Raw genomic sequence first — 57671 nt, 5'->3', positions numbered from 1 at the left:
ACCTGCGCGCGCTTGCCAAGACTGCATATCGCTTGGAATAATAGCGTCAAGCTCAGGAATAGCTGTGATTAATTTATCACGGCTAACCTCATGCTCATCTGCTCTTACACTAGTATCAATATCATTACGCACAAAACTTGCACCCAATAAAAACTGCGACTCTCCTTCTGCTACAGGATTTAACTTAGCATCGCCAGCTTTTGGCGTAAATAGACCACAATACCCGCCATATTTAAGCGGTAGTTTCGGTAGACTGCCAAGCTGTTTAGCAGTCGGCGTAAACCAAGACAGCTGCCCACGTATCTTACGACAATCAAAAATACGCTCGTCTAACTGATGACTCTCAAAAGCCGCGCAAATTACTACATTTACTGCTTGTAGTGTGATTGTACTAGCGCTTTGTTCTGTATGATTGTAACCGCTAACGCTGATATGGTCTTTTTGCTCGTCTATCTGAGTCACTTCTAAGCGTTTAAAGCGAATCAGGGGATGAGCCAGAATAACGTCCTTTAATGCTTGCGGATTGATTAGACCTGACTGCGGTAGATATAAGTTCTCAGTCAAATCCTGCGCCGTTAATCCTGACAATTCACTTGCTTTGCTAGTTGGCAAGGTTGTCGCTAAATCATCAGGGTAAGCACTAATCTGACTACTGTCGATATTGGCCTTTAGTAGTAAATCAAGCGCCGCTGCCGGCTCGATAATAGGCGCGCTATGCTGCTTTTTTGCTTGCTCATTGAGCTGTTTATAGAAGCGGCTGCTATAGAGATAACCGATGGTATGTAGGTGCTCATTAGCGTGATGAAGTGGTGTCATCTTCGGTGCGAGTAGGGCGCGCGGATTGCCCGATGCCCCTGCTAATGGCGCTGTTTTATCAAGTAGAGTCACTTTGATGCCGCGATTAGCCAACGACCAAGCCAGCATTAGCCCTGCAACGCCAGCACCAATAACGATATAGTGATAGTTATCTAAGGTAGAGCTTCGCTTAGAGTTATCTTGAGTAGGAGTTGTCGGCAAACTCTCACTGACTCTGGCAGTCAGCATCTCACGCTTACGGCCAAAGCCTTTGACTTTGTTTATCGTAAAGCCATGCTCTTGTAAGCCGCGTTTGACCACTCCAGCACAGCTATAAGTGGCTGCGGTAGTGCCAACAAAGGAGAGACGCTGCAATTGCGCAAAAATCGTCTCTGCCCACAATGACTCATTGCAAGAAGGGGCAAAACCGTCTAAAAACCAAGCATCCACTTGTGGTTTGCTTCCAGTTTCAGTATCTACAGTGCTAGTAGTTCCAGTATTTGTCGCTAATTTCGCTAGACTACTCTGAGCCTCACCAAGCCAAATATCAACGGTGAGATTATCTTCCTCAAAATGCAAGCGATGACAGCCTTCGATAAGGCTAGGGTATACCGCCAAAAAACTTTCAATATTTTGTGCCAGCTCAGGCGCGCGCATGCTCCACATACCCAAGATTTGCCTTAAGTCTGTCAGGAGGATAGGGTGCTTCTCAGTAGTGATAAAATGCAGTTGCGCAGTGTCTAGATTGGGATGTTCGACTCGTAACTGTTGCCATAATTGCCAAACCGCTAGCAGATTAAGGCCAGTACCAAAACCTAATTCAGCAATAGTAAAGCACTGATGAGCTCTAAGATTGGCCAAGCGCTCAGCAAGCTGATTGCCCTCAATAAAAACATAACGCGACTCAGCTAAGCCGTCGGCATGAGAAAAATACACATCGCCAAACTCACCAGATACCGGCACTCGGTTACCGCTATCGTCACTCTGCCATGCGATATTGGCAGGGATAATCGCGTTTGCATAAGCGCTAGTGCTAGTGTTGGTAACATTAGTGACAAGAGTAGACATAGAGATCTCAACGGCTAAGAGAGATAAGAAAGGAGGTAGCTGACATAACCGACTATATCAGCTTAATTTATAAAATAACATTGTAAGGTTAGCAAGATTAGTAAGACATAGAACAGCTTAAGGGTATCTAAACTATCTAAACTATCAAAATTAGCAAAACTACCAGCGCTCTCGGCGTACAAATACTAGCCAAGAGATAAAAATACCGACCAGTAAGCTAATCAACACTGTAAAAGCACCGTATAAAAACAGCTGACCTTTGCTCTCATAAACCAAGACATTAGCCTGTGTCTGCAAGTCATTGACTTGTCGCTGCAACTGCGCGTTACGGCTGAGTAGCTGTTGGTTGGCGGCCGATAGCGCTTGGTCTGTTGGCTGTAGTTCAGTGGCAAGCGTTGGTTTGCCATCGGCATCGGTAGTCGCCGCTGGTCGCACTGACGTTGACGTCTCAGCCGGCTCGGATTGTGCGGTTGTTGGCTCTGTAGAAGGTACGGCTGATGCCGCTTGCACACTAGCAGCGCTGAACAGTAAGGCCATAGCCAGTAGAGCAAACAAAGCGCACTTGATGATATAAGTTGGCACTAAAGAGGTTTGACTCACGATGATGAAACCTTATCGCTAGGTAGGGTGTGGATAAAAGGTCTGACATCGACATGGCTATACACGCCATCGCGTAGATAAGGCTCAGCATCGACCCAAGCTTGCGCTGCTGCTAACGACTCAAAATCCGCGATAATAACACTACCTGACATCGCTGCCGCATCATGCTCAATAGGCGTGGGACCAGCGATAATTAGACGCTTGTCGCGATCTAGAGCTTGCAAGCGCTCGACGTGTTCTGCCCGCGTGATCTTACGCTGGGCACTGCTATTTGCCACATCGTGACCGATAATTACAAATAAGGGCATCAGGTTTCCTTTAATAAGAATAGTGAATAATAACGACTTATTATTATCAAAATTAGCATTTAGTAAAGTGCTGTTATTCGTATATAGTCGGTGCTCATTAAAAACCTCTCATAACACGATAAGCTTCAGGGGTTGTATGAGCAAACAATTGAATAATAAGCGCTATTTAGGTTTTTGATCCGTCAAGGCCGGATTAATATGGTTTTTTAATACCGCGAACTGCGCAATAATAAATACCAGCATAATAGGTATCCAGCCGTAGGTTTTAAAATTAATCCAAGCCTCATCAGACATCGTAAATGCCGTGATATAATGAAGCACACCCATTAATACAAAAAACAAAGCCCAAGCGACGGTCAGCTTTTTCCAGCCGCTCATGGTCAGAGTGAAGACCTCTTTCATCGCCAATTGCATTAAGGGTTTATTAATAGCGGCGCTGACAAACAATGTTAAGGCAAAGATGCCATTAATAATAGGGGACTTCCAACGTAAATAAACGTCATCACGCAGCAGCAAGGTGCCGCCACAAAAAACAATGGTCAATAATAACACCACCCATTGCTGCTTATCGAATTTGCCTTTTTGGCGAATAAAGTGAATGGCATAAACGATGACAGTAGCGATAAGCAAAGCGCCCGCCGCTGCCAAAATACCATTTTGCCTAGCAACAACGAAGAAGGCAATTAGGGGAATAAAGTCTAATAAGGCTTTCATAGCAGATGAGATGTCCAACAAAAACGTAGAGTGTAGTTTACACGTCTACTGTACTAAACAAAAGCAGTCAGAGCTGCAATAACCATATATAACCAAGCAGATATGGCGCTTACCTTTACTTTCTTTATTTTGATCTGACGATAACACTTTAAGGCCCGCTTTATGAAGATAGACTTACATTGTCACAGTACTTGCTCTGATGGCACTTATGCACCTACTGAGGTGGTACAGCGTGCTCATAGCGCCGGCGTTGAGGTATTGGCTTTGACCGATCACGACACGCTGCTGGGTATCGATGAAGCAAGAGCTGCAGCTACTGCTTGTGGTATGCAGCTGATTAACGGCGTTGAGATCAGTTGTGAGCATACGCTAACGGGCGGTTATGGTAAAAACAAATCCACCAACAAGATCATTCATGTAGTGGGGCTTGATTTTGCTGATCGCGCGCAGATGCATGCCACCTTGCAGCACCTGCAAGACAGCCGTGCGACGCGCGGTCAGCGAATCACCGAAAAACTCAGTGAGCTTTTGGCTATCGATTATGATGAGCTTTGGCAAGATGTACTGACTAAAGCAGGCGGTAATCCGCAAGCAGTAGGGCGCGCCCATATTGGGCAAGTGTTGTTTGAGCGCGGTGAGGTCAAAACGGTACAAAAGGCATTTGACAAGTATCTGGCAGATCACAAGCCAGCTTACGTGGCGCTTGAAGCGCTGAGTATGGCGCGCGGTATCGAGCTTATTCATGCATGCGGCGGCAAAGCAGTGCTCGCGCATCCTACCCGCTATCATCTCTCAGCCACGCGAGTGCGTAAACTCATCAAAGAGTTTGCCGAGCTTGGCGGCGATGCCTGTGAGTTACCGGCTGATAGTGAGCCGGTCAGCACTCGGCGTATGGTCGATCGCACTATCGCTGAGCATCAGCTAGCCACCTCTATAGGTAGCGACTTTCACGGTAGTAACATGCCTTGGCGACGCCTTGGTGATGTACCTACTTTGCATGAAGAGCAGCGAGGGATTTGGCAATCCTTTGATTCATTATCTTGCTAATACTAGCAAGTGATTTAGAGCTATTTAGGGTTTATCAGTGCAAGGTCGAATGCTCAACAAACCCTAAACTTGCGCCTGTTAGTTTTTTGAGCTATTGAGATTTTATGATTGAATCAAGACCTTACATTCGATAATATCAATAAAAAACTCGATTTATTTATACCAACCTGTATACGGCTGCGTATCCATGGCTATTTCGATATATCAATTAGGCTATAAGAAGCTCTCTCAGATTATATTTGAATGGCAAATAGCAGATCGTACCTCGCTACTTGCCTTATTTATTTTTATAGAAGTCGCTCTGCATTGGTTGTGGTTTTTAGTGGTATGGTTGTGCCGAGATACCGTTGAACCTTATGTCGATATGCATCTGTTTTACCCGCTTTGGCTAGGCGTTACGATCACTGGGGTGCTGCTGTGGTGGATGATTGGTTATTTATCACGTATAAAAAGTAACTATAAACAACTACTGCGTTGGCAGCTTACATTAGTGCTGCTCTATACGGTTTATATCACTTATATTATCATCATGGTCGGCTACAGTAGTCTAGTCGCTGGCGTATCGCTGATTAGCGGTGCTATTTTGGGGATGATGCTTATAAAGCGTCGTTATGTATGGCGTATATTTTTATTACAGATATTTTTAGTGCTACTGGCCATTATCTCTCCTTACTTTGGTATCAGTTTGCCCAATTTGCGGCAAATGCCGGTCATCTCTCCGCTGATTGATATTTATAATTATCTCACTTATAACGAGATTATGACTATCGAAAACGCTATTGCCGCTTTTATTTTCACAAAAGAGACCTTGGATTGGGATGATATTAGTGAGCTACAGCGCTCATCGACTTTTTTTTGGCGCTCAACTCATGTCTATTTGGCACTTCCTAAAGCGCTTTTTACCGTCTATATTTTTCGTAAGCTGCTATATATCTTGGATGAGAGTAGAAAGGAGATTTTGGAGCATGCCCATAAAGATGAGCTAACGACTTTAGATAACCGCCGTTATGGCTTGACGCAAATGCAACAGACCTTAGCAGATGCTACAGCCACGCAAGATTATAGTGTTATTTTATTAGATTTAGATCTTTTTAAAGACATTAACGACAGCTATGGCCACAATGTAGGCGATCAAGTATTACGCGAAGTAGCGCAAGTCTTAATTGATTCGCTAGCGACGACTGACGCTATCATTAGTCGTTATGGGGGTGAGGAGTTTTTGATTGTGCTACCCAATACAGCACATGCTGAGACCCTGAGTATCGCTGAGCAGTTGCGAGTAAGAATCGCTGAACACGTCATCCAAACCGAGGACAAGGATAGTGTCAAAGTGACTGCGAGTTTAGGGATTTATACCTTAACGGCTGATGAGCTCACGGTGATCAAAGACAGGCACTTCTTAAAAGAACAAGCGCTACTCAGCTCACAAGCGAAACCGACGCGCACGCGAGCAGCAGTATTTAGCCAAAACAAACCCAGCGGCTCTGCTAACGCTTTATCCGATATTCAGCAGCAGCTACCAAAGGATATCTGCCAGCACTTGATCAGTAGCGCTGACAAAGCACTATACGAAGCCAAAGATAGAGGGCGCAATGAGGTGGTCAGTGCTAATGATTTATTAGCAGTGGAAGCATAGAGGCGCAGTTGTTAACTTGGTAATGACAGATAAATGTCTATAAGCTAGCGTACCGTTAAATGCTCCACTACACTTGCCAATACGCTAGTGGCAAAGCTGCCTGTCGTCAACGTAAAGCTCAAGACCAGCGTTTGCTCCTCATCTTGCTCATCCGCCCATCGACAGCTCAAATCCTCAACCGGTAGTCGCAGCGCTCGTCTTTGCGCTTTTACCTCACGCTGCTCAAGTCCTGTTGCTAAGGCCGCCAAAAGAGCATCTTGCTGTACGACTGTGTTCTCTAACTCAGCAGCTTCTCCTGCTACTTTATTATTGCCTGCGCCCCACATGACCGCGGTTGGATGAATATCACCGCTGGCCAATCGCGCTTGCAAGGTCTCATCCATGTGCTCACTGGCAAATATCGAGCCTGAGCCATTTAGATTAAATACATCGCCATTTAATCCTGTATTCCAGCTGCCGTCTTGCACTCTAGCGGCCAATATCTGATTAAAAATGAGGCTTCGCGCCGCCGATAACTCCATCGAATTTTGCTCGCGTACGGCACTTTTACGTTTATTTTTCTTTTTAGCTGATGAAGTGCTTTTTAATGGTCTGGCAAATAGGTTTAGCGCTTCGCGGATATTATTACCACCAAAACCAAAGCGCTGCGGACCAAAATAGTTAGGCACGCCGGTCTTGCTGATGGTCTGTAAGTGCTGCTCTACGGATGATTTATCGCCCAGCGTTTGATCTTTTGCAAACTCAATATCACGTAGAGTAATCACAAATTGATTGGCGTTATGCGTACCGCGATTTAATTTTTTATTATGCCAATGCTCAGCGATAATTTTGACCGTCTCATGCTCCTTGATATCTACAGGCGCAAAGTCGCTATCAGGCTTTTGTTTTTTAGGCAGCCGTAGACTAAACCACTGCGTCGTTAGCGCTTGGCGATCTTTAAGTCCTGAATAGCCGACATCGCGCAAAGGTATGTCCGCCCATTCAGAGAGTAATTTAGCTAAATAAGCGGTATTAATCTCTGATTTCTCTATATGTAGCCATAAATGCTCGCCTGCGTCTGTGAAGTCTACCTCTAACCGCTCATTGACCACAAAGTCTTCAGGCTTAGCTTTATAGAGCGCCCGTTTGAGAGGTGGCGTCATAGGCTGAGGTAGATCAGCGCAATTGGTTACTGCCGCAAAGTCGATAGTGGTAAGGTCAAGATGTTGATTCTCTATAGCAGTCATAAAATAGTCATTTGATAGGTGATAAAAGAGTGAGTGAGAATTTCTTATAATTCAATGAATAAAGTAGCATAAACGCTTAACGCTTAAACTATCGAGTTTTGGATTAACCGCTGAAAAGTTACGATTTGCAACGCGCTAGATATACAAAAAAACATCGCCCGCCAAGTGGTCTTGCTACTATTAAAGATAACGCCATTTTTAATGGTACTTATTTATCTGCAATATCAAAAAAGTAGTGCTTCACAATCAGCCTAGTAGAAGCAACTAACGATCAATACCTAATAATGAAATAGCAAACGTTAAGGATAACTTATGACTGACAATAACAAAATTACTATTAGCGCAGAGGGTATCAAAGATGGCGGTATGAAGTCGTTCAAACAAGACGATGATAGTATCATTTTAATCACCCGCGATGGCGATGAGTTTAACGCTTTTGATGGTAAATGTACCCATGCAGGCGCGGACTTAGGCGAGGGACTACGCTGCGGTAATCGCGTGATTTGTCCTTGGCATCACGGCACTTTTGATAGTACTGATGGCTCGCTGATAGAGCCGGTTGCGATGAAAGGCTTGACGCGCTATAGCGTGACTAGGGAAGGCGACAACTTAATCGTTGATACTACTAGCAATATCAACGAGCGAGCAGATAACGATCAGCTCGCTGATACGCATACCATCATCGTCGGCGGCGGCGGTGCAGGCTTTATGACCGCCAATCAGCTACGTCACACTGGCTATGGTGGCAAAATCACCCTAATCAGTGCCGACAATAAAGCGCCTTATAATCGCCCTTTGTTGTCCAAAGCATTTTTAGCAGGTCAAATGGATGAGGGTAAACTTATTTTAGGTGGCTCAAATTGGGCTGATAGAAACAATATCGACTTGCGTCTGAATCAGCGAGTCAGCGAAATCTTGCCCAATGAGAACGCTATTATTATCGAAAATAACAACGGCGATAATGAAAAACAAAGCGCAGACTTTTTGGTGGTGGCAACCGGCGCTGAACCTAAGATACCACCGTTTAAAGGTGCTGATCTTGCAAGCGTGTTTACGCTACGTAGCATGAGCGACGCCAAAGCCATCAAAGAGGCCAGCCAAGATAAGCATGTGGTCATCGTGGGTACTGGGTTTATCGGCATGGAAGCTGCAGCGGCGTTATCGCAAGCAGGCGAGGCCGCCTCAATCACTGTCGTTGGTCGTAGCGCGCGGGTAATGAGCAATATCGTCTCTGAGGCGGTGAGTAATGCGCTCATCAAACTGCATGAAGAAAATGGGGTGCGCTTTGTGTTTGGTACAGGTGTTGAGAGCATCGATGGAGACGGCAGTCACGTCAGCGATGTCACACTGTCAGACGGCAGTACGCTGGCAGCGGACGTGGTGGTTTTGGGTACGGGCGTGGCACCACGTACCGAGCTATTGAATGAAGTAAATGACCCCGATGGCGTGCAAGTCGATGAGCATCTACAGCTACGCGACGGCGTCTATGCGCTAGGCGATATTGCCAAAGCCACCAATCAGATGGGACGGATGCGTATCGAGCATTGGCGCGTGGCCTTACAGCATGGCATGGTAACGGCTGCTGCCATCTTAAATGAAGGCAATGACCACTCGCTAGAGGAACGTATTCCTTTCTTTTGGACGGCGCAATATGGCAAGAGTCTGCGCTATAGTGGTCATGCCGCGACGCCAGATAAAGGCATTTTATTTGGTACGCCTGACGATTTAGATTACATCGAGTACTATTTTGATGACGAAGGAGAGAATACTCGCGCTAGTGCCGCCAGCTCCCTAGGCCGAGACAAAGAGCTGATTGCTTTTAGCGAATTATTACGCCGTGGTCATGCGCCAACCCGCGCTCAAATCAATGCAGGATTCGATATTATCGAGCAAGCCCATGCGCTATCACCATAGACTAATTAGCGGCTAATAATTATCATAAAGGCTGTCCTAGTATATTAGGTCAGCCCTTTTTATTAGCAATAATGTTTAGCCCGAGAGAGTACCCAAATGACTGATACCGCGAAAAACAAAAAAACTGACAATGACACTGCTGACAAAGCAGCAAAAGTATTTTTACGGCAAGCGGATGCTAATGATGTGAGCGCTTTAGAGCAACTCTTAAACCTCTGCTATCGCCAAGATGAAGGCTGGACCAATGAGGCCGATTTGGTGGGCGGTATTCGCACCACGGCAGACGAGCTAGCTGGCGTCATTGCCAATCCTAAGCACTATGTTTTTGTTTATCCACAGACCGATACCGGCGAACGCGGCGGCAAGGAGATAGGCGAGCTATTGGGCTGCATAGCTGTCGATATAAAGGTCGAGACAGGTTCAGATAAAAAATCTCATAGCAATAAAGCTTATATCGGTATGTTTGCCGTACATCCAAAGCTGCAAGGAGCGGGCATCGGTAACGTGATATTGCAGGCCGCCGAAACTTTCGCTGAAAGACATCTAAAAAGTAACAATCAACCCACCCGTCTTACTATGTCCATCTTAAGTCACCGCCCTGAATTATTGGCTTATTATCAGCGCCGCGGTTATCAGCTAAATGGTAATAGTATGCCGTTTCCTGTCGATGGCAATAATGGCGATCCTAAGCGCGATGACTTAGTGCTATTGGAGCTTGAGAAAATCGTTAACGCATAACAGCGGACTTTATGCGCCCCAAAAGTGACCAAAAGTCATAAATAGCCCAATGCTGAGCAAGATAAATGCCACAATAATTAAGCGCTTGAACCAGTTAAAAGCAGGCAAGCGGGTCGCAGGGTCGTCAGACATCAAAAATGCAAACAAGAACAATAAACTTGCTGCTAAAGTCATAATGCCTAAGCCAACAGGTAAAATATAAAGGTAGACGGCTACCATCTTGCAACTCTCTTATCGTTTATTAGAATACTGGCATAATAACAGCAAGGATATTGAACTGTCTGCAAGTCACTTGAGGCTAAGGCATAAAAAGAGCAAGATACTAGCAAAGATAAAAGGCTATAAAAAGCAGTGCTATTGACAAAGAAATTATGTTGGGTTTTAAAGGGTGTTTAGGTATACTTTGAGCACTACCTAATCGAAACGAGAATATGATGAGACGTATAAAAAAATTAGCAATCATCGCTGTATTGACACCGCTCTTTGCCGCTTGCTCGAGCGGCCCCTCTGATAGTGACGTAGAAGAGCTGATTCAGGCGCAGTATGACAAGGCCAATAGCATCATGGACGATGCAATGGTGCAAGCGGGCGATGATGAGATGGCAAAAGCTATGAGCGGCATGATGGCAGGTATGATGCCAACGCTTGAGAGCGTAGACAATGTCAGCTGTGATACGACTGAGGGTGACAACACTTATCTGTGTACCGCTGATGTCACGCAAACCATCGGTGGCAATAGTCGTACTGATAGCGGCGCTTTTAAGGTCAGTGATGTCAATGGCGAATGGGTATTGACGCCATAGTGGTTTATTTGAGCTGTTATAAAGTTGATGATATAGAAAAGGTGCTTACGTAGCGCCTTTTTTTTGCTTAACAAGAGCTAATCAGTGGTCTATATTGTTCTAGAAGGCCTATGATAATAAAAAATAAGCGAATAAGGAGTACGCAATGTCTAGCAATATTCTATCTAAGGTCTTGTTTAAAAGAGCATTCAGAGCAACGACAATAGCAAGTGGCTTCCTCGTGTTTACGTCAACATTGTCAGCTACGGCTCAAGCTTCAAATCAGCACTATCAAATTGAAGAGTTTTCTGACGATTACTCTGCCATCATTATCCCAACAGAGGATGAAGATGGCAAGTCAAATAGTATTATTAAAGTTATCAATGCAAAAACTGGGCAAACCATGATTAGTCAGTCTGCTAGTCTCGATATTGAATATGAGTTAGACAACAGTAAAGAGCGTCAACTAAGCGACAAAATTAGCGCTAATATTGCCAATAGGTATTATGGCGAGCATAGCGTACTGATATACGATGACTTTAATTTTGATAATCAAAAGGACTTAGCACTAAGAGATGGACGCAATGGCTGTTATGGTGGACCTTCTTACCAAGTCTATCTAAAAAAGGATAATACTTTCATTCATAGTGATGGATTTACGGATCTGGCACAGGGATACTGTGGTTTTTTTGGCATCGATAAAGACAGTGAAACCTTGAACACTATGACCAAAAGCGGTGCTGCGTGGCATCAGTTTTCAGAGTATAAGGTGATCAACGATGAACCAGTCGTTGTCCGTATCATTGAGGAGGAGTGGAATAACAGAAGCCTGCTATCCATTACTGAAAGCAAAAAGATCAAGGGCAAAATGAAGGTCGAGAACTATGAAATGCTACCACCTTATGTCGAACAAGCAGAAAACCCATTTCCCTATATCTATATGCTGACAGTAGATAATGATAAAAAAATGGTGCTCGATAGTCAGTATAAAGATGGCAGCGAGCAATTATATTATGCTTTTGCAGATGAAGAGGGCCGAATTGAGCTGCTTTATGAAGGACAGTTTGACTATGATAAAACAAAGAAAACACTGAGCTTTACCAACAGACCTGTACTTTATAAAATTAATAATCAAGGCATCACGGTAAAACTACCTAATAATACGGTTCAGTTAAAAACGCAACCTAAAAGCGTGCTTGGCAGTTTAGATAATGTTGTTCAGTTTAAGAATGTCAGAGTAAAATAAAGAATATCGAAGTAATTCGTTAAAGCGAGATATAGTCCTCAAACCTAGCAAAAAAGGCGACTCCTTCAAGAGTAGCCTTTATAATAAATTGCTTAGTACGACTATCAAATTATCAAATCAACGCACATATTAACGCATCGTCACAAACTCTTCTGCACCGGTTGGATGAATAGCGACGGTATTGTCAAAGTCAGCCTTAGTCGCGCCCATCTTCACTGCTACGGCAAACCCTTGTAGCATCTCATCGACCCCGTAACCGATGCCATGTAGGCCAATGATTTTCTCCTCCTCACCTAAGCACACCAGCTTCATTACGCACTTTTGGCGATGCTGAGTCACGGCGCTATACATCGAGGTAAAGGTCGAGGTGTAGCACTTAATGTTGTCTTTGCCATGTAGCTTCACCGCGTCAATCTCAGATAAACCAATAGTACCGATAGCGGGATGAGTAAAAATCACCGTCGGTATCAAATCATAAACCAAATGCTCATCAGTCTTGTCATTAAACAAGCGCTCAGACAGACGCCTACCAGCGGCGATGGCAACTGGTGTCAGATCAATGCTGTTTTCGATAATGTCACCGACCGCGTAAATACCATCGACACTGGTATTTTGGAATTTATCGACTTTGATTTTGCCAAACTCGGTGGTTTCTACGCCCGTTACTTGTAGGTTGATGTTGTCGGTAGACGGCGCGCGCCCAATCGCCCAAATCAAGCAATCGACCGTATCAAGCGTGCCATCTTTGGTAAATAGCTCTAAACAGCCATCTTCGTTTTTATTGACCTCAGTGAGCGTAGTGTTGGTATGTAGATGAATACCGTCTTGCTCCATCTCTATCAGCAGCGCCTCGACGATAGTGTGATCAAACGAGCGCAGCGGCGAATGCTGGCGGACATAGAGATGTACCTCAGCGCCTAAGCTGTTCAGCACGCCTGCGATTTCGACAGCGATATAACCTGCGCCTGCGATAGCGACGCGTTTGGGCAAATAAGTCAATTTAAAAAAACCATCAGAATCGATACCGTGCTCTGCGCCTGGAATATCAGGGAAAATAGGATGACCGCCCGTCGCAATCAAAATATGGTCAGCAGTGATTTGCTCGCCATTGACCTCAACCGTATTGGTATCGACGAATTTAGCAAAGCCTTTAATCACTTCCACGCCGTTTTTGGCTAAGTTATTATCATAAGCGCGATGGATATTCTCGATGTACTGCTGACGGCTTTGAATGAGTTTTTGAAAATCGAAATTCTTTAACTCAACCTCGAATCCGTAGTCTGGCGCGTACTTCTCAATCGCCTCGGCGACTTGCGCGCCGTACCACATCACCTTTTTGGGTACGCAGCCCCAATTGACGCAAGTGCCGCCTAATTCATCCGCTTCGATAATCGCGCACTTTTTGCCATAGCTTGCTGCACGGTTAATGGAGGCAATACCGCCGCTACCGCCGCCAATGGAAATATAATCGTAATGCTTTGTCATTGTTATGTCTCTTCATTAAGTTTCGGTATAGTTTTGATCTCTATTGTAATGGGTATGGATAATCCATCTTACAAGTTTTTTATCATAAGGGTGTGCCAGCTAGCATCAGTTTATAAAAGTATTTAAACAAAAATAGCCTAACACATAATAATCTCATTTAAACCCACTTAAACCTGCCTAGACTATGGCACGCCGTCTATAAAATAACAGCCCAGGAATGGACAAGCCCAGTACCAATCCTGAGGTCACAAACAAGGCTTCGAATAAATACACCATCATTTGGCTAAATAACTCGTCTGAAAAGCCAAAGTAACCAATCTGCACCATACTGACCATCGCCTTATAAGCGGCGATACCTGGCATCATACAGATGACACTTGGGGAGATTAACGCTTTGGGCGGTAGGGTGTATTTTTTAGAAAAGTACACCCCCAAAAAGCTGGCGAGCATCGCGCCAAAAAAGCTGGCCACCACCAAATGTATATGCTGATAGACCAGCGCCGTTTTTAACCCAAAGCCCAACGCCGTCATCAGCAGACACGGCAAAATATAGCGTTTGGGCACGCTGAACATCAGCGTCCAGCCAAGGGTAATGATGCAAGACAGCACAATGGTCTCAATAAACCACATCTAAAACCCCCAGTGCTGTATGCGCAGTAACACCAGCGCCATCACAATGCCCACACAGGCGGATAAAGTGAGCATATAGGTAAACACCGCACGTCCAATACCGATATTGACATAGCCCTTTAAGATATCTGAGAAAGAGTTAATCAAAGGAAAGCTTGGAACTAGCAACAGCACGCTAGAGGCAACGGCGATATCGGCGTTATTGCCAATATCAAAGTAATAGGTCGTCGCCCCAATCAAAGAGGCGATAAAGGCCGTCACGATGACGGTGATAAAGGGATTGAAGTGGTGCTTTGCTAAGTAGATGCGGGTGAACATCGCCACCATACCCGCGATAAATGTCACCGCCGTAATCGACCAGCTGCCACCATTCAAATAAGCAAACGCCGCACATGACGCACCAACAAATATACTGACTAGCCATGTCGGATATACCGTTTTATCCAACTTATCAAACGCAAGGGTGGTAAGGTCGACCAAACTACCTTTACCTCTAGCGGCTTCGGTCTTGTTGACGATTTGCTGAATTTGTACCAATAAATTGACATTGATGCTTTGGTTGATGGTGTCTCTGGTAGTGGTGATACAGCGCTCATTACAGATAGTCGTCAAAGTGATAGCATTAAAATTTAGCGAACACTCGACGCTACTCATTCCCAATGCAAACCCCAAACGCTTCGATAAGTCCACTACCACAGCAGACTCAGCGCCATACTGCATAAGCAGTAATCCGCAGCGCACGCAGAGTCGAGTGATGCGTTGCTGCTGTACGTAGCTGATAGAAGTCATTGGAGGAATATGCATATTGGCTGCGATATCGATATGGATAGAGGTAAAGATAGCATAACTTGCCTTGCTTATTTGCTACTATTATAAAGCGTAAACCACTGTCACAAGGAGAATAAAATGCATATCGCTATCTTAACGCTGACTTTTGCGCTACCTGGCTGTAGCTCACTCAAAGAAAAGCGCCAACGTATGGGCGGCCTGCACGCACGTTTTGGCAATACGCCAAGCGTCGCCGTCTGTGAGAGCGGAGAGCGCGATCGGCATGATGCCAGCGAATGGACATTCGTTATAGTCGGACTCTATAAACGGGACATCGAGTCGCAATGCAGTCAGATCGAAGAAAAAATAGAACGCACGGTGGATGCAAGGATAATGAATGTTGAGCGGGAGTTTATTTAGGTTGAGGTGTTTTTATGTTTGGAGCTAATCTCGCTTTTCGCTCATATCTTGGTTGCCCACTAGAGCGGTGACTAATAGCCAGTAGCATTCCTGTTGCTTCGATACTGCTCCTAGCTAAGTCACCGCAATCTAGTGGTTAAACAAGGATAACCGCTACAATCGGGGCTAACGGTAAGCTCATGACCTTGCAAATGTCAATCGTGATTAAAGTGCTATAGATTAAAATGACTCAATGTGAGTAGGTTAATATTAGCAGGTATGGTGCGTAAAATGTACTCTATAAATACTATAAGGCTTCGTCCACTTGTTGTATGAATTACAATGTAACGTATGTCAATGCTAAGCTTTAGCATTAAATATAAGAGTATTATAAATGGAACTTGGGAGTGATCATGAATAAGAAGAATAAGACGTTGTACGATTTACTAGGTATCAATAATACTTTGCTAAAGGTTGATAATAACACTATTCAAGATATAAATAAGCAGCTACAAAGCCCATCGAAAACTGAGCCAAAGGATGATTTTTTAAAGTTGAAGACGCAACTTATTTCATTTCTTAGACAATACTTTCCTCAAGAAGTTATCATTGCAATTAATGTCATAGAACTATGGCTACCTAATATATCAGCCACATTCAAACAATCTATTCTAGTAAATACCTTTTTAAGCATTCCTGAAAAAAAGTTTAAGGGTAAGAAGTCGCTTCATACATATGAAGCGTTTGAGCAGTTCACGAAATATTTGATAACTATTTTTCCAGAATATCCAATGATGGAAGACTATGTGCCAGAAATAGACTGGGGTGAAATAAAATTTGAATTGAATAATCAGCTTTACAATATATTTTATGGTGGAGTGATTGAAAGAGTACCCGATTTTTTACAGGCTTTTTTGATTGTGCATGGTGACAAACCTGAAGCCATAAAGGCTATGTCATGTGCGTTAAAGACTCAAAGTTATGTCATTAATCAGCTTAAAAATATAGTTGAATTACCAGAAATTATAGAAAATGGACATTTAGAAGTTCCAAGCATCAGGTTCTGGACTGAGTGTAAGGAGGTACTTATAAACTTAGATAAATATATTTATGATATACCTAATATAATCTCTATATCACTAGGTAAGGAAGGCACTTACTCAAGCGTTCATGAGTTCAGTAATTCGTTTATGCAGTCACAAGTAAACCAAAATATATTTGTTCAGATAACGGAAAAACACTATCCTTTTTCAATCCGCAACAGTATATCCGTAGTCATAGATAAATTTGCTAAAAAATCAGTTGACGTCAAAGATGTTTCATTTCGGCTTTTAGACTTCATTAATCGTAGAGTAAGTACAAGTAGTGAACAGCCTTTACAACTAGTTGATTCTAATCAAATATACTCTACTGTCATAACAGCTGTTCTTCATGCTCAAGACAAATTTTACTTTGTAATAATATTAGATGACGACGAGGATACGGCAGAAATTTTTGAAAGTGATTTACAAAAGGCGCTACAGAGTGATTACTGGGGCTTTAAGAAAATAGATGCTCCTTATGCATTCAATATTAGAAATAAAGGTGAGGAAATAATACCTAGAGAAAAAATAGAAATTCTATATCTAACAGGGGGTGTCACTACAGCAATGGGTATGCTTCCAATAACAGAATTTGGCAAAGTTTTTCCATTAACTGAGTTTATCTCGATATTCGATAGTATTGAAACTATTGATGAATTTGTAGACTTCTTAAGTTTTGTAGAGAAGCATAAGAAGAGTATGTTTTCTCCGATAATTTCTCTAGCAGATAAATTTGGCTCCTTTAAAGATTCAAATGGAATTCTAGAGAAGGGTGCTACTAACTACGATATCATTGCTCTAGACCCACATACTGGTTCTAACTGGAGGTATAAATACTTAGCTGATTATTGGAAAGATTTAATAGTTGATTTTCCTGATAAAAAGAATAAATGGATACCGAGAAGCTCTTACGACAACAACCAGTTTTTAGGTGCTAACGATAGAACTAAGTATAGTTGGTCAACCAAGATTGCAAAAACCAATATACATTTTATGGTTCAATTAGATGAGTTTATATACTTACCTCAAGTAAACGGTAGAATGCTCGATTTTTTTGCGGAGAGTGCTACCGATGCCTTGTCACAGAGGAGAGAGATTATTGCGCAACTTAATATTATCAAACAGTACCAAACCATTATTTTTGAATGTGAATTAAACAAAGAGTATTTAATAAACGATAAAGGTGAAGCCGCACCTGTTGATGTTAATTTCTTTGATAGCTTAGTTTGGGAGGTTCGTCAGAATAATATTGGTAGTAGGGGACGTCTAATCGTTAGTCTGTCTATTAATATTCTAGCTATGAAAAAAGAGTTAGATAAATCTATCAATAGTGAGTTTCAAGGAGGATTAACTAAAAAGATATTAGATGTTATTCATGAAACTAACAATACTTATATTTCAAAGTCAATTATTGAGCCTTTAAAAGAGTCCTATAGGAATAAAACTAGAGTATCTTTGGGTTCTAAAAGTAGAGAGTTCGACTCGCTAGAAAGCTTCCATAGTTTGCCTAAACCTGAACACTATATAACTGCTAGAAAGGAATTAGCTAAAATAATAAGAGATACAGGTTATGAGAAAAAACGTTACGAGCTGACTTCTGCTAAACAAGTGATAAATGACATTGCATCGAAATATTTATCTAAATTACAAGAGTTAGTAGTAACCTATGACAAGTACCAATTAATAGTTGAAGTATTAAATAACTATGATGCATATATATATTATAAATATAACAATAGTTATCGTGCAATACAAAGTCTAGAGCACGAGGTAGCTTTTGATAGAGAAGAGTCAGTGCATGAACTTCAGAGTAGTTTTGCTAGAAACAGTAATGACTTCAGATATCTTCTAGAAAGATTGGTAGCGAATACTATTAGTGGTGATAAAAAGCCTTTGCAAGATGATATGTTATTAATAATAGCTTATGTTGATTGGTTAATGACATTATACTCTGCTAGTGAAGTAATTCATCATGGTATCGATGTTGGCGGTATTGAGATAGATAGCGAATATATACCACAGGTGTTTTTTTCTGATAATTTCGAAGACTTTGACCATGAGTTTGGTCTTGAGCAGGCAAGGAGTAATCTAGGTATAGATACTAATGAGAATGATGCGGTAGTAGGTCTAATTAGTGAAGACTTACTCAATAACCTCAACTTAGCCTTTATAGATGATTTAGGTTTTTCATTTACAACTTTTGCTATAGTGTTAGATGTTCTTCAAAGCTGGGCAGACATAACTAAAATTCAATTAGCTAACCATTACTGTGCATCCTTAGAAGAAGTTACCAGTGTATGTTTAAAGAAAATAAATGAGCTTCAAGATTTGAGTGATATTTCAGAAGTAGAGATATTTAAAGTACTTAATTTTTTAATCTTAAACCCTAAAAGAGTACTGAAAAAGCTTGGTTCCGAAACAGATGAGTTTGATATACCTGTTTTAGAATATAATAAAAGAGACCAACGTCTGAATATTAGACCTCTTATCAGTTTAGGTAATAATGTTATTTGGAGCGCAGGTTGTGCTTATCGTACAAGAGGTATATGGTTAGATAGAGTCGCTGAAGGACGCCTCCCTGCTAATTTTCCTTGGAAAAAGGTCAACAAAGTAGTAGATAATTTAAAAGTCGATATTGAAAAAGAACTTGAAGAGACTACTTTCAAAGTTTTTAACCGTCATTTTAATTCTAAATTTTGTCATCATGGTATAGACTTCAAAAGACGCTTTAAAAAAGAAGCCTTTAATGATGTTGGCGATTATGATGTCCTAGTTTACATTCCTAAATCAAATACCTGGATAATGGTAGAGTGTAAATATAATCAAACACCTTACTGCTTGCAAGATATGAAACGACTTAGAGAAAGAGTTTTTAGAAACGGAAAAAAAACCCATGTACCTAAAATATTAAAGAGATATGAATTTCTTAGAAGTAATCACGATAAAATTTGTGAATTATTAGACTATCAATATTATTCTAATAGTTCACCTAATATCGTTATGTTATATATAACTAGAGAGATTTATTGGATTCATAGACGACCTCCATATTCTATAGATATAGAGTTTATTCAAGTGGATAAACTAGACAGTTGGTTGATTAACAATAAAGAAAAATGGGAAAACGAAGCCCTATTATAGTTTATGGTACAAGGGTCGTTCCAAGGATTGGTCTAGCCCCGATTGTAGCGGATATACTAACAAGGTAGGCGAGTTGCAATGACTTGGTTTTGAGAGAGTATCGAGGCAGCAGTAACATCTCAAACCGTAGTCACCGTCTCGTCTAGACTGGCAGATAGAAATGAAAAGCTAGAATGGCTACCAACAAAAAATGCCACTCTTTAGAGAGTGGCATTTTATCAATCATGACTAACTGTATTAGCTGACGTCTTTGAGTCCTTCCTCAAGCATCGGTTTCAAAAACTCACCCGTGTGCGAGCCCTCGACTTCCGCCACTTCCTCAGGCGTACCTTCCGCGATGATCATACCGCCGCCTTTACCGCCTTCAGGGCCAAGATCAATCACCCAATCCGCGGTTTTAATAACATCCAAATTATGCTCGATGACCACGATGGTGTTACCTTTATCGCGTAGCGCATGCAAGATGTTGAGCAGCTTATCAATATCATGGAAATGCAAACCTGTGGTTGGCTCATCCAAGATATATAGCGTTTGTCCCGTGTCGCGTTTGGCAAGCTCGCGTGCCAGTTTCACCCGCTGCGCTTCACCACCAGATAGTGTCGGCGCGGATTGACCCAAGCGAATGTAGCTCAGTCCCACATCCATCAATGCTTGCAGGCGACGATAGATCGCTGGAATCGCCGAGAAGAACTCAGTGGCGTCCTCTACCGTCATCTCGAGCACGTCAGCGATGGTTTTGCCTTTATAGTGAATCTCTAGGGTCTCGCGGTTATAACGCTTGCCTTCACACGTGTCACACGGCACATACATATCCGGTAAAAAATGCATCTCAACTTTAATGAGACCATCACCTTGGCACATCTCACAGCGTCCGCCTTTGACGTTGAAGCTAAAGCGCCCAGCTTTATAACCACGTGCGCGAGCTTCTGGTGTCTGGGCGAACATCTCACGCACGGGAGTGAAGACGCCAGTATAAGTCGCAGGATTGGAGCGCGGGGTACGACCAATTGGGCTTTGATCGATATCGACCATTTTATCCAAATGCTCAAGACCGCTAATGCTGTCATGCTTATCCGCGATTAGCGTTGAGGCATTGTTTAACTGAGTCGCTGCAATCGGCATCAAGGTGCGGTTGATCAAGGTTGATTTGCCCGAGCCGGATACACCCGTGACACAAGTCATCACCCCAACGGGCAGGCTCAGATCGACGTCTTTTAGGTTGTTGCCTGAGGCGCCTTTGAGCTCGATAGTCATCGGTACCTTTTTAGTTTTGGCTTTCGCTTTACCTTTACCCTCGACCTCTACTGTTTTGGCTTTATGCCGCACTTTTGGTATCTCAATGCGTTTTTCGCCCGACATATATTGTCCGGTGAGCGAGTCTGGCGTTGCCATCACTTCATCGACCGTGCCCTCGGCGATGATATGACCACCGTGTACGCCAGCCCCAATACCGATATCGATGACATGATCCGCTTGGCGAATGGCGTCTTCGTCATGCTCAACGACGAGGACGGTATTGCCCAAATCACGCAAGCGCGTGAGGGTTTTGAGCAGACGATCATTATCACGCTGATGCAGACCGATAGATGGCTCATCAAGTACATACATGACGCCCATGAGACCTGCACCGATTTGGCTGGCAAGCCTGATACGCTGCGCTTCACCGCCGGATAGGGTTTCGGCAGAGCGCGCTAGGGTTAGATAATCGAGGCCAACGCTGACCAAGAAGTTTAAGCGCTCGTTAATCTCTTTAAAGATCTTCTCTGCCACTTCACCTTTATGACCGTCAATCTTTAGAGTCTTATAATAGTCCGCCGCGTCGCCAATGGAGAGCTTGACGATTTCAGCGATGGTCTGGTCATCGACACGCACGTTACGCGAGATTTCATTGAGGCGCGCGCCATCGCAAACGTTACACGTGGTGTCAGCCAGATACTTTGCCAGCTCGTCACGCACTAAGTTGCTTTGCGTTTTGGCATAACGGCGCTCAAGATAAGGTAGTACGCCTTCAAACGGTACGGTTTTATTGGTTTTACGTCCGCGCTCATCGGTAAAGTTAAAGGTGAGCTTCTCTTTACCTGAGCCGTGCATGATTAGCTCTTGCTGCTTTTTGGGCAGCTCCGTCCACGGCGTATCCATATCGATATTAAAATGGTTACAAACGGTGGTTAGCAGCCCAAAATAGTACGAGTGGCGCTTATCCCAACCGTTAATCGCGCCTTGATTGAGCGTCTTATCAACATGAGTAATGAGCTTTTCAGCAGCGAAATACTGACGCTTACCGAGTCCATCACAAGTTGGGCAAGCACCGTAAGGGTTGTTAAAACTAAACATGCGCGGCTCAAGCTCAGGTACAGCGCGATCACAAATCGGACAGCTGTGCTTGGCAGACATCACTTGATTATCAGAGCCGCCCTCAGTAGGATTACCATCCATAAAGTGTAGCGTGACCAGACCTTGGCCTAAGCGCAGGGCAGTCTCGAGACTTTCGGCGACGCGGTTACCCAAATCGTCGCGGACTTTAAAACGATCGACGACGACTTCGATGGTGTGTTTTTTCTTTTTATCTAGCGTTGGTAGCTCGTCAGTATCATAGACATGACCATCGACGCGTACGCGTACAAACCCTTGACCGATCAATTGCTCAAGCAGCACTGTATGCTCTCCTTTACGCTCACGCACTACTGGCGCAAGGATCATAAGCTTGGTCTCATCGGGGAGTGCCATAACCTGATCGACCATCTCGGTCACCGACTGCGCCACCATAGGTTCGCCATGCTCTGGGCAATAAGGCGTGCCGATACGCGCGTATAATAGACGCAGGTAATCATAAATCTCAGTGATCGTACCAACCGTTGAGCGTGGATTATGGTTGGTCGATTTTTGCTCAATAGCAATTGCCGGTGACAAGCCTTCGATGCTATCGACTTCAGGCTTTTCCATCTGCGATAAGAACTGGCGTGCATAAGCGGACAGACTCTCGACGTATCGGCGTTGTCCTTCGGCATATAGCGTATCAAAAGCCAAGGACGATTTACCAGAACCGGATAAACCAGTAATCACCACGAATTTATCGCGTGGGATATCAAGATCAATGTTTTTGAGATTATGAGTACGTGCGCCGCGTATTGCGATATGGTCATGGGCCATCGGTAAGGGGTTTCCTATTTTCTAAAGTGGGTCAGCAGTTCATAAAACTAACCAACAATTGTAAATTTAAAAAGTAAATAATGTTAAGTCATAATAAAATAGATAACTAAAAGGAAAAAGCAGTCAAAGGCTTAACTATTTTTTAAACCCTATTCGCTTTCATTAATTAACAAAAGTCTATCTTTGTCAGTTAGGGGTAAATAGCCAACCGGTATTTATATTTTTACGATAGCTATTGAGCGAGTTTGAAACTGCTGCATTTCTTAGTAAACGAATAATTATCAGCAAGCCATATTCGTAGCAGAACAATAAGTAAAAGAACAATGCTATCAACGCTTTACTTTATAGTTACGATTAGGCGATTATTCAAGTCAGGGACACGTATTAAAGAAGGTTAGTAACAAAACTATAGAGATCATGACGGTAGAGCTAGCGAGTAGCGCCTAGTAATAAAAGTCTCGGCAAGAAAATGGTGAATGTCTTATACTAGGGAGCTTGATTTGAGGCTGAAGTTAGCAGATGTTATAAGATGAACCAGTGAGGCAAGTATGAATAGCGTAGAGAAACGGGCAATCTTAGGGGTAGGCGGTATTTTTGCTCTGCGCATGGTTGGTCTGTTTATGATCGTGCCAGTGTTTTCGGTCTACGGCGATAATTACGCGTATGCTACGCCGTTTTTGATCGGCCTGGCCGTTGGTATCTACGGACTGGGTCAGGCGATATTTCAAATACCGATGAGCCTTGCCGCCGATAAGTTTCCGCGTAAGCCGATTATCATGCTTGGTCTGATACTGTTTGCGGTGGGCGGTATTATTGCCGCCAATGCCACTGATATTTATCAGGTGATCATCGGGCGCGCGCTGGCAGGGAGCGGTGCGGTTTCTGCGGTACTCATGGCATTGCTTGCCGACGTCACCCGCGAGGAGATGCGCACCAAGGCAATGGCGACGATGGGCTTGACTATTGCTACTTCCATCATGCTCGCCTTTGCCTTTGGGCCGTTATTAGTAGGCTCGCTTGGTATCTCTGGTCTATTTTGGCTGACGGCAGGATTTGCTATTTTAGCGATGCTGCTACTTTTTGTCGTACCCACACCAATGCGCGTGCTCAAGCACAATCTGGATAACAAATCGATCGGTGAGCAACTCGCTACCGTGCTCAAAATCGGCGACTTAAACCGTTTGCACTTTGGAATTTTTGCGCTGCATTTGACCATGACAGCGATATTTGTGATCTTGCCGCATCAGCTCACAGAGGTGATGGGTCTATCGGTACGTCAGCAAGGCTTAGTGTATTTGCCGCTATTGTTTGTCGGCTTTGCCGTCGCCATTCCTTTTATTATTATCGCTGAAAAGAAGCGTAAAATGCGCCAAGTCTTTCTAGCTGCTATCGCCTTAATGACTGCAGCCTTGGCATTACTGGCGCTGGGTAGCCAAGTCGGTGTCGGTATTATTGTAGGTTTATTGCTCTATTTTATGGGTTTTAACTTACTTGAGGCCACGATACCGTCTTGGATATCCAAGCGCGCCCCAGTCGCGAATAAAGCCACGGCGATGGGGCTTAATTCATCGAGCCAGTTCTTTGGGGCTTTTGTTGGCGGAGCGATGGGCGGTTTGCTATTGACCCAATCTGACCTACTCGCTTGGGGCATTCTAGCTGCTATTATGGGAGCCGCGTTATTGATCATTCTGCCAATCTCGCAGCCGCCGTATCTATCGAGTACGACAGTAACGATACCCAAAGACGTCGATATTCAGAGCTGGTCGCAGCAGATAACCGCGATTACTGGTGTTGATGAACTGGTCGTTATGGCAAAGGAGCAAGTCGCTTATCTCAAACTGGATAAAACCCAGCTAACGGATGAAGCGAAGCAAGAGCTTGCCAAATTAGCCCAAAGCCCTTTGAATATTTAATTGCGCCATTCAAACCTAATATTACCGGGCAGTGGTATTGTGCGGCAAAAGGGTAGAGCTTGGCATCTTAATACTGAATACACATCACAGATAATAATAATCTATAGGGCCAACTAACGTACAAATGTATAATATTAAGCGACATAGAATGTCGTCTATAAATAAGAGTAGCTAGATATTTATGCAAAAAACGTATAAAGTAAACCTATAATATTAATTGAAAAGTAGGGTTGATAATTATTGACCTTATAAAAATAGATTAAAGTAAGCAACATAGGCTTTTATATAAAAGCTTAGCGCTTATCAACAAAATCATCTATAAAAAAGGAAGACATTATGCGCGGAGTTAATAAAGTCATCATCATCGGTAATCTTGGTGCGGATCCTGAATCGCGCCAATTCAATAATGGCGGTAGTGTTACTAATATCTCAGTCGCTACCTCTGAGCAGTGGACTGACAAACAAAGCGGTGAAAAAAGAGAAGCGACCGAATGGCACCGTGTCTCACTTTTCAATCGTTTGGGCGAAATTGCCGCTCAGTACTTACGTAAAGGCAGCAAAGTCTATATCGAAGGTAGCTTGCGCACTCGTAAATACCAGGCTCCTGACGGTAGTGACCGCTATGCTACCGAAATCCGTGCCGAGCAGATGCAAATGCTAGATGGCGCAAGCGGCGGTCAAGGCGGTCAGCAAGGCGGTGGTCAAGGATTTGGCGGTCAGCAAGGCCAAGCTGGTGGCATGGCAGCAGTCGCACAAGGTGGTCAGCAGGGGGGCTATGGCAATCAAGGTGCACCGGCTCAGAATAACAATCAATTTAGCCAACCAGCACAGACACCGCAGTCTAAGTCTAACGCTATGCCAGACGGCCCAGTCGATGATGATATTCCGTTCTGAGGAATACAATAACAATATGTTGTATAGTGAGCTCAGTATAAAAACGATACAGTGGGACTGGGATAAATTTTACGCAGCCTCTGTCGGCGCAAGCACAGCACGCAAGGAAAATTTATACCAGTTCCACGTTGATATATAATTTATCTGTTTTATTTAGAACCGACTATATTTATAATTCTGTAGCTCATTGATAATAATATCATTGAGCTATTTTTATATCTAAAAGTATTGTATTTATATTCAATAACCAATAAAAAACAACTTATGTTGTTTTTCTAAAAAGTAACGCTATCGATAATGAATTATAAATAGCGTATTATCGTTAATAGAGTTTGGTATAATAGTGAGAGTTAATGCAGTCTGTATTTAGATTGAATTAATTGTTTTATATCTATAATCAAATAATTGCATCGCTCATTAGAGAATAAACGATTAAAGACGATGACGACTAATGGATTATAGATTTTAGGCTATTGAGTCTATTTCCTATAATAAACACTTTTATACCGAGGCTATTATGAAAAATAACAACCCTATTGATTTAGAAAACTTAGACGTCGAGCAACTGCGCGCAATCACTGAAAACGCCCAGCAGCTGATTGATCAAAAACAGCATCAACGTCTATATGATGCTTATATGCAATTTGAGCAAATCGCTGAAGACGCTGATAGCAGCATTGATGAGATTCTAAAAGCCGGCGAGAAGCTTGAGAAGAAGCGCAGCATCAAGTATCGCAACACCGATAACAGCGAAGAGACGTGGACAGGCCGTGGTCGCAAGCCAACTTGGCTTGTGGAAGCCTTAGCAGCTGGCCGTGAACTAAACGAGTTTGCTATTTAATAAAGCTATAGTCGAACCACTATTAAAGTGTTACAGCGTTAGACTCGTTTAGCCTACTACTGTAGTACTTGCACTCGTCTGCCTTGTACCACTTTTAATATTGATTGACTATATCAAATCAGTACGATACTCGGCGCTAAGCTTGAGTAAGAAACCAGTATTTTTATTTAAGAATACTGGTTTTTTTATGTCACCTAGAGCGCATTATTTGCTATGATAATGAGCTTTTAACCCTTTTAAAAGAGTCTTTTATTCGTGCCAAAACTGTCTGCATCGTCCCATAAACGTCCGCGTAAGCTGTGGTGGCTGGTGGGTTTGGTGGTGTTTGTGCTATTTGCAGTACTGCAAATGCCAGCGGCATGGATCGTCGAAAAATATGCGCCTGAGTCGCCGTATGTGCAGCAAGTATCGGGCAATGTCTGGCAAGGCGCGCTTATCTGGCAATTACCACAAACGGGTACGGCGCTGACCGGCTCGGCCAATTGGACTTGGCAGCCGTGGCAGTTATTTTTGGGTAAGCTTAGCGCTGACGTTGAGATTACGACCGGCCAAACGCGCTTAGATGGACAAGTCAAGATAGGGCGCAGCGCATGGCAAGTGGATGATATGAGTGGCAAAATTGCTGCTGAAACTTTGGTCAGTGTCGTCGATTGGCAGCTACCCAACACACCGATTCAGCTCAATAATGTCTCTATACAGCGGCAGTCAGCGGCGGGTGATAAGAGCGCCGGTTTCCATAAAGCGGATGGTCAGCTCACTTGGGTAGGCGGTGAGGTCGGCTATCCTAATGCCGGCAAGATACTCTATATTACGATGCCGCCCATGCGCGCGCAGCTCAGTAGCGAACAAAAAAACGATAACCATCTACTACATGTCAATTTATTAAATAATCAAGACAAACGCTTAGGCGACTTGTATCTAGATGGTGATAACATGTTGGATGTCAGTTTGACCCAGCGCTTACTTGAGAATATGCCAGAATATCAAGGTCAAGCGCCGCAAGATACTCCAGTCATTAGTGTGCGTCAGCCGTTATTAACCGGCTTAGGGGCAAATTGATCATGAGTATGAGCGCACGACTAAAGCCGATAATGGATACGCTCAATCGCTTCTCAGCTTGGCTGTTATTATTAGCGATTATTTGGTTGTGTTGGGTGGCAGCGCGATTATTGTGGCTGATATTAGCGCCGCCACTTGCCCCAGCTTTACCGCTGCAAGCGCTTCAAAACAACGCAAATAGCGCCGTTGACAACAGCAATTTGTTTGCCATTTTTGCAGACCCTAAGCCTGCCGCGGCAGCTGTTCAGCCGCCGCCGAATGTAGAGCTAAAAGGAGTGCTGCTCGCCATACCTGATAGCTTGTCGTCAGCGCTACTAGACGTTAACGGTGACGTCAAAAACTACCGTATCGGTGATGACTTAGCAGACAGCGGTTTTACGCTTATCAGTGTCGATTGGAATGCAGTGATTATTGCTGACGCCGCCGATCAGCAAATCGTTATCGAGTTGCCAGAGGCGCTACCACTCGATCAGCGCGGTTTAGATGACAGCGCTATTGGCAATCAGCGCCTGCCTAATACGGGTAATGCAAGCAATACGCTACCTTTGCCAACCCAAAGCCCGCCGATAGCTACTGATGATCCGCCAGCAGAAGAGAGTCAACCTGCTGACACAAGCTCTGCTATCGAGGAAGCGGTAAGTGCGCTAAAAGAAAACCCAGCCAGTTATCTAAGCCGTATGGGCGTCATGGCGTCAGGCGAGGGCTATCAGGTCACTGCAGCTATGCCATCAGGATTGCGCAATCGCTTAGGGCTTGAGGCTGGAGACAAGGTACTGACTGTCAATGGACAAACGGTTGGTAGCAGTCCAGCGCAAGATGCGACGGTTCTGCAACAAGTGCAGCAATCGGGCGCAGCGCAGATTGAGGTGCAGCGAGGCGAGCAAGTGATTACGATTCGCCAGCAGTTTTAGGGTAGCGCGAACATTTTTATCATAATTTAGTTTTATCAGTTTATCTTACACAAGTTTTACCGCGTTAATTTATAACTGTCAGTCAGCAGTATGTTAGCCTGTAGCATCTTGTACCTCACAGTGACATCACAATGGGTAATCATGACCATGGTAAGTTTGGATAAGTTTTCAACGACAGCTTTACGTCTTTCTATACAGCGGTTACTACGTATATGCCGGCCTTTATACTTAGCGCTGCCATTATGGGCAGCCTCTTGTGGTCTGGCGAGCGCTGAGAGCTGGAAAGTTAATTTGCAAGATGCTGATATAAAAGCTTTTATCAACGAAGTGGCCACTATTACCGACCAAAACTTTGTTCTTGATCCACGTATCAACGGTAATGTCACTGTCATATCCAACCGTGCGTTGTCCCGTGATGAGATCTATCAGTTGTTTTTGAGCGTCATGCAAGTCAATGGTATAGCGGCGATAGATTCAGGTACTACCGTCAAACTAGTTCCAGATAATGTCGCTAAGCAATCGGGGGTGGCGGTCGATTTGCGCGGTGATAGTATGGGCGAGTCGTTGGCCACTCGAGTGATTTATTTGACCAACACGCAAGCGGCTGAGATCTTAGGCGTGATTCGGCCCTTGATGCCGCAGTCCGCCCACGCTGCTGCCGTACCGGGCGTCAATGCGCTGGTGTTATCTGATCGCGCCGATAGCCTCAACCAGCTCACTGCGCTGATTCGCGACTTAGATAGCAATGTCAATGATAGTCTGCAAGTGATACCGCTACGCCATGTCGACGCTGAGCGTATGATGGATCTGATTAGCGCTTTGGTGAGTACCGGCGGCGGTCAGGCAGCAGGCGGCGATCAGCTCAAGGTCATTGCAGATAGCGCAAGCGATAGGCTACTAGTCAAGGGCAGTCCGGAGATGATTGCCAAGGTACAAGAGATGGTCAATCAGCTTGATACCACGCCATCACGCCGGCTCAGCGGTTTGCGCGTATTTCGCTTAAAGTATGCTAGCGCCGCTCATATTGCCGATATGCTACGCGGTTTGTTGGCCAATCAGTCTCTTAATAGCTCAGGGGCAACCTCCACTCTAGAGTCCGCCTCCCTGACTGGGGCTAGTAGTACAGGCGCTACGATCAACGGGGCTGCCAATGAGCTACTCAATAACGCGACTAATAATGCAAACAGCCCTTTTGCGACTAGTGCTACAACAGGCGGCGCAACCAATAGCACCACAGGTCGGCCCTTTAGTATTATTGCTGATGAGACGCAAAATGCCATTATTGTCAATGCTGCACCTGAGCTGATGTTTGAGATTGAAGAGGCGGTGAACCAGCTCGATAATCGCCGCGCCCAAGTGCTCATTCAAGCGGCTATCGTGGAGGTATCCGGCGATGATGCAACGCAATTGGGCGTACAGTGGGCGCTTGGTAATGCCAATAGCGGCTTAGGGGTCGTCAACTTCAACAATGTTGGGGCTAGCGCGACTTCCTTGGCGGCAGCGGCGTTAGCGGGCGGCGGCGTTGCTGGTGCTGCTGGTCTTAGCTCAGCGGCCAACTCTATTGTCGGCGCTTTGATAGGGATTGGTGATAGCCGCAAAGACAGTCAAGGCAACACTGAGTTTTATGGCGCTATCTTACAAGCCCTCGACTCTTCAACCAGTGCCAATCTATTGTCGATGCCTTCTATTTTGACCTTAGACAACGAAAAAGCCAGTATTTTAGTCGGACAAAACGTACCTTTTGTTACCGGCTCTTATACCACTACCGGTAATGACTCTACTAATCCTTTTCAGACTATCGATCGCCAAGACATCGGTATCAATCTCAATGTCATCCCGCATATCGGCGAAAACGGTACGGTGCGCTTGGAGGTCTCGCAAGAGGTTTCATCAGTTGTGCCAGGAAGCGTTGGTAACTCCAGTGGAATCATCACTAACAAAAACCTAATCAACACCACTATCTTGGCAGACGATCAGCAGACCATTGCTCTGGGTGGCTTGATGCGTGATAATACGACGTCCCGCCAGCAAAAAGTGCCCGGTCTCGGTAACGTCCCAGTGATTGGGCGACTGTTTCGCTCAGACAATGACAGTACGCAAAAGAGCAATCTAATTATATTTTTGCAGCCGACGATATTGCGTGATGGCGGCGCGGTGGCTAGCGTCACTGAGCGCAAATTCAATCAGATGCGCGTCTTACAATTAGTCATTGATAAAAACGGCACCATCAAGCAGCTGCCTCTTAGCGGTACTGAAGGCTGGGATGGTGAGGTCAATAAAGATTATGAGCTCATGCCGCTAAATCCACTGATTCCTAAACGCGATCAGACGCCAAATCGAATAACCCCGCCATCAGGCTTCACGCGCGTTGATAGCCCAAATGCAGGTATTACTACTTATCCTATTAGCCAGTAGCTTTGCTAGCGGGTATCAACTTACAGACTATCGTAAAGGAGCATTATGAATAAGAAAAAATGGCTTACATTAGGTTTAGTCGGTACCGCTTTACTTTTGATACCTCGGCGTAGTAGTCGGCAGACGCCGCCGATCACTGAATGTGATTTAAAAGGGCCACATAACGATGCTCAGCCGCTCGCTAAAGATAAAAACAGTACGCAAATAACCGCACCAACAGAGAATACTACCGATTAAATCTCGCTTTTTTAGACTTATCCCAGTTTGTAGACTTATCCTAGGCAGTCATCAGAGACACGCTGAGCAGCTTTAAAATTATCACTACGTAATATTATCAAGCATTGTGTTATTCTTTTAAGCAGTTCTTTACTGTAGCTGACTCCATGAAACGCCATAACGACGCATCCATACATTTACATTCCGCCCTCATCTCTTGGATATCCTTTTTTAGAGGATATGTTTTGAAGGGGGCAGTGCTTGTGATAATGCTTGTATTGGCAAGCCAGGTTTTGTTAGGTTGTGCGCCGCAACCTGAGTCGATGTTCGAGCAGCAAGCCGAGGAAGAAGCTGCTAATGAAATCGGGGCTCATAGCACCATACAGAATTATGAACTTTCTAAGCCCAGTACTTCTAGCGCTGCTAACGCTTTGGATAAGACAGGCCATAAGCAAGCGCTCCCCATCAATATCAGTAAACAACAGACTATCGCGCGCCAACCTAACTGTAATGGGCAGCAAACGCGCTGTCAGTATTTGGAACTCAATACCTTAGCATTTACGCCGCCGCAGCCTTGGCTTACCAATATCATGTGGCAAACGGTGGCTAGAGCCTTGTCGCCAGACGCGCCTTTTATCAGTCAACAACAAGTGGCAAGAGACTCAGTATCCGCGCTGTTAAAACAAATAGAGTTTCATAGTGCAGGAGTCAGCTCGCAGCCCAAATATCAACGTATTGATACCGACTTAATCCTCAACCAAGGCTTGAGTGCTGATAGTGTTGCAGCAAGCAATGGTAGCAACATGGATAGCCACATGAATAACGAGGTGATGACAGGTTATCTATTAGTCGAATCGACTCAGCAGCGCAGCGAGGACCATCAGCAAGGGCATCGCGACTACGTCATGCTAGATATGCAAAAAAAGCTACAATTGACCGTAGAGGATGTGTTATTAGCAGACGCTGATACCCAAAAGCTACTATCGACTTTTAATACCATCAAAAAACAATGGCTCGCTGAGCAAGGGGTTGAGCAGCAGTATCTAGAAGAGTGGCCGCTTCCCTTATCTGAGCAGTGGTATATCGATCAGCAGGGATTGCATCTGGTCTATCAATCCGGAGAGCTGCTCAATACTCAGCTGCAGCCAGTGGATTTTGTGGTTCCCTTCACTCAGCTCCAAGGTATCGTAAAGCCCAGTTATATGGTGAGACTCTCAACGAGTATGATGTCATCCTAAGGCTTGTTTGATAGCTCAACTTTGATAGTTCAACGTAGTTCAACCTTAGCAATGAGGGTCGAGCCCTACAATATATACCGAAAATAACAGTGATATTAATACAAACTCACCTTGCTAAATAACCGCAGATTAGTGATAGTAAGAAGCTAGTGTAAGGAGACCATTCATGGCTGATACCATCCAGTCGCTAGCGAATAGTAAAGAGGGTGTACGTTACCCTTTAATTGATACGCATACCCATTTTGATGCGCCTGTATTCGATGCAGATAGAGCGCAGCAAGCGCAGCGCGCTTATCAAAGCGGAGTTGAGCATTTAGTGCTAGTCAGCTATCTATACCGGCATTTTGACCGGCTTTATGAGGTAAAGCGGTTTTTTGATAAGCGTAAAGTTGCAAGCGACCAAGCTGATTCAGTAGACTCAGATTTAGTAAACATCGATGCCAGATCCATACCTACAGCGCATATTGCGCTAGGGCTACATCCTTTTTATATAGAGCAGCATACCCAAGACCACTTAGACTCAATGGCAGACATGCTAGATCAGCAGCGTCCGCTAGCGATTGGGGAGATTGGGCTCGACACTTTTACGCCACAGATGAAAGAGCCTGAGGTTTTTGCTAAGCAGCAGCGCTTTTTTTGCGCTCAGCTTGATATGGCGGTGGCGCATCAACTACCGGTGATGCTGCATATCCGTAAAGCTCATGCTGAAGCGTTAGCGATACTAAAAGAGCATGACTATGACGCCAAAACCTTAGGCGGTATTGCTCATAGCTTCAGCGGCGGTGAGCAAGAAGCTAAGGCCTTTGTGAAGCTCGGGTTTAAGCTCGGTGTGACCGGACAAGTGACTAACCCGAATGCCAAAAAACTACGCCGCGCGCTGCAAGCAGCCGTTGCTGAGTACGGTATCGGCTGCTTAGTGATAGAGACTGACTGTCCAGATATGACGCCGATTAACTGCCAGACTTCTCGCGATAACGCCTCCGCTTTAGGCAAAAATCAAGCTCAAAGCTCAGATGATGTTTGGGAGAGTGACGAGGGTGATGACAGTCATAATCGCAACGTGCCCGCTAATTTGCCTCTTGTGTTAGCGAGCTTAAGCGAGCTACTGGCAGTGAACGAGGCAAAACTGGCTCAGCAGCTGTGGCAAAATAGTATCGATAGTTTAGGTCAATCTTGGTCTTATTCTATCCCTGATTCTGGTACTATTTTGAGTATTGGCTCTGGTACTAAAAAGTCTACTTCTAACCAGTAAAATGACGCTGAGAAGTGCTAAGCCTTTAGCATTGATACTAGAAGCATAAATCAATGCGGTGCTAGTAAATAGAATGACAATAAATATAATTTCAATAGTTATAGTTTCAATAAATATAGTGTTAATAAATATAGTATTAATAAATATAGTATTAATAAATATAGTATTAATAAATAGAGTTTTAATGCATGAAAGATCAATTCACCGTAACCGATAGCAAAGTCGCTGATAGCGATATACCTGAAATGATGACGACAGTAGCTGATGATAGTCAATATCAACGCCGCTTTCAGGGCACTCAAAAGCTGTATGGTGCTGATGCTTTTGCAAGCTTTGCAGCCGCGCGTGTCTATGTAATTGGTGTTGGCGGAGTAGGCTCTTGGGTGGCTGAAGCTTTGGCGCGAACCGCTGTCGGCTGCGTGACGTTAGTCGACTTGGATGTACTGGTCGCCTCTAATGTCAATCGGCAGCTACCAGCGCTTGACAGCAGCTTTGGTCAGAGTAAGATTGCCACTATGGGCGCGCGTATGCGTGAGATTAATCCAAATATAGAGCTGCACTTAGTTGATGACTTTTTGACGCCTGATAATGTCGCGCAATTGTTACCTGATCGCGGGGCAGCTAAGCAAGCTATGGCGCAGAATCGGCCGATTATTATTTTAGATTGTGTCGATGATATGAGTGCTAAGCTTGCTATTGCCTTACATTGCCGCTTTAATAAGCTAAAGCTTATCTGTGCAGGCGGAGCAGGCGGCAAAATAGATCCGCGCCAGATTACGGTTAGCGACTTAAAAGACAGCTATCAAGATCCTTTACTGGCAAGACTACGTAACAAGCTGCGTCATGAAAAAGGCATCAATAGCCAAATGAAAGAAAAATTCGGCATCAAATGTGTCTATTCAACTGAGCCGCCGCGCGTCGAAAAGACAAATCAGTCCGCCGGCTTAAACTGCGGCGGTTATGGTTCGGCAGTGGCGGTAACCTCAGTCATTGCTATGGTTATGGTAAGTGAGACTCTACTTATACTCAGCAAGCAAGCGGCGGCTACGGCGGCTACTTTATAATCGTTTTGGAGAAGGCATGTCCACTTATCCGCAAGCAAAAGATGAAAAAGCACGCATCGCGAAGCTACAAGAGTATCAAGTTCTCAACACGAATGTTGAACCGACTTTTGAGCGCCTATCCGACGTGGTAAAGACCTTCTTTGACATGCCAATCGTTGCCATTACCTTTATGGATGAAGATACTCAGTATTTAAAATCCCCTCGTGGGCTTGGGGATACTTGTACTACCACCCGCGGCGTGGCGGTTTGTAATTATACCGTGCTCTCTGACGAAGTGTTTGTGGTCGACGATCTATCGGTAGATGAGCGTTTTATTGATAATAGCTTAGTCACCACCGACCCTAATTTACGCTTTTATGCCGGCGCGCCTATTATCTTGCATGAAGATAATAAGACCTATCGTCTAGGCTCACTGTGCCTGATGGATACTAAGCCGCACTATGACTTTAGCGAAGAGCAAGCCAAGCACTTAACGCAGTTCGCTCAGATGGCAGCCGATGCGCTGCAGCTACAAAAAAAGCAGCGCCTTGCTAAGCATGCCAATGATATGAAATCAGATTTTTTGGCAAATATGAGCCATGAGATCCGTACCCCTATGAACGGCATCATCGGTATGGTCGATATGCTCGATGAGACGGCTTTGAGTGCTGAACAAAAAAACTATGTCGACAATATAAAAGTATCGACAGATCATCTGCTGGTTATTATTAACGGTATTTTGGACTTATCAAAAGTTGAAGCGGGTAAGATGGTCATCGATACGGTACCGATGAGCTTAGCTACTATCTGCAATGAAGTAGTGAATTTATTTACCACTAAGGCCACTCAGCGCGGATTGACTTTAGAGTACCACTACGATGATACTCTAAACGCCTATGTAGAAGGCGATCCTGTACGCCTTAAACAGATTTTTTCTAATCTAATCAGTAATGCCATTAAGTTCACTCGCGAGGGTGGGCACATTGTCTTTGATGTCAGAGAAGCCGAAGATCATGATTTGGAGGCGTTTGACGCTCAACGAGGCGTATTGGACGCCACTAACAATCCTATTCATTATGACGATATGACGTTTTGTATTACCGTCTCAGATACTGGGGTCGGGATAAAAGCGGAGTCGCTAAATGCGATCTTTGATGCCTATAATCAAGCAGACAAGTCAACGCACCGATTATATGGTGGGACCGGTCTTGGATTGTCGGTCTGTAAGTCACTAGTGGCGCTAATGGGTGGTCATATATGGGCAGATAGTGTCGTTGGCGAAGGCACCACCTTTAAGATATTGCTGCCCTTAAAGGCGATCGATAAGCCCCAGTATAAGTCATGGCAACAGGCCAATCATATCGATATCGAACCTGAATGGTACTATAACGGACATGTACTGTTGGTTGAGGATGATAATGTCAATGCGATGATTGCGCTAAAGGCTTTGCGCAGTAGTGGCCATGAGGTCACGCACGTCACTGATGGCCAAAAAGCTATTGATGAATTTATAGCGAATCCTAAACGTTACGATGTGATTTTGATGGATCATCATATGCCTATCATGGACGGCATACAGGCGACCATCAAGCTGCAAGAGTTATTCGATACTGAGGACTTGCCGCCTATTATCGCTCTAACTGCTAACGCTATGGACGGCGAGCGCGAAAAATACCTGCAAGTGGGTATGCAGGACTACTGTAGTAAGCCCTTCAAAAAAGAGCAGCTCAATGCCTTAGTGCAGTATTGGCTGATGTATAAACAGTCCGTTAATACATAATTTTAGATACAACCTAAAAAAAGGCTTAATCGCAATCCGATTAAGCCTTTTTGTTTTATGGTTATCAATCAAGACAATAGTGAATTAGCTCACACGAGTCTGATAGTCACCCGTACGCGTATCAACACGCACCACTTCACCTTGCTGTACAAACAAAGGCACACGTACGACAGCGCCCGTCTCTAAGGTTGCAGGTTTACCGCCGCCGCCAGAGGTATCGCCGCGAACGCCCGGATCGGTTTCGGTAATCTGTAGCTCTACAAAGTTCGGCGGGGTGATAGATAAAGGCACACCATTGAACAAGGTGACCACGCAAGTGGCGTTGCTGTTTTCTTTTAGCCACTGCGGGGTATCGCCCATCGCCGTTTTGTCCGCTTGGATTTGCTCGAAGCTCTCAGCGTCCATAAAATGCCAAAACTCACCATCATTATACAGATAATCCATCTCCGTATCGATGACGTCAGCGGCCTCTAAGCTGTCTCCTGATTTAAAGGTTTGCTCAAGCACCTTACCGCTACGTAGGTTACGTAGCTTGACGCGGTTGAACGCTTGTCCTTTACCAGGTTTGACGAATTCATTTTCCATAATGGCACAAGGGTTGCCATCGAGCATAACCTTTAGACCAGCTTTAAATTCATTAGTAGAAAAACTTGCCATAACAACAAACTCCTAGTAGCACTGCCTTGGGTTTAAGTGATTGGATCGTAGTAGCGATTTAATAGTAACCATTTAATAGTAACCATATATAGGCGCAAATAGATGAGAGATAATAATATAAGCACAAATAAATAAGAGGTAATATACAGTAATTATGCTCGCTATATTTTGCTAGGTGACTAGCACGCTGCAGTGATAAGCGTATAATGGCGATTTTTAGGCATAAAGTATTAGGGTGTTATGATAAACCATTTAATCCTACAAAAAAACTGGCAAACGCAATTATCCGAAGCCATAAGCTCTATTGATGAGTTATTAGGCCTATTAAAACTCGAATCGCTAAGATCTCAGATATATGTACCAACGCATTTTGAGCTTCGAGTGCCGCGCGCTTTTGTCGCGAAGATGCAAGTCGGTGATGCCAATGATCCGCTGCTTAGACAAGTGCTGCCGGATCAAAGAGAGCAGATAGCCGTGACGGGCTACGTCGCAGACCCTTTAGCTGAAAATTCACAAAATCCGCTGACCGGCTTACTGCATAAGTACCAGTCTCGAGTGTTACTGACGGTGACCGGAGCCTGCGCTATCCATTGTCGTTACTGCTTTCGTCAGCATTTTGACTATCAAAGTAACCTACCAAAAGCCTCAGCGCAGGATGGCATTATCCGCTATATCCACGAGCATCCTGAGATCAATGAGGTAATCTTGAGCGGTGGCGATCCTCTAAGCGTCTCAAACCGTCGGCTCTTTGGGTGGCTTGAGCGTTTAGAAGCTATCCCGCAGCTGACGACGATAAGGCTGCATACGCGTTTGCCAGTAGTCATTCCTGAGCGCTTAGACGCCGAGCTACTAGAACGACTGGCGAGCAGTCGTTGTCAGATCGTCATGGTTATCCACTGCAACCATGCCAATGAGATCGATGACACCACCGCGCAGCATTTACAACGAGCGCGCGCTGCGGGTATTACCTTACTCAACCAGACGGTACTGCTGCGCGATATCAATGATGATGTAGAGACGCAAGTGGCTCTGAGTCAGTGTCTGTTTGCCGCTGGTGTGCTGCCTTATTATCTACATGTATTGGATAAAGTGGCGGGCGGCGCGCATTTTGATAGCTCAGAGAACGAAGCTATCGCGCTGTACTGGGCGCTATTAGAGCGGCTGCCTGGTTATTTAGTCCCTAAGCTGGTGCGCGAGTTACCCAATAGAGCGTTTAAGGTACCAGTTGATATTTACAAACTCAGATAAAGGCTGTGTCTCTGAGCGCTTTAGCGAATATGATTTTATGCTTATTGATATTTAGTTATGCTAGTATTAGCATCTGATGTCATAAACACAGACTAGACATAGCTTATCTAGTTGCACAGAACTAGTGATAAAAATCTAGAAACCTAGAAACCTAGAAACCTAGAAACATAAGCACCTAAAAACTTAAGTACCTCGATTGCTATCGTAAGATTTGTGAGGATTTTTTATGCGGACCAATACGACTCTGAATTTATTAGTCATAGACGATGATCAGCTATACGCTGAGGGTTTGATCAATCTATTAAAATCTTACTATGCTGAGGTGAATTTAGGGTTTTTGGACGATAAAGAAGAGCTGCTCAAGTCATTACGCCACAGCTGGGATGTCCTAGTGTTTGGTAGAGCTTATGACTTAAGCTTCACCGATGTCGTGGCTATCGTTCAAGAGCATAATATTGATCTACCTATCATTGGCCTGATGAGTGATGAGCTGGCAGACAACGGCCGCAATCAAGATGGGCTACCGGTGATTATTGACGGTACTATGGTCAAGGCGCTGGTCGCTGAGCGCGAGACACAAGTGGTGATGGCGATTCGCTTATTGCATGCTAATTTGCTTGCCAGGCGGCAAGTTGGCAGTTTAAAACAAGTGCTAACTGAGTCAGAACAACGCGCCAATCTACTGATAAAAAACTCCAAAAGTGCGGTCGCTTACATCGATCAAGGTATTCATATTTTCGCCAACGACCCTTATCTTAAGATGTTCAACTTTGAGACGATGGACGATATTATTGGTTTACCTGTCATCGACTTGATAGCCGGGTCTGACAATGTCAAAGACTTTAAGCAGTTTTTGCGCCAGTTTGACAAAGGCAATCGACAGCAAGTCGAATTCAACTCCAACAGTAAAACCAAAGACGGTGACGTCTTTGAAGTCAAGCTGCAGCTGGCTACCGCTACCTTCGAGGGCGAGCCTGTGACGCAGATCATCATTCAGCAAAGTGGCCCAAGTAGCGCTGAGATCGACAAGCAGCTAGCCGCGGTAGAGCGTCTAGATAGCTTGACGGGGCTCAGTAACCGCCGCGGTTTTGAGGAGCGGCTTGCAAGCTTGCATCAGCAAGTCCTAAACAATAAAAGCCACGCAGGTCTGCTGTATATCCAGCTAGACAACACCGGTAGGATAAGCAGTAGTTTGGGGTTAGAGGGGGTAGATGCCACCGTCAAGCAAGTCGCCGCGCTGCTCGATGACATCGCTGTCGACTATCCGGTTAGCCGTTTTAGGGACACCTCATTTACTATCCTGGCCCATGATATCTCAACCCAAGCGCTCAAGGAGTTGGCTGAGCGTGTACGGCTAAAAATCAGTGAGACGCTCATCAACGTGGACAAGCGGACGATAAGTACGACTGCCAGTATCGGCGTGGTAAAAATCGACCAAAATGCTCCTGCTCCTAAAGTGTTGCTGGAGCGGGCGCTAGAAGCCATCAACCATATCGGCATAGAGACGAGCAATCAAGGCGATGCTTATCACTTCTACGATTTGAGTAAACATGTGAGCGAAGATGACAGCGCTTTGGCTGAATATTTAGTCAATGCTATTACTGATAATCGCTTTGAGCTCATGTTCCAGCCTATCTACGATATTGATCTGGATCGCAGCGACTTCTTTGAGGTGTATTTGCGACTGCCGCTAGGTGATACCGAAAACACAATACTCACTCCAAATCAGTTTTTATCAGTAGCCAAATCTCATAATCTACTTGAAAAAATAGACCGCTGGGTACTTATCAATGCTTTTAAACAGCTAAGCACAGTACGTAAGTCGCATCCAGAAGCGCGGCTGTTAGTGCAATTAACGAGTGCCTCATTGGTCGATAAAAAACTTGCAAGCGTAGCCAGTCAAATTATCAAAGCAGTAGGAGGGCCGGCAGGCGCGCTTACTATCCAGTTCAGTGAGCAAGATATTCGCAATCATCTAACAATAGCAAAATCGCAGTTTGCAGCATTGAATCAAGTCAACTGCCGACTATGTATTAATAATTTTGGTAGCACGACAAAGTCACTCGATACCGCTGAATTTGTGCAACCGCATATGATACGTATTGCACAAAGCTACGTCACCGATATCCATACCGACGACAATTTGGATACCATAAAATCATTAATCACTGAAGTAAATAAGTTAAACATCAACGTATTAATGCCTTATATCGAAGATGCTGCCACTATGTCTGTATCTTGGAGCGTAGGCGCACGGTATCTACAAGGCTACTATCTAGAAGAGCCGAGCCGCACTATAAATGTCGTATAAACGCGGCGTATATAATCGCTACGCTCATTCGCTCATAGCGGTTGTTTAACATCAAAAGCAGTACTAACGTTTTTTATTAACAGAAGTTTTTGTTAACATGTCTATGGTTATTCGTCAAATAAGTGTTATTTTTACTGCTGCTATTTTACTTAGCGCGTGTAGTGAGCGTACCCCGCCTGATAGCCGTGCTGCGGTGACCCTACCGGTATATGAGCAAGGAGATGCAGATAATGGCGCGATAATCTACCAAGACGCTTGTGGTCAGTGCCATCAGCTTACCCCAGGGCTTAATAAAAAAGGCCCGCAGCTGATGAATATTTATGGTGCTAAGGCGGCGCAGCTTGCTGATTATGATTATAGTGAAGCGCTTAAGACCTCAGGCTGGGTATGGGATGCTGAGACGCTCGATCCTTATATCGCAGATGTTGAAACAGCGATGCCCGAATCAAAAATGCTCGCAGATCCGATGCCCGATGCCAGCGAGCGAGCTGATGTCATTGCCTATTTATCGACGCTACGTGCGCCGGACTCAGCGGATGCTCAAGTCGATACGACGAATCAATCTAATGATCAAAATAACCAGAATAGCAATCAGCATAGTCAAATGAGTAACGATGCTGTCGTTATATCAGACGTAGCAGCAGAAAAACCCGCCGCTGATTTTCAGTAGACCTAGCAATTGTAATCGCTTTAGCAATAATCTTATTCTGAACTTATATCCTTACTGTTTTTATTATGATGCCAAGCCTATGACTGTAGAAGTAGCCCCTTTATCCAAAAGTGCAGCAGCTGATAACTATGCGCGCAATCAGCAGCAAATCGCCCATCTACTCGTGCAGCTGAACAAGGTGGTGCTCGATAAACCCCAAGTGCTCAAGCTTGCACTCAGCTGCGTCCTTGCAGGCGGGCATCTACTGCTACAAGATTTGCCGGGTATGGGTAAGACGACGCTTGCACAGGGGTTAGCGCAGTTGTTAGGACTGAGCTTTAGCCGTGTGCAATTCACTAATGATATGCTGCCTGCTGATATCTTAGGTATGACACTCTATGATCAGGGCAAAATGGCTTTCGAATTCAGATCCGGACCGATATTTACTCAGCTGTTATTAGCTGATGAGATCAACCGCTCAAGCCCTAAGACCCAAAGCGCGCTACTCGAAGCAATGGAGGAGCGGCAAGTCACCCAAGACGGGCAATCGTACCCTCTGCCTAAGCCGTTCTTTGTCATTGCTACCCAAAACCCGTTGCAGCAAGCCGGGGTTTATCCGTTGCCTGAGTCGCAACTGGACCGGTTTTTGATGTGTTTGTCGCTCGGTTATCCCTCTGCTGAGGCGGAGCGTGCACTCTTGCGCGGGCAGGATCGCCGTGAGTTATTGCGTGAGTTACATGCCATACTCAATACCGAGGACGTGCTACTAGCGCGCCGAGGCGTCCAGCAAGTCTATGTTGCAGATGCCTCTTTAGACTATCTACAGCGCTTGGTTGCTAAGACTCGGATCAGTCAAGACTATCATGGGCTATCGCCGCGTGGCGTGCTGTCACTACAAAGTGCCGCGCAAGCTTATGCCTATGTCTCAGGTCAGCAAGAGGTGACACCAGAAGATATTCAAGCGGTGTTTGCTGCGGTCACTGACCACCGGCTAGGTCAGCGCTTCGTACCTGCCAATGCCGTCAGTGGCCAAACGCCGCCAACTATCGCCCAGCGTATTATGGCGGAAGTGGCGGTAATCGTCTGACGACTGCCTTCAAGTAATAGAGTGACTATGACCATCTTTCCTCAGGCCATAAAGCAGCCATTGACCGCGATGTTCAGGCGCTGGTTTGCCAAACGCGCCCCTAGAGACGATAACGCGACTCTCAATTTGCGTAATGTTTATATCTTCTTTAGCCGCGAAGGGCTACTGTTTGTCCTGCTGCTTATTATCACTTTTATCGCAGGGATCAATTATGGCAATAACTTGGTGCTAGGGCTGTGCTTTTATCTAATCAGCGTCTGGCTCATCAGCTTTCATGTCACCTTTGCTCATGTCTCAGGGCTACAAGTACGCTTGCTTGAAGTGACGATGGCCGAGGCAGGCAAGCCAGTTTGGGTAACCTTGCAACTGCTGAGCAATAGCCGGCACCCTAGACGGCAACTGTCTATTGGCTTTGATGCACAAGGTAAATATTCACAAGATAAAGATCTGACAAATAAAAGCTCGGTAAACGGCCCACTAGACGTCATGCAAACCACAGTGCTCCTGCCGCGTCTTGAAAATGAGCAAATCATTCGACTCCCAGTTGCAACCTACAGGCGCGGTAAACTTGAATTACCACGTTTGCATATTAAGACGGTCTATCCTTTAGGGATTATGCGCGCGTGGTCGTACGTCTACTTTGCTCGCCCAGCATGGGTATATCCGCAGCCCGAGGCGTTTGAGTGGCAAGCGCGGTATCTGAGCGCAAATAGCACAGATCTGCCCACCGGTGGGCAATTTACCCAAGGTCAGGACGACTTTGAGCGCCTTGATAACCATGTCGCAGGCGAGTCTCTAGCGCGCGTTTCTTGGGCGCATGTGGCGCGCGGGCAGGGTATGTTTACCAAGCACTTTGCTGATCCTGTCGGCTACGAGCAGCGCTTAGCTTATGAGGATATGCCAGCGATAACTCATGAACAAAAACTGGCACAATTGACTTATGGGGTGCTGGCCTTAAGCAAGCTTGAGGTGCCGTTTCAGCTACAGTTGCCGCATGAAGCGCCTAGTACCGCTGAGATAGGCCAAGGCGAAGCTTTCGGGCAAGCTTGCTTATTAAGAGTGGCGCAAGCATCATGAGTTTATTGAAGCGTAACGCAAAGCAGTCAAGCTCAGCTAAGGCATATTCAAATGCAAAGCCAGATACGCGGCGTACTCCGATAACAGCTATTGATGACAGCGACGTAAGCTTTGAGAAACTGGCTTATGGTCAACTGGCATCTACTCGTCTGCCAGATAGGCAGCGACACGATAAGCCCGCTAGCATAAGCAATAGGTATCAGCGGCTATTGTCATTGCCTGCATATTATTGGGTGCTCATCGCCCAGCTGTTTGTCATCCTCCCTCATGCCGCTTATTTACCGCTATGGTTGATAGGCTTTGCCATTATCACTATTATCGCCCAGCTGCCAAGTATCAAAGCGAAGTTCAAACCCACTCGCTTAAAGCGCCTTTATCAAGTCATGCAGATGCTAGGGTTTTTATTGGGGTTAGCTGGCTTGTCGCTCACTTATGGCGCAGCTTTTGGTTTAGATATGGGCGTTGGATTTTTAGTGCTGTGCTTAGTCAGCAAGCTATGGGAGCTTTATAAACGCCGTGATGCCTATGTGGTACTGAATTTATCATTATTCGTTATTGCAGGTTTGTTTTTATTAGATCAAGGTCTTGTCACCACTTTGCAGGCTGTCGCGGCGACTATTATCGTATTATTGGCTTTTATAACGCTCAATGATGATAGCAATACGAGCGGTGACGGGCGCATGCGCACCCTTGGCGTATTAGGCGTTTCAGCGCTACCTTTATTAGTGGTGCTGTTTTTGTTCTTTCCGCGCTTGCCGCCTTTATGGTCCGTGCAGCTGTCCTCAAGTCAGGCAACTACTGGCGTCTCTGATAGCATGTCGCCAGGTGATATTGCGAGCTTGAGTCAATCGACAGAGCTTGCCTTTCGTGTAGAGTTTGCTCAAGCTCGCCCGGCACAAAGCGAGCTGTACTGGCGCGGCTTAGTCTTTAGTGATTTTGATGGCGTCACTTGGCGTCCCAACCGGCGCGTGCAGCAGCAATGGCAGCCTGGCAGGCAACCCCCTAACTGGCTTGCACGGTCGCTTGCCACCGCCAATAATAAGACTGAGCCAAAAAGCTACGAGATCACCTTAGAGCCCACTCAGCAGCAATGGCTGTTTGGCCTTGATTATCCTTTACCCCAAAATAAAGATACTCGCTTGACCTCAGATTTTACCTTAATCAAAGAGGAACCTGTCAGTGAACAGCTGCGTTATGAGGTACTACGCTATGCGCCTATGCAGATTGATCCTATCCTTGATGACGTCAGCCGTGCGGCTAATCTAACGCTGCCTAGTGCAGGTAATCTACAAACGCAAAACCTTGCCAAGCAGCTATTTGCTCAATCAGGATCAGACCCTGAACGTTATATACAAGCTATCCAGCGCTGGATCAATCAAACTGAGTTTCGCTATACTTTATCGCCGCCGCCACTGGATGAAGACCGTATCGATAGTTTCTTATTTGAGACCAAAGCTGGATTTTGTGAGCATTATTCCTCAAGCTTTACCTTTATGATGCGTGCGGTTAGCATACCAGCACGCGTGGTGGCCGGCTATCAAGGCGGCGAGATGAGCCGCGGCGGTAACGTCTGGGAAGTGCGGCAAATGGACGCACACGCTTGGAGTGAAGTATGGCTTGAGGGTCAAGGCTGGGTGCGCGTTGACCCGACAGCTTTTGTTGCCTCTGAGCGCGTTGAGCAAGGGATGGACGCGCTGACTCAGTCGCGAGGTGCTAGCCTGTTCGGCGAAGGCGCAGCCGCTCAAGTCAGCTATCAGCAGTATCAGATGCTACAAGCGCTAAGACGACTATCCGATCAAGCCAGCTACTATTGGCAAAAAGATGTCGTCGGCTATGATCAGGATAAACAAGCCGGATCGCTGCTTAAGTGGTTCAATATTCGTTCTATCTCTGAGCAAATCGCTTGGCTAGCAGCGAGCGCTATCACCGTGATAAGCCTACTCGTCTTTATGATCTGGTATCGTAGGCGCAAACAGTGGCATCCGGCAGATAGACCGCTGATAAAGCTCTCTAGCAAGGTAGCTAAAAACGATAGAGCTTTATCGCGTCATGATAACGAAGGCGCTTTGGCATGGCTTAAGCGTTTAGAAAATAGCCAAGCTCATGGGTTGAATGGGGAAGGTCTGCAAGAGGTTAGCCGTCATTATAGACAGCTGCGCTACGGACGCTTAAGTGACGCTGACACTCAAAGCCCAGAGTACCAACAAGTACTTAAAGAGCTCAAACGCAGTGTTAGTCAACTGTTATAGCTACTAGCGTAATAATAAAATAGGCGATAAGGTTTTGGTGATAATCTTGGTAGTGGTGCTACCGATAAAGAGCTGTTGAAACTTCGAGTGCCCATAAGCGCCGATGATGATCATATCGATAGCATTATTGGCTTGAAACTCAACCAGTCCCTCAACGACATCATCATAAGGCAAATGATGAGCCGTAACGGTAAATCCTGAAGAGCTGAGCTGCTCAGTCACAGCTGCTAAGCTACTTTTGGCGGTATCATTATCATTACCGACCATCACAATATAACCTTGCAAGCCCTTTAGCAGCTCGCTATTCGCCACCATCTGCGCCGCTTTTATCGCGGTTTTACTGCCGTCAAAAGCGATAAGATATGAGGTTGGTGTTTTAAATGATTCTGAGCAAATCAAGATAGGCTTATTAGAAGCGCGGGTCACCGTTTCAATCTGACTACCGATATTGACGCGATCATTTTGATGATCTTCTCCGCGTCGCCCTAGCACGATCGCACGGTTTTCGCTGTCAAAATGTTCGATGGCGGGCAGTAGTTTACCGCGGCGTCTATAAGCTTTTATCTCAACATCGAAGTGGCTACTTATATGGCTTTTTGCATCTTCGATGAGTGCGTTGCTATAGCTGTTGACCACTTTAGCTCTTTGCTCATCCAGCTGTGTCAACTCCTCTAGTAATATCTGCCGACTATCGATTCCTATCGTTCCTGATAAGTCGCGTCTAGAGGAGACAGGGACATCAACCACATTGAGTAGCGCCACCGCTAAATTGAGGCGATCAGCGTACCATGCTGCATAGCTACAAACGGACTGAGTGACGGTCGAGCCATCAACACAAGCTAAAATATGCTGTTCACTAGACATAAAGTCTCCTCAATATAAAAATCATCGGCTGTTGGCGTGGCTACTGATTGTCTTTACTATAGCAAATTATAAGATTGTATGAATAGCGCACAAAAAAGCGCTCTAGAGGAGTCCTCTAAAGCGCTTGCGCTTATCATCAATTTTGAGTTATGAGTTATGAGTTATGAGCCGCAGTTGCAGCACTTAGCGCACATATCACACTTATTACAAGTAGCTTCGCTAGTACAGCCGCACTTTGAGCAGCTACAAGTTTTGCTGCGAATGGATAAACCGCTTAGATGTGTATTTTGAGTCAATGACATAAGTAATCCTTATTATCGATGAGTGATAACTTATACTGTCATAGAGCAGAGACTTATTCAGTAATTATCTTGTGGGCTTGACGCAAAGGTTTGTTAGAAAAAAAGTAACAGCCTTTTAAAACTGTTGTTGTGAGTATTGATAAGAGCATACGTGCTATGAGCGCTGCATGGACTTACTGACACTCGCGATCAAAGTGACCATAAGCATACCTGTAACTACTAGTACCGCTGCCATTAGATGCGCTGTCTCATAGTTCAGCGCTTCGACTTGCTCATAAATCGCGATGGAGATGACTTTTGTCTCGCCTGAGATGCTACCACCTATCATCAATACCACGCCAAACTCGCCAATGGTATGAGCAAAGCTTATCAGACTACCCAATATAATACCGATACGCGCTTGCGGTAACGCTATGGTGATAAAGCGTCTAAGGCGACTGGCTTCTAATAATTGCGCCATTTCTGTGACGCTTTTAGGGATTCGCAAAAACTGCGCGTAAACCGGTTGCACATAAAAAGGTAGGGAGTAAATGATAGAGCCGACCACTAGGCCTTCAAAGGTAAACACTAAGCTTGCAAGATTATGCGCGCTCAGCCATTGACCAATAAGCGAGTTCGGACTCATCAGCAGCAGTAAATAAAAGCCAATAACCGTCGGCGGCAGCACTAAAGGCATTGCTATAACGCCTAGTAAAATAACTTTGAAACGACTGACAAAACGATAACGACTGGAGCGCGCAAGCCAATAAGCAAGCGGGGTCGCGAGCAATAAGAGACATAAAGTCGTGACGCCTGCCAGCTTAAGGCTGACCCAAAATGGCATTAACATCGCTGATAAGAGAGAAGGGTCGACCATAGCGCTACAACTATTACAGCAAAAGGGGAGTAATGGTACTCATTAGCTATTATCTATTAGTCATCATGAGTTAACCGTTGTTGCTTAGCCATTTAGGCGACTCATTGTCATAATATTCTTGCTTCCAAACAGGAATATCGGCTTTGATGGTATCGAGGATCCAGCGGCAAGCATCAAACGCCGGATAGCGGTGGGCGGAGATCACACCGATCCAAACGGCAATATCGCCAATCTCTAATGCGCCGATACGGTGAATGGCAACCGCAGCGGTAATCTCAAATTTTTCTTTAGCCTCATCCATGATTTGCCGACCTTGGTTAATCGCCAAATCCTCATAGCCGTAGTAAGTCAAACGCTCGACACAGCTGGCATTATTATGATTGCGCACGCGACCTTCAAAACAAGCAAAAGCACCGCAGCTGTCGTCATCGAGCATGGCTCTAAGGCGCGTCTCGTCAATAGCTTCATCTAATAGCGCAAAACCATCACGCTCAGCGATAGCATAAGCGTCATCAGCACTGCGTTTGATTTGCATCGATTGGCTATGTACGTCTTCTTTATCGCCAATTTTTATTTCGTTGTTTTTATTCTCACCAGTCATTGATATGCTCAGATTATGAATCGGTTCTAGTTTAGTTCGACTATTTTGAGTTGTGTTATTTTTGCTAGGCTAGAGTTGTCGTCTACGACAGATAATTAGCGACTAACCGCCTGCCACAGGGGTAATAAACACCACGCTATCGCCATCATTAATCGGGTCATCCCATTTGGCAAAGTAATCATTTACCGCCACACGCAGATCGGCTTGCGGACGGCTAAAGTGATGCTTATCACGAAGCTGCTCATATAGCTGAGCTAGTGAAGTATCAGGGGCGAGCGTGACTTGCTCTTGCTGACAATTGGCTTCGTCCGCAAGACTGGCAAAATACAGTACATTGATGGTCATCAAATCATTTGTATTGTCAGTCATCTTACTACTCCTATAGAGCGGCGCTGCATGGAAAAGTGCAGCGTTGCTTGAAATCGTTTATTCGCTAAAATTATTTTTGATAAAACATCACACTTAGACTATGTTACTTGATGGTTATAATCTGACTTGCCACCGGTCTTAGTCATAAGTTTGACTCCATCAATCACGATGTCATGCGACAGCGCTTTGGTCATGTCATAGATGGTCAGGCAAGCGACGCTAACAGCGGTCAGCGCTTCCATCTCCACCCCAGTTTTGTGAGTGACTTTTACCGTTGCATTGACCATGATGCTATTTAAGCTGTCGTCATACTCGAAACTTAAGCCAATTTTATCTAGCGGCAATGAATGACAAAGCGGAATCAAATCATGAGTACGCTTGGCTGCCATAATACCTGCGATATGGGCAGTTTGGGTGATACTGCCTTTTTTTGTCATGCCATCAGCGGCTTTTATTTGACCATAGATGCCTGCTGGAAAACACACCTGACCGACAGCATGCGCTTCTCTAGTAGTAGCTGTTTTGTGGCCCACATCGACCATATGAATCTCACCATCGCTGTCTAAATGCGATAGGGTAGCGTGCGAGCGGTTTGCAGTATTAGCCGGAGCATTTTTATAATCAGAAGATATAGACATGTATTTTTCTTAACTCATTAAAGGTTACTTATATTTTATAAGTCTCAAAACGCTAGTCGTGACCTGGATTGGCGCGCATAAAGTGCGCAACAAAGTTACAAGGACGGGTACGGTTATCGAACTGCTCTTTTAAGATATCATTCCAGCCGGTACGGCAAGCACCGGTCGAACCCGGTAGGCAGAAGATGCCTGTGCCATTGGCCATACCAGCGATAGCGCGCGACTGAATGGTTGACATACCGATATCATCTTTGGAGAGCAAACGGAACATCTCGCCAAAACCGTCAATCGACTTGTCAAACAATACGCTGACCGCTTCTGGCATACTATCACGGATAAAAAACCCAGTGCCGCCTGTGGTGATTACTGCATGCACATTAGGATCAGCAATCCAGCCACTAATGACCGCACGAATTTGATAAATATCATCAGTAATCAGCTGACGATCAGCTAAGTGGTGACCCGCCTCAACCAAGCTATCGGCTAAGTACTGCCCTGAGCTATCCTCCTCAAGCGTACGACTGTCAGAGACACAAAGCACAGCAATATTCAGCGGGGTAAATTCTGCAGCAGGCTTAGACATAGATATTCCTAATTCTAATCATTTGATAAGTTTAAATATTTTATTTTGACAGTTTGCCGTCTTACTATGAGAGCTCCAACTAAATGCTCTAACCACCGATAATCGATAAATTATGCATCATGCCGCTATTAGACTCATGCAGATGGTGATGCTCAGGCTTAATTGGCATAAAGCTATGCAAGGTGTTGACTAGACCTTGCACATCGTCGTTTTTTAGATAATCTCGAATATCGTAATTACCTTCATCAAATAGACACAGATGCACTTTGCCTTGGCTACTCACGCGAAGACGATTACAGTTATCACAAAAGTGCGCGGCATAAGGGGCAATCATACCGATACGCCCGAGATAGTCAGGATGGCTGTATTCTATTGCAGGGCCATCAGCGCTACCGCGATCATGCGACTGCCAACCGCGCTCGAGCAGATAATCCGTAATCATATCAGACTGCGCATGCTGAGCAAAAAACAAATCGCTGTTGTCACTGGTCTGCATAAACTCGATAAAGCGGTAGGTCACAGGACGGTCTTTGACGTAGTCCATCGCGTCAATTAAGTTTTGAAAAGCAGTCTCCGCCATTAAGATACTATTAATTTTGAGCTTAATATCCGTAGTCGCTAGGAGGGTGTCCATGTCGCGCATCAGCTGGGGCTGGGTATTAAAGCCCGTCATCTGATGAAAAGTATCGGCATCGAAACTATCCATACTGATGTTGAGCTGATTTAGTCCTGCCGCCTGCCAGTTGGCTAGGTGCTTGCCAAGCTTGTAGCCATTGCTAGTCATTGCGACCATCTCGATACCAGCGGTATTCTTGATCGTTTCGATAATCTCTACCACATCGCGTCTGATCGATGGCTCGCCACCAGTGATACGCACCTTTTGCGTGCCCACTTGCGCAAAGCCTTGAATCAAAGTTTTGATTTCAGCGACGCTGAGCTCATCGGAGGGGCGTTTGCCTTGGTAGCCGTTTGGCAGACAATACTCACAGCGAAAGTTACAAAAATCAGTGATAGAAAGACGTAAATAAGTCAGCCGCCGCGAAAAACCATCGGTTAGCGGTTTACTATCAACCACCGAATGATCAGCGCCTAAATGACTGGCACGAGCAGAGTCGACAGAGGATAACACTGAGCTATTCTGTGCTTGTGGATCAAAAATATCAGGCTTTAAAACAGGTGAATACAAAAAGGTACTCCCAATAATGGGGTCATAAAAGAGTATAAGCGATTACGGGCGCTGTTGTCGTCAAAATTATGTATTTCTAAACAGCCCCTAGACTCAATAGCTAAACAAAGCGGGCAATAATTACTGTTCTATAGGCAGTTATATCAATAATCAAGCCATCCTTGCTGTCGAGCATAAGCTAATTGTTTAGGAGTATCAATATCATAGCTAAGATTTGAGTGAGCCACCGTGGTGACTTTCTCAGGAGCTAGCGCTCTAATAAAGTGCCGCAAGCCTTTGTCGCCACTGAGCGAGGATTGCCATGATTTTAGTACTTTATAACTGACAACTAATGGCACACCCACGATATCATGCTTATTATCATCAATAATAAATCTCTCATCCAAATTCGGGTAACGACTGGCGACGACTATATTATCTTGTGCTAGAAGTTGATCTAAATGAGGAGCGCTTAATAATACTTGATCCACGCCCATAATCAATACGCGCTTCATCGCTAAATCATGCTGAGATTTTAATGCATCAATAGCTAAAGATAAGCTCTTTGCCATTCCTAATTGTGGATTAGGGTTACTAACGATTTGTATGCTTGAGTTTGGCGCTGTCAAACGGTTAACAGCCGTTTCGATAACGTCAGTAATAGCTGTATCTTGCTGAGGAATGACGACAATAACAGCTTTTGGCTGAGTCACCAAAGCAAGCATCGTCATATAGTTAATTAATGGTTTACCTTGTTTTTCTAGAAGCTGCTTTGGCTGACCTAATCGATGACTTAATCCGCTGGCTAAAATAATGACCGCATGATTTGGAGGTTTGTTTTGATTGAATGATGAGCTATCCTTGTCATTCATAGCTGGCTTTTGGCTGCGCTAACTCTTTAGTAACCGCAACTTGCTCATAAACGACGGCGCTAATTTGCGCGATGATACTTAGCGCTAACGCTTCAGGGCCATCACCGCCAAGCTTATAACCGATAGGGTAGTGCAGCTGATTGATACCGTCTGCCAAGGCGGTAGGGTCAGCGCAAGTTGCGCTAATCTCCTTAATCAAACGCTCAGTACGATAGCGCGGGCCTAACTGACCGATGTAATTACAATGATTGGCATTCTTTAACAAGACAGCTAAGCGTGCCCGATCTTGGCTGAGGCTATGCGACATTAGTGCTACCGCTGCATTTTGACTCAGTTTAAGTAGAGTTTCGCTATCGTTAAGAGCCACGCATAACGCAGCATCAGCCTGCGGAAAACGCTGGCGAGTGACATACTGCGGTCGACTATCGATCACGGTGACGTGCCAATCTTGCAGCTTTGCCATGGTTACTAGCGGCATGACATCATTGCCTGCTCCGCAAACCAAAAGTCGAATCTGCGGTTGCACGCGTTGCACTAACCACTCAGTTTGTATAGCGTCTTTTGAGCTATTGTCATTTGCAACCGGACTTTTTAAAACCAGATAATCAGCGTGTCTTTTACTCACTTTATAAGCAGATAACTCATCGATTACTGGCTTTGGTAAATTTGTGGTTTGCTCTGGTATCTTTTGTGAGTTTTTATTGTCATCTAAAAAACTGTCATCTAAAAAACTGGCGTTTAAATGAACCCTAGTACCAACGGTCACCTCAGAGCTGTTAGAGCGTATTAAAGTAGCGACAGTAGTAGACTCTCCACTTTGACGAACTTTCTGAATTAAATCTAAATACGGCATAGCTGAAGATAAGCGCTCAAATAACACATGAACTTTACCATTGCAGCCTAAGCCAAAGTTCAGCTCGTCTTCTAAGTCTACTGCAAAATCTATAGCATCATTATCTAACTTTTCCTCTAGCTCATCCTCCAAGTCTTCTTCTTGCTCATCACCGGTTTGATAGACCTGCACGCTTGCGCCATGACGCGTCAGCCAAAAGGCGCGTTTAATAATGTGCGGTTCAAGGCAGCCGCCGCTTATCATACCTGCTGAGCGACCATCCTCGCAAATAAGCATCATAGCGCCAGGTTTACGATAAGCTGAGCCTTCAGTGCGCACGACTGTCGCGAGCACCGCATCAACGTGCTGCTGCCGTGCGTCAAAGGCGAGCTGTAGAATGTCTGCGACTTGATTCATATTTTTGCGTTTCTTTTTATACTTTTAGGGATAAGATAAATAAAACCTGCTTAAGATTAGAATTATCATTCAGCAGGTTTTATTCAACAGGGTCTATACTTCGATGTCGACTGTTACTCAGGCATATCGGCTAAGATTTTGTCCAAAGTAATAGGGAAGTCATAAACGCGCACACCGACTGCATTATAGATGGCATTGGCAATGGCTGCCGCTGACCCTGAAATAGAGGTTTCCCCAATACCTTTAATATGCATAGGGTTGGTATAAGGGTCATCCTCTTCTAACAAAATCACATCCAACTGCGGTACGTCCGCGTTGACCGGCACATGGTACTCGGCAAGGTCATGGTTACATAATCGCCCATCGTGCTTGTCATGAATGACCTCTTCCATCAAAGCAGAACCTATACCAAATATCATACCGCCATAACATTGCGAGGTTGCAAGCTTATGGTTGAGAATACGTCCTGCTGCATACACGCCAGTCATACGCTTGACGCGAATCTCACCGGTGACTTTATGTACCGCCACTTCAGCGAAGTTGGCCCCAAACGAGGCTTGGCGAAGGTTTTTGCCATTTTTACCCGGCTTGATCTGGCCTTTGGCGCTGATTTCTTGCTCGTCAAACTTAGCAATAATATCAGCTAGTGCATAGGACTGATTATCATCAAAGTCGTATTGCTCATTTGCAGGTTTTAATTCAGGAAGCGGGATACCTGTCTTTGCCGACACCTTATCTGCCAAGTCTACAGCCTTATCTACCAAGCCTGATACTTTATCTACCTCGCTTTTATCGACTACTCCTTTTTCCACCAAGTTTTTATCGACAAAATCTGCTACTTTTTCTCTACTTGCTCCAATAGCGGCTTCTGCCTTACTAGGCTGATGCTCACCTGATTTTTTGATTTGACCGTTATCTATACGAATCGTATCGGCATGTAGACCTACTTTTTTTGCAAGCATTTCGCGTAGCTGCTCACAAGCCAAATAAACCCCACTACCAGCACTGGCCGCGCCAAAACTACCACCAGAACCTGATGCTGGCGGTAAATCACTATCACCAAGTTTCATCTCGATATGATCGATAGGCAGTCCTAACAAATCAGCTGCGACCTGAGTAAATACGGTGTAAGAGCCTGTCCCGATATCAGTCATATCGGTTTTGATAATAGCTTTGACGCCAAGCTCTTTTGAATCATCTACTTGTAGTATCGCCCGCGCTTCAGAAGGCTGCAGCATATTGCCACGAGAGGCGCCAGACATACCGGTACCTATCCACCAGTCGCCTTCTAGTCGGCTGGCAGGTTTGGGATTATGCTCATCCCAACCAAATGCTTCAGCGCCTTTTTCCATACAGGCGACCAGCTGACGAGTGGAGAACGGCATCTCTTCGCTAGGGTCTTCTTCAGGTTCGTTCCGGCGGCGCAGTTCAATAGGGTCGATCTCAAGCTTGTTCGCCAGCTCATCCATCGCACATTCAACAGCAAGCATACCCACCGCTTCACCAGGAGCACGCATAGAGCCTGATAACAATTGATTCATGTCCACCATCTGATAACTGACGCGGCGATTCTCTCCGCGATACAAAAAGTGAGTGGATAATGCTGCTGGTTCAAAGAACGCCTCGCCTGGTAAATTGCTGGTCGTGGTATCGTGAATAAAGGTATTAATAATACCCTCGTCATTACAACCAATAGCAATACGCTGACGGGTGTTTGAGCGTCTTACCGTCGCCTCCATCACTTGCGGGCGCGTCATAGTAATCAGTACCGGACGACCGACTTCTTTAGAAGCAATAGCGGCAGCAATAGATTCTGGTGCAATACCAAGCTTACTACCAAAACCACCGCCCACATAGTATGAGATCAGCTCGACTTGATCTTTCTTCAAATCTAATGCGTCCATTACTTGCTGCTTACAAGAGGCGATCATCTGGTTTGAAGTATATAAGACCAGCTTGTCATCTTCCCAATGTGCCAAAGTAACGTGCGGTTCCATCGCAGCGCTATTTTGACTTGGGGTATGGTACACACTATCGAGGGTTACCGCCGAATCAGCAAGGCCTTGCTCTGGATCGCCGTGCTTGGCATTCTTATCCGAGCCTTTTTTCTCATTTACCTCGTGGGCGTTAGGCAGCTCTTTAGTAAAATCCAAAGCCGCTTGATCAGTTTCGTCTTTATAAGTGACTTTAAGGGCCTTGGCGCCTTCGGTCGCCGCTTCAAAAGTTTCAGCGACAACGACTGCGATGGGCTCACCATGATAAAAAACCTCACTCACACCCTGAGTCGGTGCTTCGGTCTCACCGCCTTGCTGTGAGTTACGTAAGAAGCGCTTAGGATCAGTGACGACTTTAATAATACCTGGTATATGGGCAATCGAGTCGCTATCGATTTTTTCAACTTTTCCTTTGGCGACGGTTGAGCCAACCAAGACACCATACACTTTATTGTCTAGTTGAATCTCTGCCGAATAATGAGCTTGACCGCTAACCTTTAACGAGCCCTCGACGCGGTTAATTGGTTTACCTACCAAATTACTCGCTGTTTTGTCGAATAACGTCTCAACCGGCTTATCCATCTTCTCTTTGTTAGTGGGCTCTGCCGGTAGTACTGAATCTAATAATGACATGATTATGCTCCCTCGCCCGCTAATGCACGCTTAATGACCTGTTTTAGCAAACGGCGTGTTAGTGGTATTTTAAAATCATTTTGACCGCTACCTTTGGCATCTTTTAACAACAGATCTGCTGCCTGTTTGATAGTGTCATCGTCGCCCTGCGTATCCGTCAACAAATCTTCCACATCTTCATTGCGCCATGGCTGAGTACCAATACCGCCAAATGCTAAGCGTACTGTCGTCAAATTGCCATTATCATCAGCGTCTATCACAGCTGCACACGATACAAGCGCAAAAGCATAAGAGGCGCGGTCACGCACTTTGTCATAAGTGTGTATACCTTTAATAGGCGCTGGCAGCACGACATGCGTGATAAGCTCGCCTGACTCTAAAACGTTTTCGATGTGGGGAGTGTCTTTTGGCAGACAATAAAAGTCTTTTATTGGAATCTTCCGAGTCGAGCCATCGGTTTTCGCAGTCTCAATAGTAGCGTCAAGCAAACGCATAGCGACCGCCATATCGGACGGGTGCTGAGCAATACAAGCGTCACTTGTGCCTAAAATTGCAAGGGGGCGGTTCTCACCGTTAATTGCAGGACAGCCAGTACCCGGTTCACGCTTATTACAAGGGCTATCGGTATGATAAAAGTAGTAGCAGCGCGTACGCTGCAGGAAGTTACCGCCAGTTGTCGCTTTATTGCGCAGCTGTCCGGTCGCCCCTGCTAATATCGCACGAGACAATATCGGATAATTGGCAATCACGCTAGGATGCGCGGCCAAATCACTATTGCTTACTAAGGTTCCGATACGTAGGCCGCCATCGGCAGTGTCTTCAATCTGTTCAAGCTCTAAGCGTGTCACATCAACCAGCTTGGTTGGCGTTTCAATCTCAAACTTCATGAGATCAAGCAAATTGGTACCGCCTGCGATAAACGAGGCTTCTTTAGGAGTAGCAAACATTACCGCTTGCTGCGGTTCAAGGGCACGGATATATTCAAAGCGTTTCATGAGCGGCCTCCTGCTGTGCTACTGGCATTTTTATTATGGTTTACTGATTGATTACCAAGTTGGGACTGACTGGGCGGCGGTGACCAAATGCCTGTCACTGCTGAGTCTTGCAGCGAACCTGTAGTCGTCTCTTCACTAGAAGAAGCACGCTTATTTGACACTTCGCTCTCAAGCACTTGTGAGATGGCATCCACGATATTGGGGTAAGCAGAACAGCGACAAATATTGCCACTCATGCGCTCAGCGATCTCTTGGACTAACAACCCATTCGGGTTTTTGAGATCTGTCGTCACATAGCTTGGCCAGTTTTGTTTCACCTCTTCTATTAAAGCCGTGGCGGAACAAATCTGCCCTGACGTGCAATATCCACACTGAAAGGCATCATGATCTTTAAAGGCTTGTTGCAAGGCTGATAACGACTCAGGCATTCCGATGCCCTCAATCGTGGTGATTTCATCGCCGTCATGCATAACCGCAAGGGTCAAGCACGAGTTGATGCGCTCACCATTAATAAGCATAGTGCAAGCGCCGCATTGACCGTGATCACAGCCTTTTTTGGGTCCGGTAATTTGTAGATGTTGACGACATAAATCTAGAATTGTCGTGCGCGGATCAAGATCGTCAAAGGAGTAATCTTGATTATTGATATTTAAAGTCAAGGTATTCATGCTGGCTTCCCGCTGGCAGATAATGGCTAAATTTAAAGATAACTAATAAGTTCTCATAAAATAGTAGAGGCAGCAGACCGGGGCGTCTGTGTAGTAAATGTTACTCTCTTGGCGTTAAGAGAGTAGAGCAGAGCGATGAATTCAGCTCTCAGCATCAAGCACAGACCTTACTATTGGCTTACTAAAAGAAAGTAGGATAGGTTTTATCGATGAGCGAAGATATAGCAGTTTGGCGTGCTGTTTACTTTTGTAACGGCATTATTAGGGCGTGTTGAACATTCACAAATGCGCACTGCTGATAGCTAAAATAGTT

The 57671-nt window shown here is 45.0% G+C and carries 48 protein-coding genes (1 of these 48 running past the window's edge); 25 read left to right on the top strand and 23 right to left on the bottom strand.

The genetic code is table 11. The annotated features are described in order from the left end of the window. The 4 genes from mnmC to ispZ all read right to left on the bottom strand — a co-directional run. Positions 1–1863, bottom strand: the 5' portion of a protein-coding gene (mnmC, locus tag I3248_RS06365; RefSeq protein WP_238063004.1) for an FAD-dependent 5-carboxymethylaminomethyl-2-thiouridine(34) oxidoreductase MnmC. It extends 225 nt beyond the left edge of the window; only the first 1863 of its 2088 coding nucleotides appear in the window; the start codon lies at positions 1861–1863; its stop codon lies beyond the left edge, outside the window. Between the two features lie 159 nt (positions 1864–2022). Next, a complete protein-coding gene (locus I3248_RS06360; protein WP_346268423.1) occupies positions 2023–2463 on the bottom strand; it encodes a hypothetical protein in 441 nt (146 codons plus the stop codon). Continuing rightward, positions 2460–2771, bottom strand: coding sequence for a YciI family protein (locus I3248_RS06355; RefSeq protein WP_201557398.1), 312 nt, complete (start codon positions 2769–2771; stop codon positions 2460–2462). The genes I3248_RS06360 and I3248_RS06355 overlap by 4 nt, the downstream gene beginning before the upstream one ends. 162 nt (positions 2772–2933) lie before the next feature. Then, positions 2934–3485, bottom strand: coding sequence for a septation protein IspZ (ispZ, locus tag I3248_RS06350; RefSeq protein ID WP_025644548.1), 552 nt, complete (start codon positions 3483–3485; stop codon positions 2934–2936). A gap of 162 nt (positions 3486–3647) precedes the next feature. On the opposite strand from ispZ, the gene I3248_RS06345 reads away from it, so the two are divergent. Further along, positions 3648–4532, top strand: coding sequence for a PHP domain-containing protein (locus I3248_RS06345; RefSeq protein ID WP_238063003.1), 885 nt, complete (start codon positions 3648–3650; stop codon positions 4530–4532). A gap of 187 nt (positions 4533–4719) precedes the next feature. Beyond that, positions 4720–6168, top strand: coding sequence for a diguanylate cyclase (locus I3248_RS06340; RefSeq protein ID WP_238063002.1), 1449 nt, complete (start codon positions 4720–4722; stop codon positions 6166–6168). Between the two features lie 44 nt (positions 6169–6212). Here the strand turns inward: I3248_RS06340 and I3248_RS06335 are convergent, their stop codons facing one another. Beyond that, positions 6213–7394, bottom strand: a complete 1182-nt coding sequence (locus I3248_RS06335; RefSeq protein ID WP_238063001.1) for a tRNA pseudouridine(13) synthase TruD — start codon at positions 7392–7394, stop codon at positions 6213–6215. 312 nt (positions 7395–7706) lie between these two features. On the opposite strand from I3248_RS06335, the gene I3248_RS06330 reads away from it, so the two are divergent. Next, positions 7707–9308: an FAD-dependent oxidoreductase gene (locus I3248_RS06330; RefSeq protein ID WP_238063000.1), complete on the top strand. Its 1602-nt coding sequence runs from the start codon at positions 7707–7709 to the stop codon at positions 9306–9308. A 96-nt stretch (positions 9309–9404) separates the two neighbouring features. After that, on the top strand, positions 9405–10046 hold the full coding sequence (locus tag I3248_RS06325; RefSeq protein ID WP_238062999.1) for a GNAT family N-acetyltransferase: 642 nt from the start codon (positions 9405–9407) through the stop codon (positions 10044–10046). Positions 10047–10055: 9 nt separating this feature from the next. Here the strand turns inward: I3248_RS06325 and I3248_RS06320 are convergent, their stop codons facing one another. Next, positions 10056–10265 (bottom strand): hypothetical protein, encoded by a 210-nt coding sequence (locus I3248_RS06320; RefSeq protein WP_025644536.1) that lies wholly within the window; start codon positions 10263–10265, stop codon positions 10056–10058. A gap of 215 nt (positions 10266–10480) precedes the next feature. On the opposite strand from I3248_RS06320, the gene I3248_RS06315 reads away from it, so the two are divergent. Continuing rightward, the gene (locus tag I3248_RS06315) at positions 10481–10849 is read left to right on the top strand and encodes a hypothetical protein (RefSeq protein ID WP_238062998.1); all 369 of its coding nucleotides are present in this window, start codon (positions 10481–10483) and stop codon (positions 10847–10849) included. A gap of 145 nt (positions 10850–10994) precedes the next feature. Then, positions 10995–12074 (top strand): hypothetical protein, encoded by a 1080-nt coding sequence (locus I3248_RS06310; protein WP_238062997.1) that lies wholly within the window; start codon positions 10995–10997, stop codon positions 12072–12074. Positions 12075–12203: 129 nt separating this feature from the next. Here the strand turns inward: I3248_RS06310 and gorA are convergent, their stop codons facing one another. The 3 genes from gorA to I3248_RS06295 form a co-directional block, all read right to left on the bottom strand. Next, positions 12204–13559: a glutathione-disulfide reductase gene (gene gorA / locus I3248_RS06305; RefSeq protein ID WP_238062996.1), complete on the bottom strand. Its 1356-nt coding sequence runs from the start codon at positions 13557–13559 to the stop codon at positions 12204–12206. A gap of 177 nt (positions 13560–13736) precedes the next feature. Beyond that, positions 13737–14189 carry a threonine/serine exporter family protein gene (locus I3248_RS06300; RefSeq protein WP_238062995.1) on the bottom strand — a complete coding sequence of 151 codons (453 nt, stop codon included), beginning with the start codon at positions 14187–14189 and terminating at the stop codon, positions 13737–13739. Continuing rightward, positions 14190–14978: a threonine/serine exporter family protein gene (locus I3248_RS06295; RefSeq protein ID WP_238063011.1), complete on the bottom strand. Its 789-nt coding sequence runs from the start codon at positions 14976–14978 to the stop codon at positions 14190–14192. Between the two features lie 117 nt (positions 14979–15095). On the opposite strand from I3248_RS06295, the gene I3248_RS06290 reads away from it, so the two are divergent. Further along, positions 15096–15377, top strand: coding sequence for a DUF503 domain-containing protein (locus I3248_RS06290; protein WP_238062994.1), 282 nt, complete (start codon positions 15096–15098; stop codon positions 15375–15377). 392 nt (positions 15378–15769) lie between these two features. After that, positions 15770–19579 carry a hypothetical protein gene (locus I3248_RS06285; RefSeq protein WP_238062993.1) on the top strand — a complete coding sequence of 1270 codons (3810 nt, stop codon included), beginning with the start codon at positions 15770–15772 and terminating at the stop codon, positions 19577–19579. 237 nt (positions 19580–19816) lie between these two features. Here the strand turns inward: I3248_RS06285 and uvrA are convergent, their stop codons facing one another. Beyond that, a complete protein-coding gene (gene uvrA, locus I3248_RS06280) occupies positions 19817–22729 on the bottom strand; it encodes an excinuclease ABC subunit UvrA (protein WP_238062992.1) in 2913 nt (970 codons plus the stop codon). 548 nt (positions 22730–23277) lie between these two features. Here uvrA and I3248_RS06275 point away from each other — a divergent pair. From I3248_RS06275 to I3248_RS06225, 11 genes are all read left to right on the top strand, one after another. Beyond that, positions 23278–24642, top strand: coding sequence for an MFS transporter (locus I3248_RS06275; RefSeq protein ID WP_238062991.1), 1365 nt, complete (start codon positions 23278–23280; stop codon positions 24640–24642). A gap of 336 nt (positions 24643–24978) precedes the next feature. Next, entirely contained in the window at positions 24979–25536 is a 558-nt protein-coding gene (ssb, locus tag I3248_RS06270) for a single-stranded DNA-binding protein (RefSeq protein WP_238062990.1), read from the top strand. A 517-nt stretch (positions 25537–26053) separates the two neighbouring features. Continuing rightward, positions 26054–26377, top strand: a complete 324-nt coding sequence (locus tag I3248_RS06265; RefSeq protein ID WP_025645959.1) for an H-NS histone family protein — start codon at positions 26054–26056, stop codon at positions 26375–26377. A gap of 255 nt (positions 26378–26632) precedes the next feature. Beyond that, positions 26633–27436, top strand: coding sequence for a type II secretion system protein N (gene gspN, locus I3248_RS06260; RefSeq protein ID WP_238062989.1), 804 nt, complete (start codon positions 26633–26635; stop codon positions 27434–27436). Between the two features lie 2 nt (positions 27437–27438). Further along, a complete protein-coding gene (locus I3248_RS06255; RefSeq protein ID WP_238062988.1) occupies positions 27439–28347 on the top strand; it encodes a type II secretion system protein N in 909 nt (302 codons plus the stop codon). 141 nt (positions 28348–28488) lie between these two features. Next, positions 28489–30762, top strand: a complete 2274-nt coding sequence (gene gspD / locus I3248_RS06250; protein WP_238062987.1) for a type II secretion system secretin GspD — start codon at positions 28489–28491, stop codon at positions 30760–30762. A gap of 45 nt (positions 30763–30807) precedes the next feature. Then, a complete protein-coding gene (locus I3248_RS06245) occupies positions 30808–30999 on the top strand; it encodes a hypothetical protein (RefSeq protein WP_238062986.1) in 192 nt (63 codons plus the stop codon). A gap of 242 nt (positions 31000–31241) precedes the next feature. Then, positions 31242–32216, top strand: a complete 975-nt coding sequence (locus I3248_RS06240; RefSeq protein ID WP_238062985.1) for a hypothetical protein — start codon at positions 31242–31244, stop codon at positions 32214–32216. Between the two features lie 166 nt (positions 32217–32382). Beyond that, positions 32383–33468 carry a TatD family hydrolase gene (locus I3248_RS06235; protein ID WP_238062984.1) on the top strand — a complete coding sequence of 362 codons (1086 nt, stop codon included), beginning with the start codon at positions 32383–32385 and terminating at the stop codon, positions 33466–33468. 188 nt (positions 33469–33656) lie between these two features. Then, positions 33657–34532 (top strand): tRNA threonylcarbamoyladenosine dehydratase, encoded by an 876-nt coding sequence (locus I3248_RS06230; protein ID WP_346268422.1) that lies wholly within the window; start codon positions 33657–33659, stop codon positions 34530–34532. Between the two features lie 16 nt (positions 34533–34548). Further along, a complete protein-coding gene (locus tag I3248_RS06225) occupies positions 34549–36291 on the top strand; it encodes a GAF domain-containing hybrid sensor histidine kinase/response regulator (RefSeq protein WP_238062983.1) in 1743 nt (580 codons plus the stop codon). A gap of 84 nt (positions 36292–36375) precedes the next feature. Here the strand turns inward: I3248_RS06225 and efp are convergent, their stop codons facing one another. Next, positions 36376–36948 (bottom strand): elongation factor P, encoded by a 573-nt coding sequence (gene efp / locus I3248_RS06220; RefSeq protein WP_238062982.1) that lies wholly within the window; start codon positions 36946–36948, stop codon positions 36376–36378. Between the two features lie 240 nt (positions 36949–37188). On the opposite strand from efp, the gene epmB reads away from it, so the two are divergent. The 6 genes from epmB to I3248_RS06190 all read left to right on the top strand — a co-directional run bounded on the left by epmB (position 37189) and on the right by I3248_RS06190 (position 45569). Then, entirely contained in the window at positions 37189–38196 is a 1008-nt protein-coding gene (epmB, locus tag I3248_RS06215; RefSeq protein ID WP_238062981.1) for an EF-P beta-lysylation protein EpmB, read from the top strand. 226 nt (positions 38197–38422) lie between these two features. Then, positions 38423–40507, top strand: coding sequence for a GGDEF domain-containing phosphodiesterase (locus I3248_RS06210; protein ID WP_238062980.1), 2085 nt, complete (start codon positions 38423–38425; stop codon positions 40505–40507). A gap of 97 nt (positions 40508–40604) precedes the next feature. Then, a complete protein-coding gene (locus I3248_RS06205) occupies positions 40605–41177 on the top strand; it encodes a c-type cytochrome (protein WP_238062979.1) in 573 nt (190 codons plus the stop codon). Positions 41178–41256: 79 nt separating this feature from the next. Then, positions 41257–42243 carry an AAA family ATPase gene (locus tag I3248_RS06200; RefSeq protein ID WP_025645936.1) on the top strand — a complete coding sequence of 329 codons (987 nt, stop codon included), beginning with the start codon at positions 41257–41259 and terminating at the stop codon, positions 42241–42243. Between the two features lie 27 nt (positions 42244–42270). Further along, positions 42271–43320, top strand: a complete 1050-nt coding sequence (locus I3248_RS06195; RefSeq protein WP_025645933.1) for a hypothetical protein — start codon at positions 42271–42273, stop codon at positions 43318–43320. Then, complete coding sequence (locus tag I3248_RS06190; protein ID WP_238062978.1) at positions 43317–45569, top strand: DUF3488 and transglutaminase-like domain-containing protein; 2253 nt, start codon at positions 43317–43319, stop codon at positions 45567–45569. The genes I3248_RS06195 and I3248_RS06190 overlap by 4 nt, the downstream gene beginning before the upstream one ends. A 3-nt stretch (positions 45570–45572) precedes the next feature. Here I3248_RS06190 and I3248_RS06185 read toward each other — a convergent pair whose 3' ends face one another. The 12 genes from I3248_RS06185 to I3248_RS06130 form a co-directional block, all read right to left on the bottom strand. Next, the gene (locus I3248_RS06185; RefSeq protein WP_238062977.1) at positions 45573–46433 is read right to left on the bottom strand and encodes a universal stress protein; all 861 of its coding nucleotides are present in this window, start codon (positions 46431–46433) and stop codon (positions 45573–45575) included. A gap of 456 nt (positions 46434–46889) precedes the next feature. Continuing rightward, the gene (gene modB, locus I3248_RS06180) at positions 46890–47591 is read right to left on the bottom strand and encodes a molybdate ABC transporter permease subunit (protein ID WP_025645927.1); all 702 of its coding nucleotides are present in this window, start codon (positions 47589–47591) and stop codon (positions 46890–46892) included. A 70-nt stretch (positions 47592–47661) separates the two neighbouring features. Then, the gene (locus tag I3248_RS06175; RefSeq protein WP_198336530.1) at positions 47662–48192 is read right to left on the bottom strand and encodes a molybdenum cofactor biosynthesis protein MoaE; all 531 of its coding nucleotides are present in this window, start codon (positions 48190–48192) and stop codon (positions 47662–47664) included. Between the two features lie 102 nt (positions 48193–48294). Next, on the bottom strand, positions 48295–48561 hold the full coding sequence (locus I3248_RS06170) for a MoaD/ThiS family protein (protein WP_037059218.1): 267 nt from the start codon (positions 48559–48561) through the stop codon (positions 48295–48297). Positions 48562–48659: 98 nt separating this feature from the next. Then, positions 48660–49199 (bottom strand): cyclic pyranopterin monophosphate synthase MoaC, encoded by a 540-nt coding sequence (gene moaC / locus I3248_RS06165; protein ID WP_238062976.1) that lies wholly within the window; start codon positions 49197–49199, stop codon positions 48660–48662. Positions 49200–49251: 52 nt separating this feature from the next. Then, positions 49252–49782 carry a molybdenum cofactor biosynthesis protein B gene (gene moaB / locus I3248_RS06160; RefSeq protein WP_192994200.1) on the bottom strand — a complete coding sequence of 177 codons (531 nt, stop codon included), beginning with the start codon at positions 49780–49782 and terminating at the stop codon, positions 49252–49254. An 88-nt stretch (positions 49783–49870) separates the two neighbouring features. Continuing rightward, positions 49871–50968, bottom strand: a complete 1098-nt coding sequence (moaA, locus tag I3248_RS06155; protein WP_238062975.1) for a GTP 3',8-cyclase MoaA — start codon at positions 50966–50968, stop codon at positions 49871–49873. Between the two features lie 143 nt (positions 50969–51111). Next, on the bottom strand, positions 51112–51819 hold the full coding sequence (locus tag I3248_RS06150) for a nucleotidyltransferase family protein (RefSeq protein ID WP_238062974.1): 708 nt from the start codon (positions 51817–51819) through the stop codon (positions 51112–51114). Then, positions 51812–53068: an XdhC/CoxI family protein gene (locus I3248_RS06145; RefSeq protein WP_238062973.1), complete on the bottom strand. Its 1257-nt coding sequence runs from the start codon at positions 53066–53068 to the stop codon at positions 51812–51814. The genes I3248_RS06150 and I3248_RS06145 overlap by 8 nt, the downstream gene beginning before the upstream one ends. A 113-nt stretch (positions 53069–53181) precedes the next feature. Then, positions 53182–55695 (bottom strand): xanthine dehydrogenase family protein molybdopterin-binding subunit, encoded by a 2514-nt coding sequence (locus I3248_RS06140; protein WP_238062972.1) that lies wholly within the window; start codon positions 55693–55695, stop codon positions 53182–53184. Between the two features lie 2 nt (positions 55696–55697). Continuing rightward, entirely contained in the window at positions 55698–56690 is a 993-nt protein-coding gene (locus tag I3248_RS06135) for a xanthine dehydrogenase family protein subunit M (protein ID WP_238062971.1), read from the bottom strand. Further along, positions 56687–57358, bottom strand: coding sequence for a 2Fe-2S iron-sulfur cluster-binding protein (locus I3248_RS06130; protein ID WP_238062970.1), 672 nt, complete (start codon positions 57356–57358; stop codon positions 56687–56689). Before I3248_RS06130 ends, I3248_RS06135 begins: the two co-directional genes overlap by 4 nt. Positions 57359–57671 lie beyond the last annotated feature (313 nt).

It is taken from the genome of Psychrobacter sp. Ps3 (assembly GCF_022129275.1).
Taxonomy (GTDB): domain Bacteria; phylum Pseudomonadota; class Gammaproteobacteria; order Pseudomonadales; family Moraxellaceae; genus Psychrobacter; species Psychrobacter submarinus.
This window is presented reverse-complemented; position numbering and strand designations above follow the sequence as displayed.

Excerpts from the sequence above, each read along its gene's own strand:
- ispZ (WP_025644548.1), bottom strand. The coding sequence starts at position 3,485 with ATGAAAGCCTTATTAGACTTTATTCCCCTAATTGCCTTCTTCGTTGTT.
- I3248_RS06320 (WP_025644536.1), bottom strand. The coding sequence starts at position 10,265 with ATGGTAGCCGTCTACCTTTATATTTTACCTGTTGGCTTAGGCATTATG.
- I3248_RS06205 (WP_238062979.1), top strand. The coding sequence starts at position 40,605 with ATGTCTATGGTTATTCGTCAAATAAGTGTTATTTTTACTGCTGCTATT.
- modB (WP_025645927.1), bottom strand. The coding sequence starts at position 47,591 with ATGGTCGACCCTTCTCTCTTATCAGCGATGTTAATGCCATTTTGGGTC.
- I3248_RS06290 (WP_238062994.1), top strand. The coding sequence starts at position 15,096 with ATGCATATCGCTATCTTAACGCTGACTTTTGCGCTACCTGGCTGTAGC.
- I3248_RS06315 (WP_238062998.1), top strand. The coding sequence starts at position 10,481 with ATGAGACGTATAAAAAAATTAGCAATCATCGCTGTATTGACACCGCTC.
- I3248_RS06265 (WP_025645959.1), top strand. The coding sequence starts at position 26,054 with ATGAAAAATAACAACCCTATTGATTTAGAAAACTTAGACGTCGAGCAA.
- I3248_RS06245 (WP_238062986.1), top strand. The coding sequence starts at position 30,808 with ATGAATAAGAAAAAATGGCTTACATTAGGTTTAGTCGGTACCGCTTTA.
- I3248_RS06130 (WP_238062970.1), bottom strand. The coding sequence starts at position 57,358 with ATGAATACCTTGACTTTAAATATCAATAATCAAGATTACTCCTTTGAC.
- I3248_RS06145 (WP_238062973.1), bottom strand. The coding sequence starts at position 53,068 with ATGAATCAAGTCGCAGACATTCTACAGCTCGCCTTTGACGCACGGCAG.
- epmB (WP_238062981.1), top strand. The coding sequence starts at position 37,189 with ATGATAAACCATTTAATCCTACAAAAAAACTGGCAAACGCAATTATCC.
- I3248_RS06325 (WP_238062999.1), top strand. The coding sequence starts at position 9,405 with ATGACTGATACCGCGAAAAACAAAAAAACTGACAATGACACTGCTGAC.
- uvrA (WP_238062992.1), bottom strand. The coding sequence starts at position 22,729 with ATGGCCCATGACCATATCGCAATACGCGGCGCACGTACTCATAATCTC.
- gorA (WP_238062996.1), bottom strand. The coding sequence starts at position 13,559 with ATGACAAAGCATTACGATTATATTTCCATTGGCGGCGGTAGCGGCGGT.
- I3248_RS06340 (WP_238063002.1), top strand. The coding sequence starts at position 4,720 with ATGGCTATTTCGATATATCAATTAGGCTATAAGAAGCTCTCTCAGATT.
- I3248_RS06355 (WP_201557398.1), bottom strand. The coding sequence starts at position 2,771 with ATGCCCTTATTTGTAATTATCGGTCACGATGTGGCAAATAGCAGTGCC.
- I3248_RS06185 (WP_238062977.1), bottom strand. The coding sequence starts at position 46,433 with ATGTCTAGTGAACAGCATATTTTAGCTTGTGTTGATGGCTCGACCGTC.
- I3248_RS06235 (WP_238062984.1), top strand. The coding sequence starts at position 32,383 with ATGGCTGATACCATCCAGTCGCTAGCGAATAGTAAAGAGGGTGTACGT.
- I3248_RS06195 (WP_025645933.1), top strand. The coding sequence starts at position 42,271 with ATGACCATCTTTCCTCAGGCCATAAAGCAGCCATTGACCGCGATGTTC.
- ssb (WP_238062990.1), top strand. The coding sequence starts at position 24,979 with ATGCGCGGAGTTAATAAAGTCATCATCATCGGTAATCTTGGTGCGGAT.
- I3248_RS06255 (WP_238062988.1), top strand. The coding sequence starts at position 27,439 with ATGAGTATGAGCGCACGACTAAAGCCGATAATGGATACGCTCAATCGC.
- I3248_RS06285 (WP_238062993.1), top strand. The coding sequence starts at position 15,770 with ATGAATAAGAAGAATAAGACGTTGTACGATTTACTAGGTATCAATAAT.
- I3248_RS06150 (WP_238062974.1), bottom strand. The coding sequence starts at position 51,819 with ATGAATGACAAGGATAGCTCATCATTCAATCAAAACAAACCTCCAAAT.
- I3248_RS06140 (WP_238062972.1), bottom strand. The coding sequence starts at position 55,695 with ATGTCATTATTAGATTCAGTACTACCGGCAGAGCCCACTAACAAAGAG.
- moaB (WP_192994200.1), bottom strand. The coding sequence starts at position 49,782 with ATGTCTAAGCCTGCTGCAGAATTTACCCCGCTGAATATTGCTGTGCTT.
- I3248_RS06230 (WP_346268422.1), top strand. The coding sequence starts at position 33,657 with ATGAAAGATCAATTCACCGTAACCGATAGCAAAGTCGCTGATAGCGAT.
- I3248_RS06200 (WP_025645936.1), top strand. The coding sequence starts at position 41,257 with ATGACTGTAGAAGTAGCCCCTTTATCCAAAAGTGCAGCAGCTGATAAC.
- I3248_RS06225 (WP_238062983.1), top strand. The coding sequence starts at position 34,549 with ATGTCCACTTATCCGCAAGCAAAAGATGAAAAAGCACGCATCGCGAAG.
- I3248_RS06170 (WP_037059218.1), bottom strand. The coding sequence starts at position 48,561 with ATGACTGACAATACAAATGATTTGATGACCATCAATGTACTGTATTTT.
- I3248_RS06330 (WP_238063000.1), top strand. The coding sequence starts at position 7,707 with ATGACTGACAATAACAAAATTACTATTAGCGCAGAGGGTATCAAAGAT.
- I3248_RS06345 (WP_238063003.1), top strand. The coding sequence starts at position 3,648 with ATGAAGATAGACTTACATTGTCACAGTACTTGCTCTGATGGCACTTAT.
- I3248_RS06295 (WP_238063011.1), bottom strand. The coding sequence starts at position 14,978 with ATGACTTCTATCAGCTACGTACAGCAGCAACGCATCACTCGACTCTGC.
- I3248_RS06175 (WP_198336530.1), bottom strand. The coding sequence starts at position 48,192 with ATGACTGGTGAGAATAAAAACAACGAAATAAAAATTGGCGATAAAGAA.
- gspD (WP_238062987.1), top strand. The coding sequence starts at position 28,489 with ATGACCATGGTAAGTTTGGATAAGTTTTCAACGACAGCTTTACGTCTT.
- moaC (WP_238062976.1), bottom strand. The coding sequence starts at position 49,199 with ATGTCTATATCTTCTGATTATAAAAATGCTCCGGCTAATACTGCAAAC.
- I3248_RS06190 (WP_238062978.1), top strand. The coding sequence starts at position 43,317 with ATGAGTTTATTGAAGCGTAACGCAAAGCAGTCAAGCTCAGCTAAGGCA.
- I3248_RS06310 (WP_238062997.1), top strand. The coding sequence starts at position 10,995 with ATGTCTAGCAATATTCTATCTAAGGTCTTGTTTAAAAGAGCATTCAGA.
- I3248_RS06300 (WP_238062995.1), bottom strand. The coding sequence starts at position 14,189 with ATGTGGTTTATTGAGACCATTGTGCTGTCTTGCATCATTACCCTTGGC.
- I3248_RS06135 (WP_238062971.1), bottom strand. The coding sequence starts at position 56,690 with ATGAAACGCTTTGAATATATCCGTGCCCTTGAACCGCAGCAAGCGGTA.
- I3248_RS06275 (WP_238062991.1), top strand. The coding sequence starts at position 23,278 with ATGAATAGCGTAGAGAAACGGGCAATCTTAGGGGTAGGCGGTATTTTT.
- efp (WP_238062982.1), bottom strand. The coding sequence starts at position 36,948 with ATGGCAAGTTTTTCTACTAATGAATTTAAAGCTGGTCTAAAGGTTATG.
- I3248_RS06335 (WP_238063001.1), bottom strand. The coding sequence starts at position 7,394 with ATGACTGCTATAGAGAATCAACATCTTGACCTTACCACTATCGACTTT.
- I3248_RS06210 (WP_238062980.1), top strand. The coding sequence starts at position 38,423 with ATGCGGACCAATACGACTCTGAATTTATTAGTCATAGACGATGATCAG.